Origin of the sequence: Gilliamella sp. wkB308 (assembly GCF_001690185.1) — a bacterium.
Classification (GTDB): domain Bacteria; phylum Pseudomonadota; class Gammaproteobacteria; order Enterobacterales; family Orbaceae; genus Gilliamella; species Gilliamella apicola_I.
Genome location: NZ_LZGN01000018.1, coordinates 1 through 57671, shown reverse-complemented (window position 1 = coordinate 57671; position 57671 = coordinate 1). Strand labels below are relative to the sequence as shown.

Sequence of the window (57671 nt, the reverse complement as noted above, 5' to 3'; positions counted from 1 at the left end):
TGAGCGGTTATATTACATTTATCACTTCCTTTAACTGCATCACCGTAATCATTAGCTAAATTTGACAGAATTTGTAACAACGAGGCAGTAGTAATCGATAATAACATGATCCGATAATCAAATTGTTGTTGCCAATAAGCAAGCGCATTACCGACTAATATCGCGCATAAAGAAAGGGGTAACGTTTTTAAGCGTAGGCTTATAATCCAAGGATAATATTTCATTCACTACAACACAAGATATCTTTCTAAAACATTAGCAAAATATCATAACAGGAAAAACGAATAATTCGACTTTGATAATGCAAATCTTTTTTAGTGATGCATTACGCAGCTTAACATTCGTTAATTGTCATCATTTTTAAGACAATTAACGAATAATTTGAGGATTGAATATTAATTCAAATAAATAAAAATAAAATTAACGTTAAGATTTCAGACTAATTTTTCTATTTCTGAAAAATTTGCGAATTCGACCTTCTCTTAATGCTGCAACAAGAATACCCATTACACTGTATATCGCACCTAATAAGAGTATCATCAATATATTGTGCCAATTATCTGTTAGCCCAAGTCCCATTTGATTCACACCTGCAATCATGTTAGTCGCCCATGTTGACGGCAATAAATATGAGACAAATTGAACCCAATGCGGCATGGCATCAATTGGCCAAATGGTGCCGGATAGATAAAAAACAGGTGTCGTCAAAAATGCTAATGTCAGATAGATCATTTCAGTTTTGCGTAAACACTCAGTCAATAATTTACTCAAACCCAATGCACCGAGTAATAATGGAAATGTCATGATTAAAATTTCAGTAAGGCTAGCTAACTGACGATAACCCAGTACCCAAGGCCATAATCCAAAAAGCACAATGGATAAAAAAAGCCAGATTGGTAATAAACCAAATAAGCTACCAAATATTACAATTTTAGGCGGTTTACCTTGTGGCAAGGAGTTTAACGTAATGTTAGTGCGTGTGGCAGCGATTAAAAATGAGTGTTGCAATAACATCACTAATAAGCCAGGAAAAGTGATGGCTGCAAAGCTTATGCCAGCATTGTATAGCGGTTCTGTTTGACCTTTAATTGGCGATAGTATGATGTCGATCTGTTTATCGGCAAATCCAGCATTACGCATAATCCGTGTATTATATTGGGTTAATATTTGCTGATAGATTCCTCGAATATCCACCTGTATCAAACCATTAGCTAAACGGCTTGAAGCATCACCATAGGCGGGTATTGTGACTTCTTCACCATTTAAGATCTTTTTTTCAAAATTTCTTGGAATAGTAAATACCGCAAACAGTTTACGATTATTTATATCATCATACGCTTGTAATGAATTTTCATAAGTAATAGCTTCAATCTTAGAACTGGTGTTTAAAGAACGTATTAAGCTTCGACTAGTCGCAGTATGATCTTGATCAACAATTGCTACCGGTAAATTTGTAATAGTGCCATTAATATAAACTAAGCTCATCAAAGAAACCGATAAAAGTAATAATAGCCACATCGGTCGCATTAACATGTAGAAGAATATTTTTATAAACGAAGACCAAAATATTTTAATCATCTTACTTATCCTCTTACTGTGAATGCAAACGTTTAACTAAACGTTTTCTAACTAACACGGTAATAATTATTGGATAGATCATTAAAATACCGCAGGTTTTTAATACTGAAAGATAACTTGAATGCCGTAAAAAAAGGTCAAATAACTTATTTAGAGCATACGTTAATGGCTCAAGGGATGATATAAATCTGGCTATCCATGGCATAGAAAGTTCGGGTACAACAATACCAGAGTAAGTTAATGCCAATCCGACTAGCACACCTATATAGGTATACGCATCAATAGCCGTTTTCGTAAAGGTATACAGCAAAATACCAATACTTTGTGCCGCTATGACATAAAAAAACACCACCGTCATCATCGCAAATGGAGATCCTGATACTCTGGCATGTGAAAACAGAACTAACATCGCAATTTCGAAAATGAGTAACATGGTATACCAAATGGTATATGGCGCTAATTTTCCAAGCACAAAGGGATAATTAGGGCGGGTTCGCTTAGGTAATTGCGACAGAATATAGATTGTTGTAGTAACAACAAATAATTGTAATAAATGCACAACCGCCGAAAACTGTTGGAAGTACATGGAATTACCACTAGCATTAAATAGCCCATCATAATTGAAATTCACTTTGGCAAGTGGGGGAACAGGTAGCCCAACACTGGTCGCTAACGTTGTTCGATATTCAGTATTTAACGCCGCAATTAACCCCGAATAATCCATAATAGAGTATAACCCTGCACTGTAATATAACGCATTATAATAAAGCATCGGGGTAGGTTGACGACCAGATAAAACATCCGCTTCAAAATTGGGTGGAATATACAATATGGCATAAATTTTTGCTTCTTGTAAATCCCGTTCAGCCTCGGAAAGTTGGCTATCGTAATTAATCAGGTTGGCATGCGCACCCGCATTAAGATTACGCACAATTTCACGTGATAAAACACTTTTATCCTGATCGATATAGCCAACGGGTAAATCGAACAAAACACCGCGATAAAAAATACTACTGATTAAGACAAAAATAATCAGTGGTAAGATCCACATTAACCAATGAAAAGTGAACCGCTTGAATATTTGCGGCACTTCATCATTAAATGCATCTTTAAAACGTGTCCAAAAGTCCAACATTAATTGTCCAATTTCCATAAAGTACTCATACCCGCACGTAAACCTTCTACATGATGAATTGGATATAATCTGACTTCAAACGTTTTCAAATCAAAATCACCGGTTGCACGAGTTGCACGCTTGGTTGCATAGTCTCCCATTGGGGCTATATAACGAACTTCTGCTTCGATTTCTTTATTTCCTAATGCAGGCACTTCTAATTTAATACGATCCCCTTTGTGAACATTGGGCATAATATTTTCTCGAAGATTAAACACAAAGTAAGCATCCGGTAAGCGAATCACCGTTAATAACGGACTATTCGCATTAAATAGTTCTCCTACTTCAGCCGGTATTGAGCCAATTTCACCGCCAACAGGGGCTTTAACTTGAAGATCATCATATTGAATTTGTAATTGCTTGAGTTGCTCTTCTGCTTCTTTTAATTTTGCTGCATAAATTTCACGCTGTTCTATACGATCGCCATTTTTAGCTTGATCTAAATTAGCTTGTGCAGATTGTACTTGTTGAAAAGCAGCATCACGTGTTTTTAATGCATTATCCAATATTGACTGTGATACAAACCCTTTGGCAGATATTGCTTTATTACGGTCATACTCTTTTGATGCATTATCATAAGCGACTTTTGCTTGTTCAAGTAATGCTTCATAATAACGAATGCTTTCTTCACGAGTACCATGTTCAGAAAGTGCCACTTGAGCTTTAGCTTGATCTCGTGCGGCTTCAGCCGCTTTCACTTGCGCTAATAATTCAGGACTATCAAGCGTAATTAGAATATCATTAGGCTTTACATCATCACCCCGATTAACGTGAATAAGCTGAACACGCCCTTTGGCTTTTGAAGCCACACTGACATTCGGTGCATCAACCTCACCTTGAAGGATTAACTGACTATTGTGTGAGCGTATTAGGATCGTCATTGAAATTAAAATAACGATTAACGCAATACTAATAAATATTTTTTTATTCATATAATTTTTTTAAAGTGTGATGTTAAATGGAAAAGATATCAAGATGTTTAGATAAATATTAATAGGATAACATACGTAAAAACATATTTACTCATTATACGAAAGGTGCTTTATTTGTACAAGTTTACCTTCACTTTATTCCAAATAAAGGCATTAATTGTCTTCTATTCAATAAATATTAAACATTTTATTTTTAATAAAATAAATTATTTTCAATTATTGTAAATCAATATATTAATAGATTTTATTTATAATTGATATTAGTCAAAAGAATATAGATAAAAACCTACTTATTTAGTATGATATTTTAAATTAGGATTGTAAGGTATTAAATATGAAAAAAATAATTATTGTTGGTGGTGGTGCAGGTGGATTAGAGTTGGCAACTAATCTTGGTGATAAGCTAGGTAAAAATAAACAAGCTGAAATAACGCTGATCGATAAAAATAGTTACCATATTTGGAAACCGCTACTGCATGAAGTTGCAACAGGTGCCATGTATGAACAAGTTGATAACATCTTCTTTTCTGAACAAGCAAAGCAACATCATTTTGAGTTTACTCAAGGTACTTTTACCAATATTGATCGTGAAAATAAGCAAGTTCTGATCAAGGATACAAATGATAATAACATTTACCTATCGTATGATATTTTGGTTATAGCAGTAGGCAGTACTTCAAATGATTTTGGTACGCCTGGTGTTAAAGAACATTGTATATTTTTAGATGACCAAAATGCCGCTATTCGCTTACGTGAAATACTGCTATCAAAATTCACAAATTTCTGTTCAACTCTCGATAAAGACGCTGACACTAAAGATGAAAAACTTCGCATTGCTATTGTTGGTGGTGGCGCAACAGGTGTCGAGTTAGCCTCTGAACTACCTCATATGGTTGAAACCTTTGGCGTATGTCGAAAAAACAAAATGTGTGCTGATTTCTTAGATATATCTGTTATTGAAGCAACCAATCGTATTTTACCGGCGTTACCCGAAAAAACGGCATTAAGTATTACTAAAACCCTTGAAAAACGCGGCATTCATGTTTTAACGAATACCATGATTACTAAGGCCGAAAATGATGGATTCTATCCAAAAGAAGGTGAAACCATTAAAGCCGATATTATGATTTGGACTGCTGGCGTTAAAGCGCCTGATTATTTGAAAGAAATTGCCGGTTTAGAATCAAGTCGTTCAAATCAATTAGTTGTTAAACCGACATTACAAACCACTCGAGACGATAATATTTTTGTTATCGGTGATAGTGCTTATGCAATGCAAGATAGTGGACGAGCCTCTCCACCCACAGCACAAGCAGCTAATCAAATGGCAAAAATTTGCGCTCGAAATATTGTTAGTATGATTAACAATCAAGCGATGAAGTCATTTGTCTATACCGATAAAGGAACCATTATTTCTTTACATGATACCGCCCAAGGCGTGGTTAAGTTGATTGGCAATAAAGAAATGAGTGTGAAAGGTTGGTTTGCCTTAATTATCCATCGATTACTATATCGTATGCATCAAGCTAGTTTATTGGGTATCTTTAAAACCATCCGTTTTGCTCGTGATTGCAAAGCGAAGTATAAAAGTAAATTTACGTCTATTTTTAGTCAGCAAGATTAATTATTAACCGAAGAATAAACAACAGCTACTTGATAATAAATAATCCTCAGTAGCTGTTTTTTTATATAAGATATTTAGACAGTATTTTTCAAGTCAATTTAAAATATAACCATAGGAATAATGGGAAAGTATGCGATTTATTTTAATTTTTATATTGTTATTTTCCTGTTTTATCTGTGAAGCAAATTATCAGCCAAAAGATGGCGATATTATTTTTCAATCGTCTCAATCCAGTCAAAGTAAAGCCGTTGAACAAGCAACAAATTCGCCCTATAGCCATATGGGAATCATTTTTATAAAAAATGGTAAACCTTATGTTTTTGAAGCAGGGAGTAAAGTAGTTTATACACCTTTAACGAGCTTTATTGAAAGAGGAAAAAATGGAGAATATGTAATCAAACGTCTTAAAGATCATAATTTATCTCTTAAGGAAACCAATAAATTAAAGCTAGTTGCAAAAACTTTTGAAAATAAACCTTATGATATCTGGTTTGGTTGGAATGACAATTATATCTATTGTTCTGAATTAGTTTGGAAAATTTATAATAGAGCACTTAAATTAGAAATTGGTCAATTACAGAACATCAAAGATTTCAACCTTTCATCAGCACCAGTAAAGCAAAAATTAAAAGCCCGTTATGGCGATAAAATCCCCTTTCAAGAAACCGTTATTTCGCCTGTTGCTATGTTTAATTCACCGTTATTAATAACAGTAGATCAACATTGGTCGCCTTAGATAAGTAATAACTTTTTAACTGGAGCAAAACTTTTACGATATAGATGATTGATACCGTGCAGCTCAATTGCCATTAAATGATCTTTGGTGGGATATCCTTTATGTTTTGCTAGTCCATATTGGGGATACAATTTGTCTAATTCTATCATTTCACGATCACGCGTTACTTTCGCTAAAATGGACGCAGCACTAATCTCTGCTACCAGTAAATCCCCTTTGACAACAGCTTGTGTTTGAATACCAAATTCTGGACAACGATTACCGTCAACTAAAACAAAATCTGGTTGTATAGCAAGTCCAGTCACCGCTCGTTGCATAGCTAACATGGTAGCATGCAAAATATTTAATCTATCAATTTCCTCAACCGAAGCTCTTGCAATACACCAAGCTAGTGCATTTTCTTTAATAACGTCAAATAATTGATCTCGTTTTTTTTCGGAAAGTTTTTTAGAATCCGTTAATCCTTTGATTGGTTTATTGGGATCTAAAATAACGGCTGCCGTCACAACATCACCACAAAGTGGTCCTCGTCCAACTTCATCAACTCCGGCAATTAAGGTAGCATCGGGATAACTAAATTCTAACAGCAAGGTGAATCCTCTAATACATCAAGTACAGCTTGAGCTGCTTGTTCATCAGCGTGACAACGAATTTGCTGATGTAATGATAAAAATGTTTTTTTAAGTTCACTATTATCCCCTTCTAAAAAAGGAATAATATGATTAGCGATATTTTCAGGGGTACAGTCTTGCTGTAATAACTCAGGTACAATTTCTTTACCGGCTAAAATATTGGGTAATGAAACATAAGGAGTTTTCACTAATTTTTTGGCTAACCAGAAAGTGAATGGCTTCATTTTATAACCCACCACCATTGGACATTTGGCTAGCATACATTCTAGTGCTACTGTTCCGGATGCCAAAATCGCAGCATCACTGGCAATCATGGCTTCACGGGCATGACCGTCTAACAGCTGAACTTTCAGCTCGGGTGCTATTTGCGTTTTAATCTGCTCAAATTCCTGCCGTCTTTTTTCATTGACTAAAGGTATGACTATATGCAAATCGGGGTATCGATCACGTAAAAGCTGAGCTGCTTGTAAAAAAGGGGCAGATAATAAGGTGACTTCCGCATGACGACTACCCGGTAATAATGCTAAACAACGACCATTGAGCGGAATACCTAATTGTTGACGCATTGCGACTTGATCAGGCTCCAATGGCACATCATCTGCCATTTTGTGACCAATAAAACGACAAGGCACATTAAACTTGTCATAAAACGCTTTTTCAAAAGGTAAAAAAGCTAAGATGAGATTGGTATTACGTTTAATCTTGAAAACACGTTTTTGCTTCCAAGCCCATACCGAAGGACTCACATAATGAATTGTTTTAATTCCTGCTCGCTTTAACTTACCTTCTAAGGAAAGATTAAAATCAGGTGCATCAATTCCTATAAAAATGTCGGGTTTTAATTCAATTAAACGCTTAGTAATATCACGACGTATTGCTAAAATACGACGTAATTTTCCCAACACTTCTACAATCCCCATCACAGAAAGCTCATCCATTTCATACCAAGCTTGACACCCTTCAGCTTGCATTAAAGGCCCTGCAATACCAACAAATCGAATATTAGGATGATATTTTTTAAGGGAACGAATCAATCCAGCACCAAGAATGTCACCAGATGTTTCACCGGCGACTAAAGCAATGGTTAATAATTTATTCGTATCTGTTTGGCTTGTGATTGGTTGACTAGTCATTAACGAATGATGCCACGTGTTGAACGTGCAAAAAAATCATTGAATAATTTTACTTCAGGATATTGATTTGCAATAGCGTCAATTTCGGCTTTTGCTTCATCTAATGATAGCCCATTTCGATAAAGAATTTTGTAACTATTACGGATAGCTTGTAAAGCTTCTTTACTAAATCCACGACGTTTTAAACCTTCGTAATTCACGCCATGTGGTGTGGCATGATTGCCTTGTGCTATCACATAAGGAGGAACATCTTGCGCAACGCCTGAACAACCACCAACCATCACATGTGATCCAATGACACAAAATTGATGTACTGCAGTCATACCACCAATGATGACATGATCATCTAACTGAACATGTCCGCCAAGTGTTGCATTATTTGCCAAAATACAATGATTCCCAATTCGACAATCATGCGCAACGTGCGCATTAATCATAAATAGATTATCACTGCCAATTTTGGTAATTTCGCCACCTTGTACAGTACCACGATGAATAGTCGCACTTTCGCGAATCATATTGCGATCACCAATTTCAGTGCGCGTTGGTTCGCCTCGATATTTTAAATCTTGGTTAACTTCACCAATCGATACAAATTGAAATATCTGGTTATCTTTACCAATTTTAGTGTGACCATTGATGACTACATGTGATTTTAAAAAAGTCCCTTCACCAATTTCAACATTTTCACCAATAAAGCAAAAAGGACCAATTTTAACATTGTCACCAATTTTGGCGCCTTTTTCTATCACTGAACTTGGATGTATTTCCGTTGCCATAGCATTTCCTTCATACTGTTTTTGGGATATTTAGACAAATCAATACTATTTACGAGCACACATCATCTCGGCTTCGCAAACTAACTTTCCATCAACAGTTGCTACACCATGGAATAATGCAATTCCACGACGCTCTTTGATATATTCCACATCCAGTACAATCTGATCACCAGGCACAACAGGTCGTTTAAAACGAGCTTTATCAATAGATGCAAAATAATACAATTGCCCGGGTGATAATTCTTCAATACTTTTAAAAGCTAAAATACCCGTTGCTTGGGCCATCGCTTCTAAAATTAATACACCGGGAAAAATCGGTTTATTAGGAAAATGTCCCTGAAAAAAAGGTTCATTAACCGTCACATTTTTGATTGCTTTTAGTGTTTTCCCTTTTTCATAACTAATCACACGGTCAACCATTAAAAAAGGATATCGATGTGGTAATAAACTAATAATTTCTTCGATATCAAGGGTATTAAGTTCGGTAGTCAAAATAGCTATCCTTATATATTAATATAAACTTTTTACATTATAACTGAGGATGCCACTTGCACTCAAGAATGATTTAATCATCAAGAAAGGATTAATGACAATGTTAATGATTTGTTAAGGCTAATTTTTTACTAATAATGGTTTGTAAATACTGTATTATCTAATATCAAATAAGTTATAATATTAATAATAATAAAAAAATTCAATATGGAGAATTAAAATGAAGTTATTTTTAAGAATGACGCTAATCAGTAGCGCAATTGTGTTAGCTTTAACCGGATGTGATACCAAAAGTGATCCAACAGATAAGCAAACAACTACCCATGCAGAACAAGCAATCACGTCGGCAGAACAATCAGCCAATCCGAATAAAGTGACATCAATGACTCAAACACAAAAAGATTCTTATGCATTAGGTTCTTCATTTGCGTCTTCTCTAAAAGAAAGCGAAATTGATATCGATCCAGATTATATCATCAGCGGACTTACTGAAACATTTAATAGTAAATCACAATTATCAAATGATGAAACTGACGCTATTTTAAGTGCTATTCGTCAACGTGTGATGGAAAAAGCCAAAGCGCGTTTTGAAAAAGAAAAAGCAGAAAATATTGAAGCAGGTTCAAAATTCCGTTCAGAATTTGCTAAACAAAGTGGTGTAAAACAGACTAAGTCGGGTTTACTTTATCAAATCATTAATCAAGGTTCTTCTCATCATCCAACAAAAGATAGTACCGTTATTGTTCACTATGAAGGTAAACTCGTTGACGGACGTAAATTTGATAGTTCATATGATCGTGGTGAAACCGTTAGCTTTAAACTTGACGAAGTAATTAAAGGTTGGGCTGAGGGAATCCAATTAATTGGAGTAGGTGGTAAAATCAAATTAGTCATTCCACCAGAATTAGCTTATGGTAGTCAATATTATCCAGCTCAAGGAGACAAAGCAGCGATTTTACCAGAATCAACTTTAGTTTTTGAAATTTCGCTATTAGGCATTGATGGAGATAACAATGGGAACAATCAACAATCTTCAAGCAAATAAGATAAATAAGTTGATTACTTCATTGAATTATACACTCGTTGTTTTGGGTCCTGCTTATGGGACCCAATCAGCTTATTGTGCGTATCAATTTGCACAAGCCTTATTGTTAACTACACCGCACACCATAAAAAATATCTTTTTTTACGCTGATGGTGTTTATAATGGTAATCGATATACCGATCCTGCCAATGATGAATTTGATTTAATTAGCGCTTGGCAAGAATTAGCAAAAAAATATGATCTACCCTTAACAATTTGTGTTGCAGCTTCGCTAAGACGTGGGATAACCGAAGAGAATATTGCGGATTATTTTCAATTAACCGGTTTAGGCGAGCTAACTGAATCAATCACTTTATCAGATCGTGTCATTCAATTTTAAACATGGCGGTTAATGATATGAAAAACATTGCCATTATTATTCATTCTTCCCCTCATGGTAGTGCCAAAGGTCGAGAAGCACTTGATTTGGCTTTAGCATTGTCTGCTTTAAATCATATTACGGTCATCTTTACCGATAAAGGCATTTTTCATCTATTACCTGATCAGCAACCTGATCTCATTTTGATGCGCGACTATATCGCCACATTCAATATGCTTGAACTTTATGATATTGAAGATGTTTACGTGAGTGAGTCAGCATTAAAATCGCATAATCTTTCTGATTCCACCTTTAATATTACCACTAAAGTGATTAACCATTACGATTTAAATCAATTGCTTGATGAGCAAGATGTCATTTTAACATTCTAATTTAATACTAAATGTTTAATCTGCTTCATTATTAAAAAATTGTTTCACTCGCAACATCCTTTCAATTAAGACTAATCTAGTTTGATTAACATCAGACTAAGCCATATTTAGAAATGCAATAACTAGTTATCAAATCAAATGCAACGGACACAAATAGGAATATCGAAGGGTAGAACTAAATAAAGAAAATTAAAAAACCGCCTTATTTTGTCGTTAAGCATGACGAATAAGGCGGATTAATTAATGGTGATAGTTTAAGTAGTTATCGTTTAAACTAATTTTTTCATTTGATCTGCAATCTTTTCAGCTTGTTGACCTACAACAATTTGCACACCTGTTTTACCTAATTTAATCACAGCCATTGCACCTAAAGCTTTAGCCGCTGCTTCATCAACTAAATCAGAATCTTTTACACTCAAACGCAACCGAGTGATACAAGAATCAATATTAGTTAAGTTTTCTTTACCACCAACAATAGCTAAATATTGTTCAGCAAGCTCTGTGGTATCCACTGCCGTTTGCGCTGGTTTATCCGTTTCGTTTGTTGATGATTGTGCCGTACTGTCTTCATCTTCACGACCTGGGGTTTTAAGGTTAAATTTAACAATGATAAAGCGGAACGCAACATAGTAAACCACAAAGAACACTAAACCTTGAAGAATGAGCATATACCAATGCACTGCCAAAGGATTTCCAGATTGCAGTAACATATCGATTAAACCGGCACTGAAACCAAATCCACATATCCATTGCATTGTTGCAGCAATAAAGAGTGAAATACCCGTTAAAATTGCATGAATAACATAAAGTACAGGTGCAACAAACATGAACGCAAATTCAAGCGGTTCTGTAATCCCGGTAAAGAATGCTGCAAAAGAAGCCGCTAACATAATTGATGCGGTTTTGTCTTTATTGCCTTTTTTAGCTGTGTGATACATGGCTAAAGCAGCACCCGGTAAACCAAACATCATAATTGGGAAGAATCCTGCTTGATAACGTCCGGTAATACCTACAACAGCTTTACCAGAATCTATCGCACTTTGACCAGCCAAGAAATTTGGAATATCGTTAATATTAGCAACATCAAACCAAAATACTGAGTTAAGGGCATGATGTAAACCAACTGGAATTAATATACGGTTAAAGAAGCCATATACCCCTGCACCTGCCGCACCTAAATTCTTAATCGATTCACCAAATTTTACTAATGCTTCAAAAATAATTGGCCAGATAAAATAAAATATGACAGAAATAAGTAGCATTACGATAGAAACAATAATCGGAACAAGTCGTTTGCCACTAAAAAAAGCTAACGCTTTATGTAACTCAACCGTACTAAATTTGTTATAGAGTTCAGCTGAGATAATACCCACTAAAATACCAATAAATTGGTTATTGATTTTCGCAAATGCAGGAGATATTTGCGTTTGCCAACCATCAACACTAGTATCGACACCTTCAAAAAGTGCAATTGAATTTGGCGATAATAATGTTGTAATAATCAAAAATCCGACTAATCCAGAAAGTGCAGCTGCACCGTCTTTGTCTTTAGACATACCATATGCAACACCAATAGCAAATAAAATTGGCATGTTATCAATGATAGCGCCACCAGATTTTATTAAAAATGTCGCCGCAATACTATTTGCGCCCCATTCAACGCTATTGATCCAATATCCAATCCCTAGAAGTATTGCTGCAGCAGGTAGAACTGCAACTGGCACCATTAATGAGCGCCCAATACGTTGCATATAAGCTAAAATTCCCATAAGTTTAACCTCTTATATTTATTTAAACTATATCTAAACATGATGATTTGTTATGCATCTTCAGATATCAGTAAACGATCCATTCTATTTCATATTATATTATTTTACTTCGCAAATTAATTATTCAATATATGTGATTTTTATCACGCTTTTTTTTGATTAATTGCTCTAATATAGTAAAATACAGTCAACATATTTTACTTCAAAAAAAAAGAAGTGGTTCTAATTATATCAGAAAAGGTGGTATCTAATGAGGCTTATTCCTTTAGAAAATGCTCAAGAAGTGGGCGCTTGGGTTGCTCAACGTATTGTGAATAAAATTAACCAATTTAAACCGACAGCGGATCGTCCGTTTTTGTTAGGCTTACCAACCGGTAGCTCGCCATTAGTGATGTATCAACAACTGATCAAACACTACCAAGCAGGTGATGTTAGCTTTAAACATGTGGTGACGTTTAATATGGATGAATATGTTGGTATTCCTGAAGATCATCCACAAAGTTATCATACTTTTATGCATGAAAACTTTTTTAACCATATTGATATCGAGAAAAACAATATCCATATATTAAATGGTAATGCAACCGATATTGCTCAAGAGTGTCGTCAATATGAAGAAAAAATCAAATCTTATGGCAAAATTAATATTTTTGTCGGCGGTGTTGGTCAAGATGGACATATTGCTTTTAATGAACCAGGCTCGTCGCTTTGCTCACGCACGCGTATTAAAACGCTAACTGAAGATACTCGCATTGCCAATTCACGTTTCTTTGATAATGATGTGAATCAAGTTCCAAAGCATGCATTAACTATTGGTGTCGCCACTTTAATGGATGCGCAAGAAGTGATTTTATTAGTCTGTGGTCATAACAAAAGTTTAGCATTACAAGCCGGCGTTGAAGGTTCAATTAATCATTTATGGACAGTATCAGCATTACAAATGCACCCAGCATCTATTATTGTTTGTGATGAACCAAGCACTGATGACCTTAAAGTAAAAACATTAAAATATTTCAAACAAATGGAAGCAGACAATCTTAAAGTGACCATTTTATAAAGGATAACTCAATGTATGCATTAACAAATTGTCGTATTTATACCGGTTATGAGATTCTTGAAAATCATGCTGTTATTATCGACGGTGATAAAATTGACAAAATTTGTAAACAAGATAATTTACCCGACAATATCAAAATTGAAGATCTACAAGGAGCGATAGTTGCGCCTGGATTTATTGATATTCAAGTCAATGGATGTGGCGGTGTGCAATTTAATGAGACACTCGACGCATTAAGTGTTGAAACATTAGAAGCGATGCAAGCGACCAACCTTATTTATGGTTGTACTAGCTATTTACCGACTTTAATCACATCAACAGATGAATTTATGATAAAAGCGGTTGAGGTCATGCGTGAATACTTAGCTCGGCATCCTAATCAAGCATTAGGTTTACATCTTGAAGGTCCTTATATTAGTCCTGAAAAGAAAGGAATTCATGACGAAAACATTATTCGTTTACCTTCACAAAAAATGATTGATTTCCTATGTGAAAACGCTGATGTGATTAAAATCATTACTCTTGCGCCAGAAAGAGTTGAAAGCCATTTTATTAAACAATTAGTTAATGCAGGAATTCATGTTTCTGTCGGTCACTCCAATGGTCATTACGATGACTGTCGTCGTGGCTTTAATGATGGAATTCGATTAGGCACTCACCTATTTAATGCGATGCCTTATATTTCAGGACGTGAACCTGGGGTCGTTGGTGCAATCTATGATGAACCAGAAGTATATGTTGGTATTATTGCCGATGGACATCATGTAAGTTGGGCAAACATTCGCAATAGCCATAAAATTAAGAAAGATCACTTAATTTTAATTACAGATGCAATGTTGTTAGCTGGTTCTAATTTGTCTTCTGCTGTTTTTGCAGGTAAAACCATTTATTATAAAGATGGGCTATGCGTTGACGATAAAGGCACGCTTGGCGGCTCTGCATTAACCATGATTGATGCAGTTAAAAATGCTGTTGAATATGTGGGTATTGCATTAGATGAAGCATTAAGAATGGCAACACTTTACCCAGCTAAAGCAATTGGTGTAGATAAACAACTTGGTAGTATTAGTGAAGGTAAAATTGCCAACTTAGTTGTTTTTAATCGAGACTTTACGATAACTAAAACGGTTGTTAATGGAGAAATCACCCGTTAGAATATCAGATAATTAATGATAGTATTGAGAAAAAATATGACATTTAATTATCTGAATTTAGTTGGAAATGCTGAACTAATTAAACAATTAAATTATGCTATGATTTATCGTTTAATTGTTCAGCAAGCTCCCATTTCTCGTATCCAGTTAGCCGAAATCAGTCATTTAGCCCCAGCCAGCATTACCAAAATTACCCGACAGCTACTTAAGAATAAACTAATAAAAGAAGTTGATGCCCAGCAATCAACTGGCGGAAGACCTGCTGTTTCCATTCAAGCCAAGTTTGATTATTATCAAGCCATTGCTATTCAATTAAGTCGTTCGCATGTCACCATTGAACTCTATGATCTTGGAGCAAATAGTTTAGTTTTTGAAGTGTATCCTCTTACCGTTTTTTCACAGCAACAAACACAAGAATATTTAATTACATTAATTGAACAATTTATTCAAAAAAATAGTAAAAAGATTAAGCATCTTATTGCTATATCAGTGGTTCTACCTGGATTGATTGATTCTGTAAGAGGAATTGTTCGATATACACCTCATATTCAAGTTAAAGCATGGCCTTTAGCCGATATATTGCAGAAACAATTCAATGTTTCTATTTTTTTAGGCAATGATATCCAAAGTCTAGCATTAGCCGAAAATTATTTTGGTTCTACGCAAGATGTCGATGATTCAATTTTAATTCGTGTTCATCGTGGTGTCGGATCAGGTGTTATTGTCAATCAACAATTACTGACTAACCATAATCAAAGTGCTTGCGAGGTGGGACATATTCAAGTCGATGCGTTAGGTGAACGCTGTCATTGTGGTAATTTTGGTTGTTTGGAAAACCGAGTTGTTAATGATGCCATCGAACGACGAGCAAAACAGATGATTGATCAAGGTTATACGACTAAATTAACAAAAGATTGTTGTGATATCGTCAACATTTGCCAATTAGCCAATCAAGGGGATGAGCTTGCCACTAAGTTAGTTAAAGATGCAGGCGAAAATTTAGGTCGAGCAGTCGCTATTATGGTCAATATTTTTAACCCACAACGAATTGTATTAGCAGGTGAACTAACCAAAGCGACAGAAATACTTTTAGATACAGTAAATAGCGCTTTAAACTCACTGAGTTTAGAAGATTTAAGAAAGAATCTTTCAATTAACTGCTCTTCACTCAATGACCGCTCGGCAATTGGTGCATTTGCATTAGTGCAACAAGCGTTATTTAATGGATCACTTTTGATGATTTTGCTCGAACATGATGTAGCATAAATAACTTTTTAAGTTCAAAAACAGCCCGAGAAGATCGAGCTGTTTTAACATGCTATCAGCTAACCATTAAGCTAAGATGCGTAACATCCTTCGTAACGGTTCTGCAGCCCCCCACAATAACTGATCCCCAACGGTAAATGCTGATAAATAGTCTTTACCCATATTCAGTTTACGCAAACGACCAACAGGAGTGGTTAATGTACCGGTAACGGCTGCTGGCGTTAACTCTTTCATTGATAATTCTCGATCATTAGGTATCACTTTTACCCAATCATTATGTGCAGCAAGTATTTTTTCAATTTCCGGCACGCTAATGTCTTTTTTCAGCTTGATGGTAAATGCCTGACTATGACAGCGCAAAGCACCAATACGAATACATAGTCCATCTACAGGAATAATTTGATTAGTACCTAAAATTTTGTTGGTTTCAGATTGACCTTTCCACTCTTCTTTACTTTGTCCATTATCCAATGCTTTATCGATCCAAGGAATTAAACTTCCAGCAAGTGGTACACCAAAATTATCGGTTGGCAAACTTCCATCACGCATTTTTTGGGTTACTTTTCGTTCAATATCTAAAATAGAAGAATGTGGATCTTGTAGTTCTTTGGCAACTTCAGCATTTAACATCCCCATTTGCGTTAAAAGTTCACGCATATGGCGAGCACCACCACCAGAAGCCGCTTGATAAGTTGATACCGATACCCAATCAATCAAATTTTCAGCAAATAAACCACCCAGTGACATTAACATTAAACTGACTGTACAATTCCCGCCGACAAAGGTTTTAATACCTTTGTCCAATGCAGTTTGAATATTCGCTTTATTGACAGGATCTAATACGATAATGGCATCATCTTCCATACGCAATGTAGATGCTGCATCAATCCAATATCCTTGCCACCCCGAAGCACGTAGTTTCGGATAAATTTCAGAAGTATAATCTCCACCTTGGCAAGTCACGATAATATCTAACGCTTTTAATGCTTCAATATTATCGGCACTTTGCAATGTTCCTGTTTTACCGCCAAAACTAGGTGCAGCTTGCCCTGCTTGTGAAGTCGAAAAGAAAATAGGATTAATATAATCAAAATCGTGTTCTTCAACCATACGTTGCATCAGAACCGACCCCACCATTCCACGCCATCCAACAAAACCAACATTTTTCATATTTTATTTCCAAAAGTAGATGTTATACCAAGAGACTTTTTACTATTAAAGCAAAATATCATCATAAAACAAGCAAGATAAGAATTATTTTTGTAGGTTATAAAATAATAACATGGCGTTATATTTAACTCGTTTTGAGATGAATACATTTATATGAATAATAAAGATATTTTATATTATAACCAACTTGAAAAGGTAGCATTGAGTTAAGGCAAATTTTATTTTTAGCATACTAAAATAGATTTGCCTCAATTATTATTCATTAATCGTATAATTAAAATTCCTCATCTTGACCGTTATTGTTACTAATTGAATTTAAATTATATCGCTCAATACTTTGTACTGATGAATCGATGACTTCTGTCAATAAATCAATTAGATCATTTTTATCCGCTCTAAGCATAAAGGTGGACAATAGCATTGGAATATTAACGCCAGTGATAATTTCCATCATCGGGTAATTTGGGATCAGTTTAACAAGAGTATTAAAAGGCGTACCGCCTTTTAAATCAACTAAGCATAAAATGGCTGATCCCGATTTAGTTAACGTTGCTAACTTTTGTTCAATTTGCTGTTGAAAATCATCTAGCGATTGTCCCATTAAAAAGGGAACAGCTTCACATTGAGTTTGCTTACCGCATATCATTTCAGCCGTTTCAATTAAACTGTTAGCCATTGTGCCGTGAGTACTTACTAATACTGCAATCATGCACGACTCCTTTTAGTAATCTAAGCAACGATAATAACGACGGATTGACATTGGATGACGATTGAGGTGTTCGACATAAGCATCAATTCGGTTATTAATAGCACGAAAAACAAATGGAGATAAGTGCCCCCGATATTTTTCAGAAATACCCGGCAATTCATAATCTTTAGTATCGATTATGGTGTAATTGGCGCAGATTTGTGGTAAAAATTTAGCTACTCTTTCACTAAGTGAGCGCTGACTATCTTCACCAACGTAGACAGTAACAGCCGTATCCCTATCTATAATTTCTAATGTTCCATGAAAAAATTCAGCAGATTCGATTGATTTTGAACGTAACCAATGCTGTTCTTCCCAGTAACACATAGCATGTGAATAGGTTGCTCCCCATTGATTACCAGCTCCAACAAAGTAATGCATGGTATCATCGTGATGTTTTTGCGCAACTTCTTGTCCAAAGGCATCGGCTTTTTTGGCAACAGCAACAATATTTTTGGCAAAATGTTGATCCATTTGTTGATAAAATTCATCATAGTCTGGAAATTCACCGGCTAAATACATCAGTCGGTCAGCGGTCATAAAGAATTTTAACTGTTCATTCATCGGATAAGAAATAACGTGATCTACCATTTTGCCTAATGGTGAATCAGCATTATCTAAAAAGGCTAATACTGTTGAGCCGACTTCTTTTTGAATTTTATCGATAGCCTCAACGACTTCTTGTGTTGAGCCAGTCACAGAGGAGATGATTATTAATGTATCTTTGGTTATTCGCTTATTGCCGGTTACCAAATATTCCGCAGCATGTTGCACAAAAGTTTCTAGTGCAGATTTTTCTTTCATATGAACGACGGCTTGCATTGATGAAGCATAAGTGCCACCAATGCCTAACCAACAGATATTACGATAACCTCGTTCATGAATCTGATCAATAAACTGATTAATAAACGGACGTAATTTTAATGCGCCATTCATACTGTTAAGCTCTTTTTGTTCGTCAAATTTTCTCATACGGTGACCCTCTTAATTTTGGATTTAGTGATTTCATCAAATTCTGGATAAGTTGATTTTTCTAGATTATGACCCTTTAACTGGGATAGTTGGTAACTGAGTAGATGAATAGGAATAGTCATAAATAATGATGTTAATAATTCATCACAATGGATATCAAAGTTTAGATCGTGCTCAGTAATAGAATTCGAGTGCTGTGCATATAGGGTTATTACCTGTTTTACATAGCGATTCAAAAAGGTTTTTAATGCTACGGCTCTTTCTTCTAATAATCCTTTTGGTTCAATAAATATGATGTAATCATCAGGATGTAAGCCAAGATAAGGGCCATGCATATACTCTTCCAATTCTTTTCCGAACGCCGTGTTACGAACCGTTTCGGTGAATTTAGTTTCTCCTTCACGGGCGACACCATAAGTTGCACCATAGCCAATAAAAATCACTCGTTTAGCGTGATTAAATTGTCTGAGATGATGATTTACCCATGATTGTGATTGTAGGATAACTTGTGGCAATGATGTCGTAATATCCTGTATTTGTTTAAGATAACTTTCAAATTGTTGCTTATCCAAACATCCTGTTTTTTGACCAATAATTAACGCAATCAACATTAAATCAAGAATAATGACACTATAGCCAGCACTGACATAGGGCATTTCTTCAACTGGCATCCCCATTGATAAAACATGATTGCTGATGTTATATATCGGACTGTTAGAATTGCTAGTGAGGGTATAAATAGTTCGATTTTTTTTAATAAATTGTTCAACCAAATGAATGGTGGAATAGCTTTCCCCACCTTGTGATATGGCAAAATAGAGTGTATTAGCGTCATTATAGTGTAAGTAGTTTGCTGCCATTGAAGGATCTTCAATATAAACAGGGATTTTTAATATTTTACTCATCAATGGTCTGGCGCCATAAGCGGCATTGGCACTTGACCCTGTGGCAAAAATGACAATCGATTGAAGTGACTTTTCAATATTTAAATCAATCTGATCAGCAAATAACGATTGATAATGATCTAATATGCTTTGATAAAATTCTGGCTCTAAGGCGACATAGTCTGCGATACTTTTCATTTTTATTTCCTAATTATCCCAATAATCCACTCCATGCCCCTAAAATCCCGATTGCGGCAATAAGTAGTAGTATCCAATGCGCTTTAATCCCTTTTTTGACTAACATGAAGATGAATAGCGTAAACATCAAAGGCAAAATTTGCGGTACAATTCCATTGAAGATATCTTGTAGTGAGGCTGAATCATCGCCAGACCCAATTTTTAACGGCATATTTAATGTCACCATAGTAGCAACCATGGCGCCGACCACACATAGCCCTAACACAGATGCTCCATAGGATAATTTATCCATTAAACCTGTCTTTTGAACCTTTTCAATAAAAGATGCGCCAATGTTATAGCCTATAAGTAAACCAAAATAACGGGCTAAAATGGCAGGTACATTAAAGATAAGTAAAAAAAGAAGTGGGCCGAGAATATTACCTTCCAGTGCTAAAGAGGTACCAATACCTGTTGCAATAACACGTAATGTTCCCCAAAAGAACGAATCCCCCAGACCACTTAAAGGTCCCATTAGTGCAATTTTGACATCATTGATAGCGCTTTTATCAAAAGCACTATCGGTGGCATTTTGTTCTTCCATGGCAATACAAATACCTAGTGGAAAGGTAATTAACCATGGTGTGACGTTATAAAATTCTAAATGTCGTTGATAGGCATCAGTGAGTTCGATTTTATTATGACTGTAAATCTTATCTAAAGCTGGTCGCATCGCATAGGAATAGCCTAAGTTCATTTGTCGTTCATAATTCCATGACCATTCAGCTGTAAATGAACGCCAAAACGTTCTGGATAACTCCTTATTGGTTATTAGTTTAGAACTCTTCATTTTCATAATCGATCTCCTGTGCAGCTACCGTATTTCCTGTATTGGTGCTGAGTTTTTGCCCGCTTTCTTCTGCTATCATTTTTTTGCCATTAAATGCCGAATAACCCGTTAAAATGAGCGCAAGACATCCCCCAAAGATTGCCACACCAGTGACGGGTACTTTCATATAAACGGCAAGTGCAAAACCAAAAATAAAGAAGGTAACATTGGTCTTTTTAATCATGATTTTCATTAACATCGCAAATCCAAATGCCGGTAGTAAACCAGTTGCAATACCTAGTCCATCAATAATAAATTTAGGTATCATTTCCAATAGACCATTCACCGCAGAACTGCCAAATAGATAAGAAAGTCCTACGACTAAACCGATTGGCTGATTGATTGAAAAGAATCCACCTAATAAATTCATTCGATCCATACCTTTACCATTGCCTTCACTGGCGTATTTATCCGCTTTATGAACAAAGTAAGGAAGAATAAAAAGAAAACATAAGTTTTTAACCAATAAAACTAATGAAGCAATAGGAATACCTAACGCCAAAGCAATTTCGGTACTTTTACCGGCTCCAATGGCGAAAGCGGTACCCAATATACTGCCTGATATAATTTCGGGTGGAATAGAAGCGCCAATAGAAAACGAACCGACAAATGCGAGTTCTAATGTAGCACCAATAACAATACCTTGTGTGATGTCGCCCATGACTAAACCAGCTAAAGTACAAGTAACAAGTGGTCTGGATAACATTGATGAACCTAATAAGTATTCACCATTGGCTAACATCGCAATCAAAGCTAAAACAACAGCTGTTAATTCGATACTCATATTTTTGTCCCTCTTAACTATTTTTCAAATTTTTGCTTTGATTCGCTTGGGACTTGTTGAATATAGATCTCAATGCCGTCTTGTTGTAATTCTGTTAATAAATCCGCCTCAGTATCAGTTAAATTGATTGTTTTAGAGTAATTTTTTGTCCCTTCTCGAGGTTTAGTACCGCCTAAATTTAGGCTAGTGACATTTCCTTGCGTGGCTCGAATGAGTTTTTCAGCATCAGCAACAGATTCAACGACAACTAACATTTGATATTTATCTGTTACGCCTGAATTGATCGCCTCAATACTGTCATCAATTGACTTCATCACTAATTTTGCGTTTTCTGGTTTAGCTAAACGAATAGCAGATTTACGTAATTCGTCATTAGCCACGACATCATTAGCCACTAAAATAGTATTTGCACCAACATTTTCGAACCATGAAACAACTACCTGACCATGTAATAAACGGTGATCTACACGTAATAATTTAATCATTGATATACCTCCTAGGTGAAATCGACCACATATTTAGTATTACTAGCAAACTTGTACTCAAGCGCAATCGGTTCGTTATTAATATCAAAATAGTGATTAGTAATTTTAAAAAATGGGGCGTTAATATTGATACGTAATTGTTTGGAAAGTTCAGCATTGGCTACCATCAATTGCAAATCTTGCTCTAATTTATCGACTTTTTTCTTTCCTGAATTAATGATTTCAAGTACTGATAGTACCTTGATAATGGAAAGTTGAAAGTCTGGAAAATTAGTTAACGGTAGCAAAAAAATGGTTTTCGTTACGCTATTTGTTGCTATCTCCAAAAAACAAATAAAGTAGATAAGTTCCGTTGATTTTATTTTTAATAATTGGCTGTAATAACAACCTGCTTGCCTGAGATAAGCTTCTTTGATCTGCTTTTTATGATTTGGATATGCTTGAGGTTTTATTATGCCTGTCATTTCTAAAATCGTTTGGGTTGAGAGTGTAGGAGCGACAAATAATCCAACCCCTTTCTTTCTGACGACCATATTTTTTTCAACTAAACGATCAATCGCTTTACGGACTGTGGTTCGACTGACTTCATAATCTTTTTGCAACTGACCTTCTGGCGGTAACTCTGCACCCACACTATATTGTCTTGTACTTATCTGCTCTATTAATTGAGCTGCTAATTTTTCAAATAACTTCATTTGTATTCTTCCTGATAATTAAAGATATTTTTTGCAGATAAGTGATATTTAAATCGATTACCAATTAAGTACTGGTCGGTGTGTTCAAACGGTTCAAAGTCATGATCATAACTGTAACTTGATACTTTATAGATAGGTGTGCCTTCAGTAATTGCTAAATATTTGGCTTTATCGTCGAGAGCGACTTCGTATGCGATCTCTTCTCGACCATGACTGGGTATAACATAAAAATGTTTTTTTAAATATTCATAAAGGGAAACATCATTTAAATCTTGTTTGACTAAATCTTTAAATTTTTTGGAAGGAAGATAACTTATTTCATAAGATAACGGAGATTCATTCAATAAACGTTGTCTTACTATTTTGATTAATTGCTGATTTGATTTAAAAAAGGTCTTTAATTCGGCAGGCATTGGGATGATATCATTGGAGAGTACTTTAATTTTAATATGAACATCATCTTCTTTTTGGCATTCTTCACTAAACGAAGACATTTTTAGCATATTCATTTCAAAGACAGTATGATTAGGGAAATGGTGATCTTCCTGAAAAACATCACCTTCCATCCTTAAATCATTTAATGCTCTTCTAACCGTCGTTCGACTTACCCTAAAATATTCGGCAAGCCCTCTTTCTGTCTTTATTTGACTGATAATTTTAGGATTTGCTTTAATTTGTTCTTCGACTTCTGTCTTGACTGCAATATCACGGTATTCCAAAGATCACGCTCCATATTTGGGCTTTCTTATCCAATAGATATATCTTTAACAACCAATTACTGATTAAAAATTATCTAAAAAAATACATGCCGTCAATTTTAAGTACCAAAAGTGTTGTCATGATCACAATATTTTTTATTATCGACATAAAATCAAGATAATAACTCATAATATGAATTAACGAATAGGTTGAATCATTAAAATTAAAAAACTACGGATAATTATGACAAGATAGGTGATACTTTAAATAATAAATAGAAATGATTGTGTTATAAAGTTCATGAATTTATTATATAAACATAAACATGATGAAGAATTTTGTGCAGAAATGACTATTTTTTAACATTATAAAATATACCGATAGGATAATCTGTTTTATCATTGCTTTAATAAGGGGAAAAGGATGATTAAAAAAATAATTTTCTTAATTTTATGTTTATTTAGTGCATTAGCCAAAAGCGATGAGTTTGTTTGGAAAATAAATTTTGATAGAAAGCTCAATATTCCTCATTTGAACTTAACCATTGATGGTAAAGATATTGAGGTTACCTTAGACACAGGTAGTAAAGAAGGATTACATTTACCATTAGATTTTATTGATAATATCGTTGATAAAATTGAACTTCCTGAAAACAAGAAAAGTATTGATTTATCGGGTAATATAAATATAACAAGATCTTTTATTGCGAATAATTTGGTCATCAATTCGCTAACATTTAAAAAAGTTAATATTATTGAATATAAACCATGGGGTTTAGCCATATCAAGTAACAATGAAAAAGAAGAAAGCGATGATTTCCCTGCAATTGGATTAGGTTTATTTGATCAATATGTTTTAACCTTAAATTTTCCTAAAAATGAAATTATTATTTCAGACGATATAAATTTAAGTTTAGATAACACTTGGGTTGAATTACCTTTCCGTTTAGTGGATGAAGGTTTAGTTATTGAAATGTCAGATGGTTATAAAAATTTCCAAATGATATTAGATACCGGAGCAAGCTTATCTATGATTAAAGCGCAATCCCTTTCACCTCAATCAATTAAAATTAAGGATGAAAATAGTCATTATCAATTTGTTGAACTTGGTGTGAGTTACGTTTCATCGGATAAAGTGGAAGCAATTATTCTCGATTCTCTTCCACCTGAATTCCAATCAGATGGGCTTTTGGGTATTGATGTACTACAAAGTCATTTAATTAAAATAGATTTCAAAAATAAAAAACTATGGATTAAACCGTTTAAAACAGGATCGACTAATTAATCTATTATTGGACGAAAACCGCACATTAGTTCTTATTTTACTAAAACGCAGATAATAAAAAAAACCCACTTAAATAAGTCGGTTTTTTATATCTAAATTGGTCGGCGAGAGAGGATTACTCGCATTTCATGCTCGCCCTTCGGGTCGTTGCTAAAGCAACGCTGTTTCGCTTCGCTCAGCTCAAACCTCCTGTCGGTTCTCATCCTCTTCAAACGTAGATAACAAAAAAGCCCACTCATAAGAGTAGGCTTTTTGTTCAAATTGGTCGGCGAGAGAGGATTCGAACCTCCGACCCACTGGTCCCAAACCAGTTGCGCTACCAAGCTGCGCTACTCGCCGTTAGATTTACTTATGCATGGCATAAATGGGGTGGCTAATGGGACTCGAACCCACGACAACTGGAATCACAATCCAGGGCTCTACCAACTGAGCTATAGCCACCGCTGAAGTAGGACGAAATATTACGCATAAAAAATAATATTGTCCAGTATATTTTTAAAAAAATTGACCAATTGGTTATATAAAAACCGCAACAGTGTTTAACGCACTAGAATATTTGAAAAATTTATGCTTTGTGAGACATAATATGAATAATTTGTGTGTCGGTAGCTTTCATGCTGTTACTGACAATTGCCCCTAAATTATTAATTGACGATTCAACACTATCACACACAATCCCTTCCTTACCCGTGACCCGAATACAACTCAAAGCCATTAATACCGCTTTATAGGCAGAGGAAACGGATGTCGAAACTTTCATAGCACAACTATTCGATGCGCCATCACAAATAATACCAGATAAATCACCAATCATACTACAAATTGCCATATCTACCGGTTCATACTCACCTTTGCCTAGTAACCATGCCATTCCTGCCGCTGCCCCCATAGCAGCGGTTGAAGCGGCACAAAGCGCAGATAACGGCGGATATTTACTATGTATATAAATTGCAATGGTATGCGATAAAATAAGCGCTCTGGCTAATTGCTCTTGAGTGACTTTTAAATGTTCAGCCACCACAACTACTGGCATAGTCGCTGTAATACCTTGATTGCCTGAACCTGAATTGCTCATCGCAGGCAATGTTGCACCACCCATTCGAGCATCAGATGCTGCTGTTGTACGAATAATTACTTTAGATAATAAATCATCTGCCATTAATCCATTTTTAGTATGCTCACGTAAAGTGGTCGCAATACTTAGACCATAAGCCTGTTTTAATCCTTCTTCAGATAAAGCATCGTTTAATTTTGCTGCCTCTAAAATAAATTTTATATCGTCAAAATTAGCATAGCTGGCAAATTCATAGATTAATCTAACCGACATTTGCTTTATTATAAGATCATCGTGAGATAACGCTTGATTAACTGAATCGGTTTGGTAAAGAAGCTCACCATTTTTTTCGACTAATATCAAATGAGTATGCGTGTTTTCAATACAGACTTTGACATGATCTGTTTCAGTGTAAATATTAGCCTCTGCATAAATTGCTTTATGATTATCTGCAATTTGAACACGTACCTTACCATTAGTGAGCATTTCTTTTGCTTGTATAATTTGCGCTGAAGTGATGTTTTTTAACACTTCAAGCCCAGCATCTGCATCACCGCCTATTGCACCAATCGCAGCAGCAATAGGTAAGCCAACCATACCGGTACCAGGAACAGTGACACCCATTCCATTTTTCATTAAATTTGGCGAAACATAAGCTTCAATTTTTTTTATGTTATTTTTGTCAAGATATTGACTAGCAACCGCTGAAGCAAATGCCAAAGAAATAGGTTCAGTGCAACCAAGTGCTGGTAAAACTTCATGTTTTATTAATTGAATTAATGCTTGCCATTGTGTTTGCTGTTTAGATTCTTCCATTCATCAATCTTAATGTTATTAGTTGAAAATTTAACAATTTATTTATCAATATTTTATTATATCTTAAGCTATATTTGAATGATGATATGACACAATCTCTATATAATAGTGCAATTTTATAGCAAATTAGATTAATCAAAATAAAGTGTTATTCAATTTCATTTAAATTTTGATTAAAGCTATAGCTAACCTAACATTTTTTAAACAATTAGGTAGTAAATTAAATAAACAGCAATCGTTCAAAATATGTAATATTTTAGTAAAATTACCTGACATTTTTTTTATTATTGCAATAATATAACTACCTATAATTATATAATAATGGCGATTATGATAAATATTTTATTAATTGATGATGATATTGAATTATCACAGATGCTAAGTGAGTATCTGACTAATGAAGGCTTTAATATCAAAAGTGTTTATTTAGGTAAAGATGGTATTGAAGAAGCCTTATCAGGCAAATATCGAGCTGCAATCTTGGATGTAATGTTACCCGATATTAATGGAATTGATGTTCTTAAAAGTATTCGTCAGCAATGTAATATGCCTGTTATTATGTTAACCGCTAAAGGCGATAATATTGATCGTGTTTTAGGGTTAGAATTGGGCGCAGATGATTATATTCCAAAACCTTGTTATCCACGCGAATTATTAGCAAGACTGCGTGCTGTTTTACGTCGTTTTGATGAACGTTCTGTTGAGTTAGTCGATGATAAAAAATACCATTTTAATGGCTTAGTATTAGATTTACCGCAACGGTTATGTACTTGGAATGGCCAAGTGATAGATTTGACATCCACCGAGTTTAATTTATTAGTATTATTGGTAAAACACAGTGAGCGCGTGGTCACTAAAGAAGAGTTATCTGAAATAGGTCTTGGTCGAGCTCGTGAACTTTATGATCGTAGCGTCGATGTACATATCAGTAATATTCGCCAAAAACTTCATCAAGTTGCTCAAAATGTAGTAACTATTGAAACTATTCGAGCTGTTGGTTACCGAATCCGTTAATGTGATAATAGGCTTGAGATGAATCGTCGATTATTTTGGAAAATACTCATTATATTTTGGGTAATTTTCTATCTTACTTTTCAGTTAACCTGGATTGCATTTTCTTATTATATAGAAAATAAAAACCAACGATTTCTCAATCATATGCCGACAAAAGTCGATATGATCGCTCAGTTATTACATGTAGCAGGTGAAAATGAAACGTTAAATTTTGTTGCTCATCTGCCTGAACGTGAGCGAGTTTTATTATCAATAAAATTGATTTCTCCTCAAAACGATCAAATCAATATCATTACGGATGAATTAGAACCGCCAAATTATATTTATCAACGTACAGCAGTTGCGCCTGATGGAACACTTTATGCGGTTTCATTTAGAGAAGATAAAGACAAAGACGATCAAGTCAAAAAAGCCCTGTTTAATATGCCAATGCCAATTGTGTTAATGGGAATTTGTGTGGGATTAGTCTTTAGTCTCTTTTTGGCTTGGAACTTAACCAGACCAATGAAACTATTAAGGCAAGGCTTTTTCAGAGTTTCTCAAGGTGATCTTTCGGTTAGATTATTCAATAAACTTAAACCACGCCATGATGAGCTTAGTGAATTAGGCAAAGATTTTGATATGATGGTTGAACAACTCAATATTTTAATCTCAGACCGCCAAGCTCTTTTGCATGATGTATCACATGAGCTTAGAACGCCACTTGCTCGCTTACAATTAGCCATCGGATTAGCTCAACAAAATAAGCAAAATATTGATACCGCATTAGCAAGAATAGAATTAGAATCTGAACGATTAGATCAACTTATTGGTGAAATATTAAATTATTCACGTGCTGAAATGAATAATCGCACAGATGAATATTTTGATCTAAAAGATTTATTGCGTGTGGTCATTAATGATGCGAACTATGAAGCGAATCACCAATCGATAAATGTTCACTTCATTTCATCAGCGATTATTCATTCTATTGTAAAAGGTAACTCGGAACAAATTCGCCGTGCAGTTGAAAATATTATCCGTAATGCAATTCGCTTTTCAAAACCGGGACAAGAAGTTAATGTATCTTTAAAAGAAGTCGGTAAATACCTACAAATTGAAGTTAAAGATCGTGGCCCTGGTGTCGATCCAAATAAACTATCGAGTATTTTTGAACCGTTTGTTCGCATTCAATCGCCACAATTAGGTAAAGGATACGGTCTTGGTCTTGCAATAGCCAGAAAGACGTTCACTATGCATAATGGTACTATTCAAGCAACAAACCGCGACCATGGTGGACTTACGGTGACAATCCGCTTACCTTATTGGCGAAAACGTTAATCAAAAATTCATATTTATTTAAAGATTAATAGCAATCAGTATTAACCGTTAAGACAAATTCTTTCACTAATCTTTCCAAATCAATTTTATCGTGACCGATGAAATTCAAGACTTGCATGATGGTGCTTGGTTCATTTTCTAATAGTGTTTTATATTGTGCGATATATTGGCTAGCGATAGGCTTATACGACCAATGCCACTCTTCTGGCTGATAGCCCCCATTTCTTCCTTCGTTAAACGCTTGGCAAAAGCCATATTTAGGTAAATTGTCCTGAAGCCATTGATATAAAATTATACCCTTTTTATCTTTTTTGAAATAATCAGATGAAACACTGGTAATATCGATATCCGTTCCCCAATGATGACGAGATGTACCAGGCATTGATGAATATTTTAATATTTCTTCAGCAATTTGTTGTGGATCATTAAACTGATTGGATAATTTATCCCATTTACGCTGCCAAATTGAGTTTTGATAGGTATAATTACGTGTAGCACTTACGATAATAAACGGAATATCAGGATGTGCTTTTTTAAAAGCTTGATAAGCTTTTATTAGCTGCTGAGTGGGTTCCTTTTGAAGATACATGCCCTTTTTATTGACAGGTAACGTGGTAGAATCTAATGCGACAAAATTATCGTCAATCTTCTCATCAAACTGCCCAATTAGTTTGTTAAAAGGTATAGGTTGTGCCATAGTAAACGTTGAGTATAAAAATAAAGTTAATGTTAAACAGAAAATAGGGAAATATTTTGCTGAATTTGTTTTCATTATTAATATTCTATTAGCCAGATAAAGGGAAAAACAGTATAATCCTTTCCTTAAATTTTTAAATAGCCATAATGTGTAAAAACGAGGCCATATGTTAACACCTGCTACACCAAATACGTCTGTTAATTGTGCAGATGCATCCAATCTTAATACAACTAATCCTAAAAGTGAAAAAATAAATTTACTTGATTTAACTCGTCAACAATTGAGAGAGTTTTTTATTTCATTGGGCGAAAAACCATTTAGAGCCGATCAAGTCATGAAATGGATCTATCATTTTGGGATAGATGATTTTGATCAGATGACCGATATCAACAAAAAGTTACGTGAACATCTAAAATTAATCGCTGAAATCAAAGCACCAGTAATTGCAATGGAACAGCGCTCATCCGATGGTACGATAAAATGGGCGTTAGATGTTGGTGATAACCAAATGATTGAATCTGTTTATATTCCGGAAAGAGATCGTGCAACCCTCTGTGTTTCATCACAAGTTGGCTGTGCTTTAGCGTGCAAATTCTGTTCAACCGCACAACAAGGCTTTAATCGTAACTTAACGGTATCTGAAATTATAGGTCAAGTATGGCGAGCATCGAAAGTCATTGGTGTAACCGGTAAATTAGCAGATAGACCTATTACTAATGTGGTCATGATGGGTATGGGAGAGCCTTTACTCAATTTATCGAATGTCGTACCGGCAATGGAAATCATGTTAGATGATTTTGGTTATGGCTTATCAAAAAGACGAGTAACCCTATCGACTTCTGGTGTTGTTCCTGCTTTAGATAAATTAGCAGGCATGATTGATGTCGCCTTAGCTATTTCATTGCATGCACCAAATGATAATATACGTAGCGAAATTATGCCAATTAATCAAAAATATAATATGGCAATGTTACGTGACTCAATTTTACGTTATCTGTCGACATCAAATGCTAATCATGGAAAAGTAACGATTGAATATGTATTACTTAATCAAATCAATGATAGTGTTGAACATGCTCATGAACTTGCTAAATTCTTGAAAAACGTTCCAAGTAAAATCAATTTAATACCTTGGAACCCATTCCCTGGTGCTCCTTTTTCAAAATGCTCAAACACACGTATCGATCGTTTTATGAAAACGTTAATGGGATATGGATTTACAGTGATTGTTCGTAAAACACGTGGCGATGATATTGATGCGGCTTGCGGTCAGTTGGCCGGTGACGTCGTTGATCGTACTAAACGGACTTTATATAAAAAGCATAACCTCATTAAACAAACAGCATAACGATCAAGGTAAATTAATAAAGGAATAGTTGATGAAAAAAATACTCATATTACTAAGCTTTTTAGCATTATTAACACTATCAGGCTGCCAAATAAATGGTAACGAAGAGTTCGATCCCGAAGCGGCAGCTTTTGCAAGAATGCAATTAGGATTAGGATATCTAAGCAAAGCAAATGAATCGGAAGATAACATTAAAGCTGCACACTATAATCTCAAATTAGCAAATCAATATTCACCTAATAACCCACAAATTATGCTAGCTATGGCAATGTTTGATCAGCACGTTGGTGAATACAATGAAGCAGAAATGATTTATAAACGCATTACCCTTATGCAACCAGGTAATGGCTTATATCATGTACATTATGGATCTTTTTTATGTGGTCTTGGACGTTATCAGGAAGCACAAAAGGAGTTTGAAAAAAGCCTTGAATACGATCGCCATAATTGGAAAGCCGATACCTATGAACAATATGGATATTGTGCAATCCAAAATGATGATAAAAAAACAGCTGACTTAATGTTTAAACAACTTTTTCAATATGATGCAAAACGTCGTGAAACGGTTTTAAAAACAGCGGATCTTTATCAAAATAAAGGTGATAAAAGAATAGCGAGTTATTTATTATCAGTTGTTAAACAATAAAGTACAACCCAATATTAAATAATCGGGTATCCCAATAATTATTAAACAAGAGCATATGTCATGAGTTTTTTGACGATATTTTTATTAGCAATGGCAATGTCTACAGATGCTTTTGCGGTCGCTGTTTGTCGTGGAATTTCATTTAAAACTACTCCCTTTATCGGCGCCTTAAAAGTCGGTATTTTATTTGGTATCGTTGAAGCAATTACACCATTGCTAGGTTGGCTCATAGGCATGTTAGCACTGCACTTTATAGAGCGTTGGGATCATTGGGTAGTATTTGCTGTCATGCTATTTTTAGGCATTAATATGATTTATAATAGCCTTAAAGAAAGCGACGAAGATTTTTCTGAAAAAGAAATAGCCTCTTCCAAAAAATCTTTTCTTATCTTAATTTTTACCGCTATTTCGACTAGTCTGGATGCATTTGCTGTTGGAATTAGTTTAGCATTAGCTAGCGTCAATATTTATATCGCAGCAAGCATGATTGGATTAGCAACCTGTGTCATGGTGACTATAGGTTTATTATTAGGAAAAAAAATTGGTTGTTTTATCGGAAAACAAGCCGAGATTTTAGGCGGATTGGTGTTAATTGCAATTGGCGTAATAACACTTTATCAGCATCTTTCAAATTAAATTCGCAAAATTCAACACTCTTTTTTCATATTCCAACATACATTTAATTTCAATTTGTTAATTTATTCAAACTTGTCAAAGAAAAAAGTTTTTTTGATAAAAAATGATAAAGGGAAAAAATTAATTTGTGAATATAAAAAAACTACCCGCGTAAACGGATAGTTTTTTCAAATATTTAGTTTGTGTGTAAGGAAAGAATTACATCATTCCGCCCATACCACCCATGCCGCCCATTCCAGCAGCACCTAAATCAGCTTTATCATCTTTAGGTAAATCAGTAACCATACATTCAGTTGTGATCATAAGACCAGCGACAGATGCAGCATATTGTAATGCACTACGAGTTACTTTAGTTGGATCTAAAATACCCATTGCAATCATATCACCATACTCTTCAGTTGAAGCATTGTAACCATAGTTACCTTTACCACCTTTAACTGCGTTAACAACAACAGATGCTTCTTCACCACAGTTAGTGACGATTTGACGTAATGGTGCTTCCATTGCACGAAGTGCAACTTTGATACCTACGTTTTGATCTTCATTCGCACCTTTTAGTTCAGCAATCGCTGAGGCAGCACGAACTAACGCTACACCACCACCGGCAACAACACCTTCTTCAACTGCAGCACGAGTTGCATGTAATGCATCTTCTACACGTGCTTTTTTCTCTTTCATTTCAACTTCAGTAGCTGCACCAACTTTAATTACTGCAACACCGCCAGCTAATTTAGCCACACGTTCTTGAAGTTTTTCTTTATCGTAATCAGAAGTTGATTCTTCAATTTGTTTACGAATTTGTTCAACACGAGCATTAATTAAAGACTCTTCACCCACACCATCGATGATAGTAGTATTGTCTTTATTGATAACAACACGTTTAGCTTGACCTAAATCTTCTAACGTTGCTTTTTCAAGCTCTAAACCGATTTCTTCTGAAATAACAGTACCAGCTGTTAAAATAGCGATATCTTGTAACATTGCTTTACGACGGTCACCAAAGCCTGGTGCTTTTACGGCTGCAACTTTAACAATACCACGCATAGTATTTACCACTAATGTTGCTAATGCTTCACCTTCAACATCTTCAGCAATAATTAATAGTGATTTACCCGCTTTTGCAACCGCTTCTAATACCGGTAATAATTCACGGATATTAGAGATTTTTTTATCAACTAATAAAATATATGGACTATCTAATTCAACTGTTGCTGTTTCTGGTTTATTAATGAAATAAGGTGATAAATAACCACGATCAAACTGCATACCTTCAACCACATCAAGTTCATCTTGTAAACCCGTGCCGTCTTCAACAGTAATAACACCTTCTTTACCTACTTTTTCCATTGCTTGCGCAATTAAAGTACCCACAGTTTCATCTGAGTTAGCAGAAATAGTACCAACTTGTGCAATTGCTTTAGAATCTGCGCATGGAGCTGACAATTTTTTAAGTTCTTCAACAGCGGCAACGACTGCTTTATCGATACCACGTTTTAAATCCATTGGATTCATTCCTGCAGCCACTGCTTTTAAGCCTTCGTTAACGATAGCTTGAGCAAGCACAGTTGCCGTTGTTGTACCATCACCAGCAGCATCATTAGCTTTCGATGCAACTTCTTTTACCATTTGTGCACCCATATTTTCGAATTTATCTTCTAATTCGATTTCGCGAGCAACTGAAACACCATCTTTAGTGATTGTTGGAGCACCAAATGATTTATCTAAAACAACGTTACGCCCCTTAGGACCTAAAGTCACTTTTACTGCATCAGCTAATACATTCACGCCTTGAAGCATTTTAACGCGAGCGTCATTACCAAATTTTACATCTTTAGCGGCCATCTTCGTATTTCTCCTAAATTCTGTATATAAATTAAATTAGTTGCCAGTTATGCTTGTACAATAGCTAAAATATCGCTTTCAGACAGGATAAGCACTTCTTCATTATCGATTTTTTCTGTTTTAACGCCATATCCTTCATTGAAAATTACGATATCACCAACTTTAACATCTAGCGGTTGTACTTGACCATTTTCTAAAATGCGACCATTACCAACAGCTAAAACTTCACCACGTGTTGATTTACCTGCAGCTGAACCTGTTAAAACAATACCGCCAGCTGATTTTGATTCCACTTCTTTACGTTTAATGATCACACGATCATGCAATGGACGAATTTTCATTAGTTATCTCCTAGCACTAATATTTAAATAGATGATAATTAAAAACAAATCTTAAAATTACGATTTAATAATGTAGTGAAGCTTACATGGGGATTTTTTTATATTCTTCAAGAGATGAATTTCAAAAAAATAACCAATTGATTATTTATTCATCATCTTTCCGAATGAATTCTCCTTCAATAATCTCGTCAGATTGATTATAGGATCTTGATGAATCAACGCTAGATTGAATAGGCATTTTTTCTACAACTAATTTCACTAAATAATTTTGTACATAAGGAATTAATAAAATCACGCCTAATATATCAGTCAAAAATCCCGGAATCAGCAGGAAAAAACCAGCAAATAGCAAAGCGACATTTTTAATTACTTCGTTTTTCAAACTCTGATGATTAGCCATTTTTTGTCGCATAATACTAAAATTCTTTAAACCTTGTGTTTTAACTAAAGAAAACCCAATGAAGGAAGTGGCTATAATACAAATTAGCGCAAGGAATACCCCTATTGAATCAGCAACCTTTATGAAAAAACTAATTTCGCAATAAGCATAAATGAAAAAAAGAATACACAAGAAATATCGCATGTAACAATTCCCTTAAAATAATGTGATATTGTTAGATATTAGTAATAATATAAAGCCAATAAGTTATTTTTCAACCAAACAAACTATTTTTTAAAAAATATATCACAAAAAGAATTGACGAATTATCCCAGATCGTGTTTAATACACCTCCATTGTTGCCCGGATAGCTCAGTCGGTAGAGCAGGGGATTGAAAATCCCCGTGTCCGTGGTTCGATTCCGCGTCCGGGCACCAATCCTAAAAGAACACCAGCGAAAGCTGGTTTTTTTGTGTCTGAAAAAAATTTCTTCATGTTTAACCCACCTACTGGACTTAGTCTAAATCAATTTAAACCGTAATTTTCATAATTATTTTAATGATTAATTTATCTACATTAATTATAATACATTCAATAAAAATCAATATGTAAGTTAAAAATTATATAATCAGTTAAGTGCCATAATAATAAGTTCAACTTAACTAAAAAATGTATTCGTAGATTTTTAAATCTATTTAATTAATATTGCTTTGATTAAAAATGGCACTATTTTTGCAAATTTATTTGTTACACAGCACTTAACGGTCGTTATGCTCGTGTTAAAAGTTTATTTCTATAAAAAATGGATTACGTTACGACTTATTGAGTAATGACATAATTTTTAATTATTGTGCAATAAATGTTGAAAAAAATTTTTTTATAAATAAAAGTTAATCGTTCTGACAATATATATTAAGACCTTTTAATAAAAAAATTATCTAAAAATATCAGTAAAATAATACCGTTAACTTTGTTTAAGTAACACAAAAATAGATTTACAATTCAATAATTGGAGTAATTATCATGAATAATTTAAGGAAATATAAGCATAAATTTTTGTTAGGTGTTGGGTTGATAGCGATGCTTGCTAGTGCACAGCTTCATGCTGCCCAAACACTAGTATATTGTGCTGAAGCTTCACCTGAAACATTTAATCCACAGTTAGTGACAAGTGGAATTTCAATGGATGCTAGCGCTGTAACTGTTTATAACCGTTTGGTAGAGTTTAAATTAGGTACAACCGAAATTGAACCTTCTTTAGCTAAATCTTGGAATATTAGCCAAGATGGTTTAACTTATACCTTTCATTTACGTGATGATGTGAAATGGCATAACAATAAAGAATTTAAACCAACACGAAATTTAAATGCTGATGATGTTATTTTTACATTTATGCGGCAAAAGGATAAAAATCATCCTTATAATAAAGTTTCTGGTGGTCAATACGAATATTTTGAAAGTATGGGATTACCTGATTTAATTAAAGAAATTAAAAAAATTGATGATTATACCGTTGTATTTGTATTAAAACAGCAAGAAGCGCCTTTTTTAGCTGATTTAGCGATGTCATTCGCTTCAATTTTATCTGCTGAATATGCCGATGCAATGCTTAAAAAAGGCACTCCCGAAAAAGTTGATTTAGTTCCCGTTGGAACAGGACCATTTACTTTTGTTCAATACCAAAAAGATTCAAAAATCCTTTATAAAGCTAATCAAGATTATTTTGGTCCAAAAGCTAAACTAGATCGTTTAGTTTTTTCAATTACACCGGATGCTGCCATTCGTTATGCTAAGTTGCAAAAAGGAGAATGTCATGCTATGCCATTTCCAAATATGGCCGATGTTGAACGAATGAAATTAGATAAGAATATTGTAGTGAAAGAAATGGCAGGGGTTAACATTGGCTATTTAGCCTACAATATGGATAAACCACCATTGGATAATTTAAAAGTTCGACAAGCATTAAATATGGCTGTAAATAAGGATGCGATTATTAAAGCGGTTTTTCAAGGTGCAGCTGAACCGGCTAAAAACTTTATCCCTCCATCTATGTGGGGTTATAACGATGAAATAAAAGATTACCCTTATGATCCAGCGCAAGCAAAAGAATTATTAAAATCAGCTGGCCTAGAAAACGGATTTACTATCACTTTATGGGCTATGCCAGTACAACGTCCATATAATCCAAATGCGCGCCGCATGGCTGAAATGATTCAAGAAGATTGGGCTAAGATTGGTGTAACTGCTAAAATTGTTAGTTATGAATGGGGAGAGTATTTATCCCGTATTCGTGATGGTGAACATGATGCAGTATTAATGGGATGGTCTGGAGATAATGGTGATCCGGATAACTTTTATACTGTTTTGATGAGTTGTGATGCGGTTAAAGCAGGTTCTAACTATTCACATTGGTGCTATAAACCATTTGATGATTTATTACAACAAGCTCGCATTGAGCCTGATCATGAAAAGAGGGTGAAGCTATACAAACAAGCGCAAGTTGAAATGCGTGATCAAGCACCTGCGCTAATGATTGCTCATTCCATGGTTTATATGCCAATAAGTAAAAAGGTTAAAGGCTATATTATGGATCCTTTAGCATTACATAATTTTAACCAAGTTACTCTCGATAAATAGCATCAATGCAATTAACCACAAAAAGGTGGTTAATTGCGGCATTAGCTTTTTTAGGGTTGAAATAGTAAATATTATTTTTATAAAAAATTATCTATCATATAAACAATAAGTTAGAAGCAACATTTAAGAGCAATTATATGTTCCAATTTATTTTAAAGCGGTTAGGTGTACTGATTACGACGTTTATTTGTATCACGCTGCTTACTTTTATTTTTGTTCACCTTATTCCAGGGGATCCTATTACAGTACTTGCTGGAGAGCGAGGGTTATCCCCAGAACGCCATGCTGAATTAATGATTCAACTGGGTTTGGATAAGCCACTTCATCAGCAATATTTTCAATATATTATCAATATGTTTCATGGAGATTTAGGAATATCTTTCAAAAGCCAAACTCCTGTATGGGACGAATTTGTACCTCGATTTAAAGCAACATTTGAGCTGGGATTTTGTGCAATGTTGTTTGCTATCAGTTTTGGCATTCCAATTGGCGTTCTTGCCGCAGTCAAACGTGGCTCAATATTTGATCACACAGCTATAGGCTTGTCTTTAACAGGTTATTCCATGCCAATTTTCTGGTGGGGGATGATGCTAATAATGTTAGTCTCAGTACACTTAAACTTAACCCCAGTATCTGGGCGTGTCAGTGATATGCTATTTTTAGATGAAAGTAACCCTTTAACCGGTTTTATGTTAATTGATACTTTCTTATGGGGTGAAACAGAAGATTTTATCGATGCTGTTACTCACCTAATTTTACCTGCTATTGTGTTAGGTACCATACCTTTAGCAGTCATTGTCCGTATGACCCGTTCTTCAATGTTAGAAGTATTAAGTGAAGATTATATTCGAACTGCACGTGCTAAAGGCGTTAGCCGAATTCGTATTATCCTTGTTCATGCATTACGCAATGCGATGATTCCAGTCATTACTGTTATCGGTTTACAAGTTGGTTCAATGCTAGCTGGAGCTATATTGACCGAAACGGTTTTTTCATGGCCAGGAATTGGACGTTGGCTTATTGAAGCGCTACAACGCCGAGATTACCCTGTCGTGCAAAGTGGCGTGTTAATCGTTGCGGGTATGATCATTTTAGTGAATTTATTAGTTGATATGTTGTATGGCGTTATCAATCCACGTATTAGACATAAATAAGAGTATGTATACAGATGAATAAACAGGATATTGCTGAAAAAACCAATACACTGCCAGATGCTAGTTTGGTTGCACCTAAACCCTTAACGCCTTTACGTGAATTCTGGTTCTATTTTTCAAAAAATAAAGGAGCTGTTATTGGTTTAGTTTTTATTGTTATAGTTGTATTTCTAGCTATTTTTGCTAATTTTATTGCGCCACATTCTCCTTCTGAACAATTTAGAGAAGCATTATTAGCTCCTCCTGTCTGGATGAAAGATGGCAGTTGGCAATTTATTTTGGGAACCGATGATGTAGGTAGAGATATTTTATCTCGGCTCATTTATGGTGCTCGTCTATCCTTATTGGTCGGTTGTTTGGTTGTCATTATCTCACTTATTTTAGGCATTACCTTGGGTTTGATTGCTGGTTATGTTGGTGGCTTCGTCGATAACATCATTATGCGAGCGGTTGATATTATGCTTGCTTTACCGAGTTTACTGCTTGCACTGGTTTTAGTTGCAATTTTCGGCCCATCTATTACTAATGCCTCTATCGCATTAGCGTTTGTTGCATTACCACACTATGTTCGTTTAACTCGAGGCGCGACGCTTGCTGAAATTAATAAAGATTATGTTATTGCTTCCCGAGTTGCTGGTGCTGGAGCCTTACGGCAAATGTTTATAAATATTCTACCAAACTGTTTAGCACCGTTAATTGTTCAAGCCTCGTTAGGATTTTCCAATGCAATTTTAGATATGGCCGCATTAGGTTTTTTAGGTATGGGTGCACAACCGCCAACACCTGAATGGGGAACTATGCTTGCTGACGTATTGCAATTTGCACATTCTGCATGGTGGGTTGTCACCTTCCCCGGCTTAATCATTTTAATGACAGTGTTAGCTTTCAATTTAATGGGAGATGGTTTGCGCGACGCACTTGATCCTAAATTGAAGCAGTAATGGAGATACAGTCATGGCATTATTAGAAGTAAAAGAATTATCAGTAGAATTTAGTGGCTTTAAAGCCGTAGATCATATTAGTTATAATGTTGAAGAAGGAGAAGTAGTCGGAATAGTCGGAGAATCTGGCTCAGGTAAATCAGTTAGTTCACTCGCCATAATGGGATTAATTGATTTTCCTGGCAACGTAGCTGCCAAAGCATTACATTTTGATGGCAAAAATCTTCAACAACTTTCCAACAAAATGCGTCGTAAAATTGTGGGTGCAGATGTGGCTATGATCTTCCAAGATCCAATGACTAGCTTGAATCCATGTTTCACCATCGGTTATCAAATTATTGAAACATTGAAAATTCACCAAGGTGGCAATAAAAAAACACTTAAAGCAAAAGCGATTGAGTTGCTTAAATTAGTGGGTATTCCAGATGCTGAAAATCGTTTAAGTGTTTATCCGCATCAGTTGTCAGGCGGGATGAGCCAACGTGTAATGATCGCAATCGCAATTGCATGCAATCCTAAACTCTTAATTGCTGATGAGCCGACAACCGCATTAGATGTTACCATTCAGGGGCAAATTATTGAGTTATTGCTTGAGTTACAACGTAAAAATAACATGGCATTAGTTCTTATAACCCATGATTTAGCATTAGTTTCCGAAGCCGCACAAAAAATTATTGTGATGTATGCAGGGCAAGTTTTGGAAATAGGTAATGCTGAAATTATCTTTAAAGAACCGTTACATCCTTATACCCAAGCATTATTACGCTCACTTCCTGAGTTTACTCAAGATAAAGAAAGGTTAGAATCGTTAGCAGGTGTTGTACCGGGTAAATACGATCGACCTACGGGCTGTTTACTTAATCCTCGTTGTCCTTATGCAAATGAGCGCTGTTATACCGAAGAACCATTATTAATCAGTTATTCAAAAGCAAGGAAAGTAAAATGTCATTATCCATTATCGCGTGAAGGAATACCTCAATATGAACAACAATAATATGGAAAATAGCGAATTACTGCTTGATGCCAGAAACTTGAAAAAATATTATTCTGTAAAAACCGGTTTCTTTTCGGAAACAAAACAAGTTAAAGCGGTTGATGGTGTTTCTTTTACATTAGGTAAAGGCAAAACCCTTGCGATTGTTGGGGAATCAGGATGTGGTAAATCCTCATTAGCCCGATTACTAACAATGATTGAAAAACCAACTTCTGGTGAAATGTATTTTAAAGATCAGAATCTATTGAATGATGATCCTCAAGCGCAAAAATTACGTCGACAAAAAATACAAATCGTTTTCCAAAACCCCTATTCATCATTAAACCCACGTAAAAAAATCGGCTCGATATTAGAAGAACCTCTTATTATCAATACAGATTTAACGGCAAGTGATCGTAAAGCAAAAGTACTATCAATGATGCAAAAAGTTGGATTAAAAGAAGAGTTTTATAATCGTTATCCTCATATGTTTTCGGGTGGACAACGCCAGCGTATTGCTATCGCAAGAGGTTTAATGCTTGATCCCGAAGTCGTGGTTGCTGATGAACCCGTTTCAGCATTGGATGTTTCAGTGCGTGCACAAGTCCTCAATTTAATGATGGATTTGCAACAAGATCTTGGGTTATCTTATATATTTATTTCTCACGACCTTTCGGTTGTTGAGCATATTGCTGATGAAGTCATGGTGATGTATTTAGGTCGTTGTGTTGAACAAGGTCTAAAAGATGAAATCTATCATCATCCTCAACATCCATACACACAAGCACTTTTATCGGCAACACCAAGATTAAATCCCGATCTAAGGCGAGATAGAATTAAATTAGAAGGAGAATTACCAAGCCCACTAGATCCACCTTTAGGTTGTGCTTTTCATGCTCGATGCCGTTGGGCATTTTCACGTTGTACATCTCAGCAGCCAAAGCTTATTAATTATAATGAACATAAAGTTGCTTGTTTTTGCGTAGAAGAAAAAAATTAAAAAAAGTGGCAGTTAATTCTGCCAGTAAAGTGCAATTAAGTTAGCATTGTATAAATAAAATGTAGGATGAATTGAAAATGATTTTCTTTAAGAAGTCATGCTTATTAATAGAGAAAATATAATAATTCTATTAAATATTTATTATGTAACGGTATGATTATGAACAGAGTAATAATGAAAGATTGGATTATTGAGGCGTTAAATCATTTAGGAGGAAAAGGGTGGCCAAGGGAGGTGAGTAAATATATTTGGGAACGTTATGAAACTGATTTAAAGAATTCTGGCGATAGACTTTATACTTGGCAATATGATGTTCGCTGGGCAGCACAATCATTAAGAAATGAAGGTGTATTAAAACCCGTAAATAATCGGCGAGATTTACCATGGGAATTAGCTTAAAGCATAGTTAGTTTTTTTTAATCCGTTTATTTCAATTTCTGCATTATGTGAATGAGCGCATAACCATTCTTCTATTCTTTCTTTTAAATCAAGATCGGTTAATTTATATTTTCCTTTTAAAGCACAACCCCATATAACTAATACTTTCCACCCTTGGCTAGTTAAATCGGAAATATTTCTTTGATCCCTTATTTGATTTTGATTAAGTTTTCTTGTCCAAAATTCTTTTCTGGTTTGAGGTATGTTAAATAAATAGCAATTATGTTGATGCCAGAAACAGCCATGAGTGAAAATAACAGCTTTATAATTTTCTATCACAAAATCTGGTTTACCTGGAAGAGATTTATCTTGTGTATAAAATTGAATATCTAATTCAGTTAAAAACTGAGATATGCTTTTCAATAAGTGTATTTGCTGTTTTTACTGCTTGCATATTTTTTCTACGAATTTCTTTATTGTGAATGTCAGGCATGGAAAATTCAAATAAAAATTAAAGAATTATTTATATTGATTATTTTATTGTATTTAGTATATTTAGTATATTTTTAATAAAACTAATGTGAAAAATTATTCGTTTGAATAAGGTCTATAAAAATGGCTAAATTTAAAACAAAAGCAAGGACATTGGATTTACTTGGTCGGCAACAAATAGCTGGGATTCCTACTGCAATTAATGAGCTATTTAAAAATGCTTATGATGCCTATGCAGATAACGTTGATGTAGATTATTTCCGTGTAAATAAATTGTTTATTTTACGAGATAACGGTATAGGGATGACCAAAGAAGATTTTGAGTCACGATGGTTGACTTTAGGTACTGATAGTAAAGTAATAAATTCAAAAATAGCTTCCCCTCCTATCGATAAATCTAAGCCATTTAGACCCATTACAGGTGAAAAAGGTATTGGTCGTTTAGCAATAGCATCTGTTGGTAGCCAAGTTCTAATTTTAACCAGAGCAAAAAGTATAAATAATCATAACAAAATAGTCGCGGCTTTTATTAACTGGGAAATATTTGAACTACCTAATATTAATTTAGATGATATTACGATTCCTGTTAAAGAGTTTGAAATTCTGCCAACTATAGAACAAATAGAATCAATGAAGCAAGAAGTTATTGACTCTTTATCGTTTCTGGTAAATAAAAATGAAATCGACAGAGAACCAGCGGAAAAAATTATAAAAACTATTCAAAAATTTAAAGTTGATTGTTTAACATTAAATAAAACTTTAATTGATGTAAACTCAGATGAAAATAAGGGATTTTCCTTATCTCGTGACAATTCTGGCACGCATTTTTATATTCAGCCAGTGAATGAGAACTTAAATGATGATATAGATGGCGATAAAAAAAGAAATATAGCCACGAAAATAGAAAAGATGTTATTGGGCTTTACCAATACTATGACACCAAATCATCCTAAACCCCAAATCATTACCGCTTTTCGTGATTATAAATCTGATGATGGAACATATAGTAATTTATTTGATAAAGATAATTTCTTTATACCTGAAGATTTTACATTTGTTGATCACCATATACAAGGTGAATTTGACAAGTATGGTCAATTTTCTGGCAAGGTTAAAATTTTCCAAGAAAATGAATTTGATCATAAGATAATCTGGAATGGTAATAGTTATAGAGAAACACAATGCGGTGCTTTCAGTATTAATTTTGCTTATATACAAGGTTTATTGAAACAATCGATCATTGATGCCGAAAATTATAACCGCATCTTTGCTAAAGCAGATAAGTATGGAGGATTGTATTTATATAAAGATAATATAAGAATTTTACCCTACGGTGATTCAGATTTTGATTGGCTTGATATTGAAAAAAATAGAACCAAAAAAGCATCTGTGTATTTTTTTTCTTTCCGAAGAATGTTTGGTGTTATCGATTTAAAACAAGATATCAATTTTGAATTAAAAGAAAAAGCGGGACGTGAAGGCTTTATTGAAAATAAAGCTTATCGACAATTGAGAAGCATACTAAAAAACTTTTTTGAACAATTGGCTGTTGATTTTTTTCGTGAGGATGGTGGTCCAAAGTCTAAAGTTTGGGCTGAAAAACGTGCTGAAAGAGAAGCTCATTATGAAGCATTAAAAAAACACGAAAAAAGAGCGAAGGCGCGTAAAGATAAATTTCAAAAATCATTGAATAATTTTTTTGATGATTTAAAGAATGATGTTTTTGCTCGACATGTAGAAAAAATTATTGCTTCATTGGAAAATGATCTAAATAGTCTTAGTTATATTAGCGATTCTGAAGAACTTACTAACGCTATTCTAAATTTAGAGATATCGGCTAGAAGTCAATTATCTGAATATATAGAAAAAATTCGCATTCCAATTCCTAGAGGTTTTACAATTTCTAAAGATACGCGTAAAGATTTTGAAGCATATGGATTGGAATTTGCTTTGTTAGAAAGCGGTATTTTTAAAGATGCTTTTAATAAAATTGATATTTATATTGAAGATATTTCTCATGATTTACATGTTGAAATTAGTAAGCGAAAACGCTTAGAGCAAGCTGTTGATGCCATATCTACTCAAGCATATCAAATAGCAACTATTACTGAAAGAGAAACTAAACAAGCTTTAGCTGAAGTATCTAAAAATGTAGCTCATGTTGCCAGTGAGCTGATGATAGGTTTAGAAGATAAAATTAAAGAGATTAAGGATAGTTTTAAGTCATTAAATATAAATAATAGTGATGACTTTGATCTTGTTGATAAACGTAAAGAACTGGAAAATGAAATATTAAATGAAAAGAATAGAGCAACCGAGATATTTGATAGCATAACAAAGCAATTACAGAATGTTTATTTTCAAAAAGATAATAATGAACAGATAGTTACAAGTGATCAAATGTATGATTCTATATCGGAAGAATTAGATGAATTGCGAGAAAGAGTTCAAGCTGATATAGAATTAAGTCAATTAGGCCTTGCTGTGGGAGTGATCCATCATGAATTTAGCAGTACCGTTAAATCCATTCGTAGCAGTATTCAGGATTTAAAAGTTTGGGCAGAAGTTAATGAAAAGCTCGAGCATGTTTATAAAAACATAAAAATTAATTTTGAACACTTAGATGGCTATTTAACATTATTTACGCCGCTTAATCGTAGGCTTTACCGAAATAGAGAACATATAAAAGCTAATGATATTAAAATTTTCTTAATCGACCTTTTTGGTGCTCGTTTTGAAAGACATAATATTCAACTAAAAAGCACTAAAGGGTTTAGTAAAAGTACATTGTATGGTTTTCGTTCAACGTTCTATCCGGTTTTTGTTAATTTAATTGACAATGCTATCTATTGGCTTAATGAGTCGAATGTAGCCGAGAAAATAATTCGTCTTCATGCCGACGACCAAGGTTTTTATATTTCTAATAATGGCGTTGAAATATCACCAAAAGATGTAGAAAAAATATTTGAATTAGGTTTTTCCAGAAAATCAAATGGTCGGGGTATGGGATTACATATCAGTCGTGAGGTGTTACAGAGTGAAAATTATGAGTTATATCTTTTAGAATCTCCAAGAGAAGGCTCTTCAGTAACATTTAAAATAATGAAAAAGGATTAATTTTAATGGCTACAAATTCAAATTTTTTCAATTCTTCAAAAGAGATCGCTAATAAATATATTCAAAACATTTTATTTGTTGATGATGAAATTTTCTCACTAGACAAAACTGATAATTCTCTTGATGGTAATGAACTTATCAATATTTTTTCGAAAGCAAAAAAATTATGTGCATTGAATCAACCTCGATATCAGGGTGATTTGGAAAATATTATTGAATTGGCAAAAAAAGCAGATATAACTGTTTTGGATTGGAAAATTGATATTGAGCAAAATAGTCATGAATCTATTAATGAGGAAGAAGATGAGGAGGAATATGACCCTAGAGGAGTTTTTACACTAAAGTTAATACAAAAAATTATGAATGAACAACCAAATTGCTTAAAATTAATAATGGTTTATACAGGTGAAACTAATCTCGAAGCAATTCTTGATAAAATTAAGAAAACTTTAGAACATAAGGGATGTAATGATTTTGAAAAATCAACTGAAAATACTCTTAGTAATTCTTCTATCAAGATTATCGTACGAGGAAAACCTTATCTAGCTTCTACACTAAAACATAATGCGAATTTGAAAGAATGGATTGTAACATATGAATGTTTGCCAGATTTTTTATTAACTGAATTTACTAAAATGACAGAAGGTTTAATCTCTAATGTTGTATTAAATGCTATAACAAGTATTCGCAGTAATAGCTCTAAATTATTGAACATTTATAATAAAAGTATGGATCCGGCTTTTTTAGCTCACAGAGCACTATTGCCCATAATGGATGAGGCTTCTGAATTACTTAAAGAATCTATTTCTACAAGTATTAGAGCAATATTTGACTATGAAGAAATAGAATCGATGTGTAATATTGAGCATATTAATAATTGGATTGATGACAAAATATCAGAACAAAAAATACTCAACATAGGTAATAATTCTATTAATATTGGTGGAAATGAACTCAAAATATGGCAAAAAAAAGGGTTTGAGGTAATGTGTCAAGAAACATCTAACAAGGCGAGTCATAACCAAAACCAAAACATTTCTAAGACTCAAATAGATAAATATATTGAAAACTCTTTGGTTGACAACATATCTTATTATTTTTCTCCTATACAAATGGAGGATATTGATGAATTATTTTCAACATTAACTCACCACAAAAGTAATTACATGGTTCCATCTTATACTCCCACACTAAGTCTTGGTAGCGTAATAAAAGAAGAAAAAAGTAAAAATTATTGGTTATGCATACAACAAAGATGTGATTGTGTCCGGATCCGGGATGATGAAGAACGACGTTTTTTGTTTTTACCCTTGAAGAAAGTCGAAAAAACGAAGAAATTTACTTTTATTGGAATAGAAAATAATCTATTAATTAGATTATTATTGAATGATAAGACTTATAACGTTCGAACAATTAAATTTAAGTCTACTCTGAATGGCAAAGTTGTATCAGTAATGAGTAATGGAAAGTATACATTTACTCCCGTATATTCTTCTTGTGAGCATTCGTCATATAACTCAGAGATTGATGGAAATTTTATTTGGATTATGGATATTAAAGATTCTCATGCACAACGAATTGCAAATAACTTCGCAGCTAAACTTGCCAGAGTTGGATTGGATGAATCTGAGTGGCTTAGACGAAAAAGAGAAAAAAAATAATTTATTTTCTTTTAGTTATCACTTTTCCTAGCCTTTTAGCATATTCAGGTGGTACTGCATTTCCTATGAGTTTTGCGGTTTCAGCCATGCTATTAGTTTTAAAAATATAGTTTTTAGGGAAGGTTTGCAGGGTTGCACCTTCACGTATTGAAATAGCCCTGTTTTCTTCCGGATGAGCAAACCTTCCATTAGAAATGCTAAAAAATTTAGTCGTAATAGTTGAGCCAGGTTTATCCCAGAACATTCTTCCAAATGTATCTTTGAAATGATGATCTTTCCCTTTAAAACATTCTAGTTGTAATTCATCGTCATCTTTCCACGCCAGCCTATCTCCGCCATCTTGAGGTGTTTTTTCTAGTCTTTTTATTGATTTTTCACTAAGACCAGCAACTGAATGGTTAAAATCAGAATAATCTTTATGACCTGCTTTTACTTTAGGAAAACCATTCTTTACACCAATAAAATCTTTTAAAATTGCTTTTTTATTATCGGCAATGGGTAAATCAATATCATCTATTCTTGATGCAATTAAAGAGAATCTACGGCGCGTTTGTGGTACACCATAATCACTCATATTAACAACATCATATTTAATATATTTATACCCAAACTTTTCGAGGAATGCTAAAAATTTAGGCAAAACACTTTCTTTATTGGTTACTATTCCCGGGACATTTTCGACTAAAACATATCCAGGATTATAATATTTAATAAATTTCTGAAAGTCTAATAAGAGATCCTTAGATTTTTTTGATTTCTCTTTAGAAGAATTAATTAAGCTATAATATTGGCAAGGGCTACATCCAACCAGAACTAGATAGTCGTCATTTTTAGTTATATTAAAATGTTTTTCAAAATAAGCTAAGGGTAATTTTGTAATATCTGCATGGACAAAAGTTGAGCCTAGATTATTTAATTCATATGTTTCTTTACAATTCAATTCTAGATCAATTCCAGCAATAACATCAATGCCTGACTGTTTTAAACCGTAAGTCATACCACCGCCACCGCAGAAAAAATCTAATGCTTTGAATTTATTAACCATATTTTTCAACTAAAAACGATAATTTAGTTAAGAACTATATCAAAAGTTTCTTTTAATAGGAATAGTTTGGTGATAACTAGAAAAAATTAAATATACCATACAACCTTATAGCCTAAATATTATCTAAAAACCAATTTGATTTTAATATAACTGGATCCATAAATTGCAATATATCAATAGTTTTTCTATCTCAATCAAATCTTTTATAATTAATGACATTTTAGCTATATTCCTCATAATATCATTTTCATATTGGTAAAGGGTAGCCAATAAATATACTTTGCATTCCTCTTGAACTTATTTTCTTTTTTTATCATCTGCTTAATTTGTTATATTATTTTCATTATAAGCTACCATATTTCATCGGGTTACTCTGAATATATTAAACTTAATTCGTAAGCAACATGACTTATGGCTAATTAAAAATAACATTTTTTTACTCCTCTTTTTTTTTTAATGCTTCATTAGAGTTGTTCATTAATTCTAATGACTATTGATAAAATCATCTTACCCAAAATCACTATTTTTAATTATTAATGCAAAAAGGAAATAGAATTAAAATATTATAAAATGAATATTTCCAGAGATGTTTCAAACTCAATGCTCTTATCATTTAACTAATTTATCTCAATTATATTATTTATCATAAAATTACTAATATTATATATCCTCATTATAATTATTTAACTTTCCATCAAATAACATAGAACATCATAAAAATCCTTGTTCCTTTCACAATAAAACACTTTTTTATGATATTATCCGCTCTTATCTTGTTCAACATTAGAAAGTGCCTAGATATGTCAAAAACGTTCAGTCCAACAAAGCGCCTTTTAGTTAAAGGTATTCTTGCGACTTGTTTATTGTCTATCACTTGTATCGTTTTTGCTTTGACAATATAACAAAAGATTACTCTTAATATTTGATCTTTTCTCAATGCAAAATTTACCAATAAAAATGAAATAGTCAGCCTGTGAAAGTGCATCGTAGATTTTATCCATTTGTAATGGGATTTCGACTATAACCTTCATAGGTTGCAACATCGTTAACATCATACCCTTCCCACAATCCATTTTGCGCACGGAATGTCGATAGCCCAGATTCCGCCGATATACCCGCACCAGTTAAAATAACAATTTTAGGTGTTTTGATCATATTTTATGACTCCAGTATTCAAAATTATGCCGATTTAACTAAGATACTATTGACTATATTCCGTAGTAAACATGTTCAACGCGGGTTTGTTCAATTTCTGATACTTGCTATAGGCAGTAGCCACTTTCAATCGAATATTAGCTTTGCTTTCGCCTTTTAACCAAGCATCGATCATAGCGTGCACACTATATGCTTCCGGAGCCATAAGATGCATAGTTAAAATCAAGGGCGAAATCCCCAAACGAGATAACGGCTTCGAAAAATATTTCTGACTTTTACAAGCAAAAACGGCCGCATATCTCGATTTTTGTTGTTCCTGTGCGTCATTTGGAAGTGTTTCCCAACGCCAACTATCGGGTAAAAATTTACGCCAAGACCATTCCATTAAAGCATTATGACCAATATAAACGACTAAATCAGCTTTTCCTCCAGCCGTTATTTGCTTGTTATCTATCGTAAATGATGATTGTTTTTTACCTGCTGAATATTCTATAAAATCATCAATAGTATCATCTATGTATTTGCCATCATATGCCTGAGCTATCAGATAAACATCTTTGTTTTGATGCTTGTATATAATCTCTTCTAATATTTTACCATCATCAGGTTTATTGATTTTTACTACTTGCCACTCTTTTTGTTTACCAAAATAGGTTTTAAAACCATAGGCCGCCCCCCAATAAAGGTTATTTTTTGGATCTTGACCATTACCAATCGCTTTAGGAACCGGCGCTATTTGCTGATATTTGTTATCACATAAAGCGACAACAACATGAATCACTTTGGGATCAGCAAAACATGAAAAAGATAAAACTAAACACATTATTTGCATTAAAAATAGACATTTACTCGTTTTCTTCATTTGTTATCAATTCTCCATTCACTTCGTATTTTACAATTACATTATTTTTATACACCATTTCTGAACGAATACATGCCGGGGCGCCACCGACATTGTTTTTGGTCATGGTGTCTCTCCAGATTTCATTTTTTCTATAGATAACACCTTGCCTTTTAATAAAGGCATGCTGCTTTTCATAAACATGATAGCTGTATTGTCTTTCTTCATCACATAATAGCTCACCCTCTAGTTGGTGATCGCTAACATGAAGTATAATTTGAAACGTTTTATCGGTAGGATTATGAATAATAAGATCAATATAATTATAAAAAACAGCGGCACCCGAACCAAAAGGCAACACTCGACCATCATCAGGAAAAGGATCAAAGCTATGATTTGCTCGTTCGACTATTTGGAGTTCGGAATGGAGAGCTAACCAATGAATTAGATTACTAATCTGACATATACCACCGCCAATACCGGAACGAGCTACACCAAATGAAAGTTCCATTCCATTCACAAATCCTCGCTTTTTAGTTGGTTTTCCGACTAATCGGCAAAACGAAAAATACTCACCAGGTTTAATTAATATTCCATTTAACGAATCAACTGCAATTTTTAGATTTGTGACTTTATTATATTGGAGCTGAATGTCGCTGTTGCCCAATCGACGTATTAATTTGGATGTATGTTTTTTATAGCGATATGGTAAACGTAAATCATGACTACGTTCTAAGCTATATTGACGCGAAGAACAATACCAGAACAAATGACGAAATAAGCGACGCTGATTTACCCTTAACCAATAAAGTAAGGGATGATAACTTGATAACGGTTTAGACATTAATTGTTTTTTATCTTAAATTCCAATAAGATAAATTATAACATTAGTACTATTTTTTTAGAGAAGAGATACATAAACTTTTAATAATAAACTAAAAGATATCTTAAAGAAGTTATATTATGATTTAGTATGTTAAGGATGAATGAAATGAAAACAATTGGTTTAATAGGTGGGATGAGCTGGGAAAGTACCGTGACTTATTATCAAGTTATCAATCAAATGGTAGGACAATCATTAGGAGGATTACATTCAGCGAAAACACTTTTATATAGTGTCGACTTTCAAGAAATTGAACATTGCCAAGCCAATGGTGAGTGGGATAAAAGTGCACTCATTTTAATTGATGCTGCGAAAAGACTAGCATTAGCTGGGGCAGATTTTATCGTGATTTGTACTAATACTATGCATAAAGTCGCAGATAAGATTCAAGCTGCCATTAATATTCCCATTCTTCATATTGCTGATATTACGGCACAGCACTTAATTAAAGAAAATATTCAAACCGTTGCTTTGCTTGGAACAAAATATACGATGGAACAAGACTTTTATAAATCAAAACTGATTAATAAAGGTTTAAAAGTGCTTATTCCCGATGAGCAAGATAGAATGATCATCAATCAAATTATTTATGATGAACTTTGCCATGGTATAATTAAACCTACATCGAAACAAACCTATATTGATATCATTGATAAGCTAGTTATAAAAGGAGCCCAAGGAGTGATACTTGGTTGTACGGAAATTGGTTTATTGATTTCTCAAGCAGATCACAAAATCCCTTTTTTTGATACAGCTCTGTTACATGCTCAAGAAGCAGCATTAAGCGCAATAAATAAAAGTTGTTTTTAATCCTATAGCAGATGGCAATCTAATTTCTTACCGATTGCCGTTAATTAAAGTCGCTACGAAAAAATTTTTGATTTTAACTGATTTGAATAACCGCATTTTCAACAAAAACTCATTAACTTTTTATCGCACTTTGAAATAGATTATTATAAATACATAAAAATTCTTTTAATAGGTACGTTAAATAATTCTTGTTCAACTTTTCATTGAAATTAAGAAATTAAAAATTAGCGTTCCTCTATAGCGCCCCGCATCGCAGAGTAGGCCGCATTACATTCACCTTTAATCGCATCTGGATTTTTTTCAACCATCTGTCTAAACTCCTCGATACTTTTTTTAACTGACTCTTCAGATTCAGCAGGCAGTTGTGATTTATTTTGTAAATCCAAAATCAGTGCAATATAGCGATCACATTCAACCGCTCCTGTATCTATTTTAATAGTTCCTTGGTCATGTTTATTTTGTTCATTACAAGCAACAAGATTTACAAACAGAAGGCTTAAAAATATACTTTTAGTAATTTTTTTCAACATTTCTTATTCCTAAATTAGTAAGTCATTTACATAAATATATTTATACGATGTGGTCATAAATAAAGATGGCTTTTTATTTATAACATATTTATATGTTTTTTGGATAAATTTTGATAACAGTATTTTAAACCCTTATTTTCTGTAATCTTAAGATTTTATTAATAAAAAAAGCCTTACTGCTTTTCAAGCAAGGCTTGTAAAATTAACAGTTAACAAAAAGGTTATGCTTCTATCGCAACTCGTAGTTTTTTCATTGCATTTTTTTCAAGTTGGCGAATTCGTTCAGCCGAAACACTATATTTATCAGCCAAAACTTGCAACGTTGATTTACTATCATCAGCATCTAACCATCGAGCTTTAATAATATCTTGGCTACGTTCATCTAATTGTGATAAAGCATCATGTAACTTGTCGGTTGCATCATTTTCCCAATTATCATTTTCAATTGATTTTGAGAAATCTGAATTACTATCTTCTAAATATAATGCTGGCGCAACAACTGCGTTATCATCATCATCGCTGTCGACATCAAAAGACATATCTTGTGCAGACATACGCGATTCCATTTCAAGCACATCTTTACGGCTAACACCTAATTCATCAGCAACCATATCGACTTCAGCACTATTAAACCAACCCAAACGTTGTTTATTTTTTCTTAAATTAAAGAATAATTTTCTCTGTGCTTTAGTCGTTGCAACTTTAACAATACGCCAGTTTTTTAACACATACTCATGAATTTCAGCTTTAATCCAATGTACTGCAAATGATACTAAACGAACGCCCATTTCAGGATTAAAGCGACGTACCGCTTTCATTAAACCAATATTACCTTCTTGTATCAAATCTGCTTGTGGTAAACCGTAACCGGAATAACCACGGGCGATGTGCGCAACAAAACGTAAATGCGATAAAATTAATTGTCTTGCTGCATCAACATCATCATGATAGTAAAGTCTTTCGCCTAAAGATTTTTCTTCCTCAGCTGTTAGCATAGGATAGGTATTAATCATGCGAAGGTAAGATTCAATATTGCCTTGTGGGATTAAAGCACCTACTTGCATTTTTAAATCAGTACTCATTTAATTCCCCCTTTATTTAAACTATTTTTGTTGTATTTATTTTTGATTACAACAATATAAAACTTTGTACAGTTTTAAACTTTTAATATTAGACAGTTAAAATGTAATTTAGTTCACAATTAGGTTTAAAATAAAAAAATATTTCTAAAAATATTAATCACCTTTTTCTACTTAATGCGAATTAAGAAGAACTATCTTAATTAATTAATTTTTAAATATCTTTTTGTTGTAATAAGTGATGATAACCATCCTATTACAATTGTAATTAATACAATTAGCAAGACTTCATCCCACAATAACCCTTCTAGTGTAAATACTGTGCCAAATTCATTGGAAACATTCAATATAATAGATTCTATCTGAAAAATAAATATTTCCGATAAAACGACAGAAACTAAAGCACTTATAAACCCAATAAACATTCCACTATACAGAAAAGGGCGTAAAATAAAACCTTCGGTAGCCCCAATTAACTGCATGACGATAATTGTTTGTTTTCGGGCAAAAATACTTAAACGAATACTATTTCCAATAACCAAAGATACTGCAATAATCATAAATATTGCAATAGCCCAAACTATTGCTTTAACCATATCAGTTAAAGCAGTCAAACGAGTAAACCAACTATCGTCTAGTTTGACATCATCGATACCATCAATTTTGAAAATTTCTGATTGTAATTTATGAAGTATTTCTGTCTTTTTTGCTTCTGGTTTAGGAATAATAATTGCTACAGCCGGTAGTGGATTTTCTTCTAATAAATCTAATGCACTACTGAATCCAGACCATGAAATAAATTCTTCTTTAGCATCATCGCGTGAAAGATAATTAACTTTTTCCACCTCTGAAAGAGATTTGATTTTTTCAATTAATTCGTCAGTTTGCTCAGCATTAAATGTTTTGCTTATATATGCCGTTAAATTTGGCGTTGGAGACCACCGATGTGCAGCTTGATTTGCATTTTTCCATAATAAATAGCCGATTGTTGGTAAGCTTATTGAAATTGCTATAACTAAAATTGTCAGTAGTGATGTTAAAATATTTTGTTTAAAATGATTGAAAACATTTTGCCATGCATAACTTATTTGTCTTTTCCAACGACCCAAAAAGTGACTTTTATTTTTAGACGTTGCTTTGGCTGATCTGACATTAGCGTTTATCATTAATATTAGCCCTCTAAACGCCCTTGATTTAAATGAAGTATTCGGTGGTGTTTTCGACGAATAAGTCCTATATTATGCGTTGCCATTAATACCGTTACGCCAGCTTGATTAAATTCTTCAAACAATTTCAAGATATCTTTTGAAAGTTTATCATCAAGATTACCTGTAGGCTCATCGGCTAATAACACACTGGGGCGATTAACAATCGCTCTTGCAATCCCTACTCTTTGTTGCTCTCCACCAGATAACTGAATAGGATAGAATTTAGCTTTATTGATTAATCCAACTTTATCAAGCGATGCAGAAACCCGTCGTCGAATTTCTTCAACGGGTTTACCTAAAATGATTAAAGGAATAGCAATATTGTCATAAACAGTATGATCCATAAGTAATTGATGATCTTGAAATATCATACCTATTTTTCGCCGTAAAAAAGGCATATCCTGCTTTCGTAACGTTGATACATCAATGTTATTAAGCATTACTTTACCATCATTCGCTTTTTCCAAACCACAAATGAGACGCATTAAGGTGCTTTTACCTGCACCCGAATGACCTGTTAAAAATGCCATTTCACCTGTTGATAATGTAAAGTTTATGTTCTGCAATGCTGGTCTTCCGCCCGAATAAACTTTACTCACCTGTTGAAATTGGATCATAGCCGCTCTCTATTCATCTGTTTCATCAAACAGTGCGTTAATAAAATCATCGGCGTTGAAAGGTTTTAAATCTTCAATTTTTTCGCCAACACCTATGTAACGGATAGGGATATTAAACTGATCAGCAATACTAAAGATAATACCTCCTTTTGCGGTACCATCTAATTTAGTTAAGGTCATACCTGTTAATCCAACTGCCTCATTAAATAATTTAGTTTGGCTAATTGCATTTTGTCCAGTGCCTGCATCAATTGTTAACATGATTTCATGTGGTGCAGTTTCATCATGTTTTTTTATCACTCGAACAATTTTTTTTAGTTCATCCATTAAATGTGATTTGTTTTGTAAACGACCTGCAGTATCAGCTATTAGAACATCAATATTTTTAGCTTTAGCAGCTTGAATGGCATCATAAATAACTGAAGCAGAATCCGCATTAATATGCTGTGCAATTACCGGAATATTATTTCGCTCTCCCCATACTTGCAATTGTTCAACCGCTGCAGCACGAAATGTATCACCGGCGGCAAGCATAACAGATTTACCTTGTTGCTGAAATTGACGAGCTAATTTACCTATTGTTGTTGTTTTACCGACGCCGTTAACACCAACCATTAATATCACAAATGGTTTATGAGTTGAAATATCCAACGGTTTATCAATGCCATTTAATATGGATTTCATTTCATGCTTTAATAATTCATGTAAAGCATCAGCATCTTTTAACGCTTTGCGAGAAGCTTGTTGAGTTAAAGCTGAAATAATTTTTTGCGTAGTTTCAAAACCAACATCTGCAATTAATAATTGTTCTTCAAGTTCTTCAAATAAAGCATCGTCTATTTTTTTTCCTCTAAATAAATTTAAAAAACCTGACCCAATATTTTGTTTTGTTTTAAAGAGACTTTGTTTTAGACGAGAAAAAAATCCCTCTTTTTTTTGTTCTACCATAAATAGTTATCCCATGATCCTGATAAAGATCATTTTATCTTATTTTAGTATAAAGCCCAATTTATTCAGTGCAAATAGATGAATATATTGATCTAGTTTATTCGAAAATTCTATACAAAGTAGTACTTAATTATCTGCTATTTATTTTATAGATAAAGATTATTTAGGTTTATTGTTTTCCATTCACCTAAAGGTAAATTATGGCTGAATAAATTATATTGACCTATTTGGACTCTAATCAATCGTAAACATGGAAAACCAACTGCAGCGCACATCCTTCGAACTTGTCGATTTTTACCTTCTGTAATAGTGATACTTATCCATGATGTCGGAATAGTTTTACGTTCTCTAATAGGAGGTACTCTTTGCCATAGGAGTGTTGGTTCTTTTAAAATAGTTGCTAGTGCAGGTGCAGTATAAAATTCTTTTAATTGAACACCACGCTTTAATTTATTTATTGCCTGTTGAGTAATTGATCCTTCAACTTGAACCCAATACGTTTTTGGTAGCTTAAATTTTGGTGAACTAATTCTAGCTTGTAGTTTACCATCGTTTGTTAATAAAAGTAATCCTTCACTGTCAGTATCTAATCGTCCAGCAGGATAAAATTTGGGTAATGAGATAAAATCTTTCAATGTTGGATACTTTTCATGCGCTGAAAATTGAGACACCACATTAAATGGTTTATTAAAAGCGATTAATGAGCTCATCTCAAATCATATCCCTCTCTGACTGTCAGTTTGATTGATTTTAATTTGTTATTCTGTAAATAGCAAAAAAGCCCAGCATCTCTGCTGGGCTCTTGCACTTATTTAAAAGTCTGGCGGCACCCTACTCTCACATGGGTAATACCCACACTACCATCGGCACTACGGCGTTTCACTTCTGAGTTCGGCATGGGGTCAGGTGGGACCACCGCGCTATTACCGCCAGACATATCCTGTCTTCTCTTTCTCTCAACTGATGTCATTATCTCATCTTTACATCAATTCCTCAATCCGGAACAAACTGTTTCTACACTCTTTAACCATCTTTCGATGATTTTCTCTTCTCTCAACTTCGCGCAATCCAAAACAACTCCGAGTTGTAAGGTTAAGACTCTCGGTTCATTAGTATCAGTTAGCTCAATGTATCACTACACTTACACACCTGACCTATCTACGTCTTAGTCTCAAACGGACCTTACTGATTCTCATCAGGG

The 57671-nt window shown here is 34.0% G+C and carries 55 protein-coding genes, 3 tRNA genes, 2 rRNA genes, 1 other RNA gene and 2 pseudogenes (1 of these 63 running past the window's edge); 24 read left to right on the top strand and 39 right to left on the bottom strand.

The features are described from left to right. From A9G10_RS02500 to A9G10_RS02485, 4 genes are all read right to left on the bottom strand, one after another. Positions 1 to 224 carry the 5' end (the start) of a 1,4-dihydroxy-2-naphthoate polyprenyltransferase gene (locus A9G10_RS02500; RefSeq protein ID WP_065558103.1) on the bottom strand. Its footprint begins 673 nt before the window's first position, so 224 of the gene's 897 nt are visible here — the first part of the coding sequence; it begins with the start codon at positions 222 to 224; the stop codon falls past the left edge of the window. Positions 225 to 426: 202 nt separating this feature from the next. Then, positions 427 to 1575 carry an ABC transporter permease gene (locus A9G10_RS02495; RefSeq protein WP_065558135.1) on the bottom strand — a complete coding sequence of 383 codons (1149 nt, stop codon included), beginning with the start codon at positions 1573 to 1575 and terminating at the stop codon, positions 427 to 429. A gap of 16 nt (positions 1576 to 1591) precedes the next feature. Further along, the gene (locus A9G10_RS02490) at positions 1592 to 2731 is read right to left on the bottom strand and encodes an ABC transporter permease (RefSeq protein WP_065558102.1); all 1140 of its coding nucleotides are present in this window, start codon (positions 2729 to 2731) and stop codon (positions 1592 to 1594) included. Then, the gene (locus A9G10_RS02485; protein ID WP_065558101.1) at positions 2713 to 3684 is read right to left on the bottom strand and encodes an HlyD family secretion protein; all 972 of its coding nucleotides are present in this window, start codon (positions 3682 to 3684) and stop codon (positions 2713 to 2715) included. Before A9G10_RS02485 ends, A9G10_RS02490 begins: the two co-directional genes overlap by 19 nt. 334 nt (positions 3685 to 4018) lie before the next feature. On the opposite strand from A9G10_RS02485, the gene A9G10_RS02480 reads away from it, so the two are divergent. Continuing rightward, positions 4019 to 5308: an NAD(P)/FAD-dependent oxidoreductase gene (locus A9G10_RS02480; protein ID WP_218837316.1), complete on the top strand. Its 1290-nt coding sequence runs from the start codon at positions 4019 to 4021 to the stop codon at positions 5306 to 5308. Between the two features lie 130 nt (positions 5309 to 5438). Next, positions 5439 to 6044, top strand: a complete 606-nt coding sequence (locus A9G10_RS02475) for a YiiX family permuted papain-like enzyme (protein ID WP_065558100.1) — start codon at positions 5439 to 5441, stop codon at positions 6042 to 6044. On the opposite strand, the gene rnhB is transcribed toward A9G10_RS02475, so the two are convergent. From rnhB to fabZ, 4 genes are read right to left on the bottom strand one after another with little or no spacing between them, the layout of a single operon-like run. Continuing rightward, positions 6041 to 6631: a ribonuclease HII gene (rnhB, locus tag A9G10_RS02470; RefSeq protein ID WP_065558134.1), complete on the bottom strand. Its 591-nt coding sequence runs from the start codon at positions 6629 to 6631 to the stop codon at positions 6041 to 6043. The genes A9G10_RS02475 and rnhB overlap by 4 nt on opposite strands. Beyond that, on the bottom strand, positions 6625 to 7809 hold the full coding sequence (gene lpxB, locus A9G10_RS02465; RefSeq protein WP_065558099.1) for a lipid-A-disaccharide synthase: 1185 nt from the start codon (positions 7807 to 7809) through the stop codon (positions 6625 to 6627). Before lpxB ends, rnhB begins: the two co-directional genes overlap by 7 nt. After that, positions 7809 to 8588, bottom strand: coding sequence for an acyl-ACP--UDP-N-acetylglucosamine O-acyltransferase (gene lpxA, locus A9G10_RS02460; RefSeq protein ID WP_065558098.1), 780 nt, complete (start codon positions 8586 to 8588; stop codon positions 7809 to 7811). Before lpxA ends, lpxB begins: the two co-directional genes overlap by 1 nt. 45 nt (positions 8589 to 8633) lie before the next feature. Beyond that, entirely contained in the window at positions 8634 to 9080 is a 447-nt protein-coding gene (fabZ, locus tag A9G10_RS02455) for a 3-hydroxyacyl-ACP dehydratase FabZ (protein ID WP_065558097.1), read from the bottom strand. Between the two features lie 220 nt (positions 9081 to 9300). Here fabZ and fkpA point away from each other — a divergent pair, with 220 nt between their 5' ends. Genes fkpA through tusC form a run of 3 tightly spaced genes read left to right on the top strand, consistent with a single transcriptional unit; the run spans position 9301 to position 10875 of the window. Continuing rightward, complete coding sequence (gene fkpA, locus A9G10_RS02450; RefSeq protein WP_065558096.1) at positions 9301 to 10125, top strand: FKBP-type peptidyl-prolyl cis-trans isomerase; 825 nt, start codon at positions 9301 to 9303, stop codon at positions 10123 to 10125. Beyond that, a complete protein-coding gene (tusD, locus tag A9G10_RS02445) occupies positions 10094 to 10504 on the top strand; it encodes a sulfurtransferase complex subunit TusD (protein WP_179855799.1) in 411 nt (136 codons plus the stop codon). Before fkpA ends, tusD begins: the two co-directional genes overlap by 32 nt. Positions 10505 to 10521: 17 nt before the next feature. Then, positions 10522 to 10875, top strand: coding sequence for a sulfurtransferase complex subunit TusC (tusC, locus tag A9G10_RS02440; protein WP_065558132.1), 354 nt, complete (start codon positions 10522 to 10524; stop codon positions 10873 to 10875). A 269-nt stretch (positions 10876 to 11144) separates the two neighbouring features. Here the strand turns inward: tusC and nagE are convergent, their stop codons facing one another. Next, on the bottom strand, positions 11145 to 12644 hold the full coding sequence (gene nagE / locus A9G10_RS02435; protein WP_065558095.1) for an N-acetylglucosamine-specific PTS transporter subunit IIBC: 1500 nt from the start codon (positions 12642 to 12644) through the stop codon (positions 11145 to 11147). Between the two features lie 250 nt (positions 12645 to 12894). On the opposite strand from nagE, the gene nagB reads away from it, so the two are divergent. Genes nagB through A9G10_RS02420 form a run of 3 tightly spaced genes read left to right on the top strand, consistent with a single transcriptional unit; the run spans position 12895 to position 16121 of the window. Further along, the gene (nagB, locus tag A9G10_RS02430) at positions 12895 to 13701 is read left to right on the top strand and encodes a glucosamine-6-phosphate deaminase (RefSeq protein WP_065558094.1); all 807 of its coding nucleotides are present in this window, start codon (positions 12895 to 12897) and stop codon (positions 13699 to 13701) included. 11 nt (positions 13702 to 13712) lie between these two features. Continuing rightward, a complete protein-coding gene (gene nagA, locus A9G10_RS02425) occupies positions 13713 to 14855 on the top strand; it encodes an N-acetylglucosamine-6-phosphate deacetylase (RefSeq protein ID WP_065558093.1) in 1143 nt (380 codons plus the stop codon). A gap of 36 nt (positions 14856 to 14891) precedes the next feature. Next, positions 14892 to 16121 (top strand): ROK family protein, encoded by a 1230-nt coding sequence (locus A9G10_RS02420; RefSeq protein WP_065558092.1) that lies wholly within the window; start codon positions 14892 to 14894, stop codon positions 16119 to 16121. 66 nt (positions 16122 to 16187) lie between these two features. Here A9G10_RS02420 and asd read toward each other — a convergent pair whose 3' ends face one another. From asd to A9G10_RS02375, 9 genes are all read right to left on the bottom strand, one after another. Beyond that, a complete protein-coding gene (asd, locus tag A9G10_RS02415) occupies positions 16188 to 17291 on the bottom strand; it encodes an aspartate-semialdehyde dehydrogenase (RefSeq protein WP_065558091.1) in 1104 nt (367 codons plus the stop codon). Positions 17292 to 17565: 274 nt separating this feature from the next. Next, the gene (locus A9G10_RS02410; RefSeq protein ID WP_065558090.1) at positions 17566 to 18000 is read right to left on the bottom strand and encodes a PTS sugar transporter subunit IIA; all 435 of its coding nucleotides are present in this window, start codon (positions 17998 to 18000) and stop codon (positions 17566 to 17568) included. Between the two features lie 12 nt (positions 18001 to 18012). Beyond that, positions 18013 to 19011 carry an SIS domain-containing protein gene (locus A9G10_RS02405; protein ID WP_065558089.1) on the bottom strand — a complete coding sequence of 333 codons (999 nt, stop codon included), beginning with the start codon at positions 19009 to 19011 and terminating at the stop codon, positions 18013 to 18015. Next, the gene (locus A9G10_RS02400) at positions 19008 to 20093 is read right to left on the bottom strand and encodes an SIS domain-containing protein (protein ID WP_065558088.1); all 1086 of its coding nucleotides are present in this window, start codon (positions 20091 to 20093) and stop codon (positions 19008 to 19010) included. Before A9G10_RS02400 ends, A9G10_RS02405 begins: the two co-directional genes overlap by 4 nt. Before the next feature lie 13 nt (positions 20094 to 20106). Further along, the gene (locus A9G10_RS02395) at positions 20107 to 20928 is read right to left on the bottom strand and encodes a PTS system mannose/fructose/sorbose family transporter subunit IID (protein ID WP_065558087.1); all 822 of its coding nucleotides are present in this window, start codon (positions 20926 to 20928) and stop codon (positions 20107 to 20109) included. Beyond that, positions 20909 to 21745 (bottom strand): PTS mannose/fructose/sorbose/N-acetylgalactosamine transporter subunit IIC, encoded by an 837-nt coding sequence (locus A9G10_RS02390; RefSeq protein ID WP_065558086.1) that lies wholly within the window; start codon positions 21743 to 21745, stop codon positions 20909 to 20911. Before A9G10_RS02390 ends, A9G10_RS02395 begins: the two co-directional genes overlap by 20 nt. 17 nt (positions 21746 to 21762) lie before the next feature. After that, positions 21763 to 22230 carry a PTS sugar transporter subunit IIB gene (locus A9G10_RS02385; RefSeq protein ID WP_065558085.1) on the bottom strand — a complete coding sequence of 156 codons (468 nt, stop codon included), beginning with the start codon at positions 22228 to 22230 and terminating at the stop codon, positions 21763 to 21765. Between the two features lie 11 nt (positions 22231 to 22241). Beyond that, positions 22242 to 22925, bottom strand: a complete 684-nt coding sequence (locus A9G10_RS02380) for a GntR family transcriptional regulator (protein ID WP_065558084.1) — start codon at positions 22923 to 22925, stop codon at positions 22242 to 22244. Beyond that, positions 22922 to 23644 (bottom strand): GntR family transcriptional regulator, encoded by a 723-nt coding sequence (locus A9G10_RS02375; protein WP_065558083.1) that lies wholly within the window; start codon positions 23642 to 23644, stop codon positions 22922 to 22924. The genes A9G10_RS02380 and A9G10_RS02375 overlap by 4 nt, the downstream gene beginning before the upstream one ends. A gap of 403 nt (positions 23645 to 24047) precedes the next feature. Between A9G10_RS02375 and A9G10_RS02370 the strand changes: the two genes are divergently transcribed. Then, positions 24048 to 24908 (top strand): hypothetical protein, encoded by an 861-nt coding sequence (locus tag A9G10_RS02370; RefSeq protein WP_065558082.1) that lies wholly within the window; start codon positions 24048 to 24050, stop codon positions 24906 to 24908. 98 nt (positions 24909 to 25006) lie between these two features. On the opposite strand, the gene A9G10_RS02365 is transcribed toward A9G10_RS02370, so the two are convergent. The 4 genes from A9G10_RS02365 to A9G10_RS02350 form a co-directional block, all read right to left on the bottom strand. Further along, positions 25007 to 25132: non-coding RNA, RtT sRNA (locus A9G10_RS02365), on the bottom strand. A 38-nt stretch (positions 25133 to 25170) separates the two neighbouring features. Further along, positions 25171 to 25247 (bottom strand) — tRNA-Pro (locus A9G10_RS02360). 26 nt (positions 25248 to 25273) lie between these two features. After that, positions 25274 to 25349, bottom strand: a tRNA-His gene (locus A9G10_RS02355). Positions 25350 to 25473: 124 nt separating this feature from the next. After that, the gene (locus A9G10_RS02350; protein ID WP_065558081.1) at positions 25474 to 26778 is read right to left on the bottom strand and encodes an L-cysteine desulfidase family protein; all 1305 of its coding nucleotides are present in this window, start codon (positions 26776 to 26778) and stop codon (positions 25474 to 25476) included. 333 nt (positions 26779 to 27111) lie between these two features. Between A9G10_RS02350 and A9G10_RS02345 the strand changes: the two genes are divergently transcribed. Both A9G10_RS02345 and A9G10_RS02340 read left to right on the top strand, forming a co-directional pair. Beyond that, complete coding sequence (locus tag A9G10_RS02345) at positions 27112 to 27792, top strand: response regulator transcription factor (RefSeq protein WP_065558131.1); 681 nt, start codon at positions 27112 to 27114, stop codon at positions 27790 to 27792. 18 nt (positions 27793 to 27810) lie between these two features. Beyond that, the gene (locus A9G10_RS02340; RefSeq protein ID WP_065558080.1) at positions 27811 to 29112 is read left to right on the top strand and encodes an ATP-binding protein; all 1302 of its coding nucleotides are present in this window, start codon (positions 27811 to 27813) and stop codon (positions 29110 to 29112) included. A gap of 25 nt (positions 29113 to 29137) precedes the next feature. On the opposite strand, the gene A9G10_RS02335 is transcribed toward A9G10_RS02340, so the two are convergent. Further along, a complete protein-coding gene (locus A9G10_RS02335) occupies positions 29138 to 29884 on the bottom strand; it encodes a M15 family metallopeptidase (protein WP_065558079.1) in 747 nt (248 codons plus the stop codon). A gap of 91 nt (positions 29885 to 29975) precedes the next feature. On the opposite strand from A9G10_RS02335, the gene A9G10_RS02330 reads away from it, so the two are divergent. Genes A9G10_RS02330 through A9G10_RS02320 form a run of 3 tightly spaced genes read left to right on the top strand, consistent with a single transcriptional unit; the run spans position 29976 to position 32439 of the window. Beyond that, positions 29976 to 31157: a bifunctional tRNA (adenosine(37)-C2)-methyltransferase TrmG/ribosomal RNA large subunit methyltransferase RlmN gene (locus tag A9G10_RS02330; protein WP_065558078.1), complete on the top strand. Its 1182-nt coding sequence runs from the start codon at positions 29976 to 29978 to the stop codon at positions 31155 to 31157. Between the two features lie 31 nt (positions 31158 to 31188). After that, the gene (locus tag A9G10_RS02325; RefSeq protein ID WP_065558077.1) at positions 31189 to 31803 is read left to right on the top strand and encodes a hypothetical protein; all 615 of its coding nucleotides are present in this window, start codon (positions 31189 to 31191) and stop codon (positions 31801 to 31803) included. 60 nt (positions 31804 to 31863) lie between these two features. Beyond that, complete coding sequence (locus A9G10_RS02320) at positions 31864 to 32439, top strand: manganese efflux pump MntP (protein WP_065558076.1); 576 nt, start codon at positions 31864 to 31866, stop codon at positions 32437 to 32439. Positions 32440 to 32637: 198 nt separating this feature from the next. Here the strand turns inward: A9G10_RS02320 and groL are convergent, their stop codons facing one another. From groL to A9G10_RS02305, 3 genes are all read right to left on the bottom strand, one after another. Next, on the bottom strand, positions 32638 to 34281 hold the full coding sequence (gene groL / locus A9G10_RS02315) for a chaperonin GroEL (protein ID WP_065558075.1): 1644 nt from the start codon (positions 34279 to 34281) through the stop codon (positions 32638 to 32640). 47 nt (positions 34282 to 34328) lie between these two features. Continuing rightward, positions 34329 to 34622, bottom strand: a complete 294-nt coding sequence (locus tag A9G10_RS02310; RefSeq protein WP_034915350.1) for a co-chaperone GroES — start codon at positions 34620 to 34622, stop codon at positions 34329 to 34331. A gap of 145 nt (positions 34623 to 34767) precedes the next feature. After that, entirely contained in the window at positions 34768 to 35205 is a 438-nt protein-coding gene (locus A9G10_RS02305; RefSeq protein ID WP_065558074.1) for an FxsA family protein, read from the bottom strand. 157 nt (positions 35206 to 35362) lie between these two features. Between A9G10_RS02305 and A9G10_RS02300 the strand changes: the two genes are divergently transcribed. From A9G10_RS02300 to A9G10_RS02270, 7 genes are all read left to right on the top strand, one after another. Next, positions 35363 to 35438, top strand: a tRNA-Phe gene (locus A9G10_RS02300). A 586-nt stretch (positions 35439 to 36024) separates the two neighbouring features. Next, positions 36025 to 37638, top strand: a complete 1614-nt coding sequence (locus A9G10_RS02295; protein ID WP_065558073.1) for an ABC transporter substrate-binding protein — start codon at positions 36025 to 36027, stop codon at positions 37636 to 37638. Positions 37639 to 37775: 137 nt separating this feature from the next. Then, positions 37776 to 38792: a dipeptide ABC transporter permease DppB gene (gene dppB / locus A9G10_RS02290; RefSeq protein WP_065558072.1), complete on the top strand. Its 1017-nt coding sequence runs from the start codon at positions 37776 to 37778 to the stop codon at positions 38790 to 38792. Between the two features lie 14 nt (positions 38793 to 38806). Further along, the gene (gene dppC / locus A9G10_RS02285) at positions 38807 to 39733 is read left to right on the top strand and encodes a dipeptide ABC transporter permease DppC (protein ID WP_065558071.1); all 927 of its coding nucleotides are present in this window, start codon (positions 38807 to 38809) and stop codon (positions 39731 to 39733) included. Between the two features lie 13 nt (positions 39734 to 39746). Further along, a complete protein-coding gene (gene dppD, locus A9G10_RS02280) occupies positions 39747 to 40727 on the top strand; it encodes a dipeptide ABC transporter ATP-binding protein (protein WP_065558070.1) in 981 nt (326 codons plus the stop codon). Beyond that, the gene (locus A9G10_RS02275) at positions 40714 to 41706 is read left to right on the top strand and encodes a peptide ABC transporter ATP-binding protein (RefSeq protein WP_065558069.1); all 993 of its coding nucleotides are present in this window, start codon (positions 40714 to 40716) and stop codon (positions 41704 to 41706) included. Before dppD ends, A9G10_RS02275 begins: the two co-directional genes overlap by 14 nt. A gap of 159 nt (positions 41707 to 41865) precedes the next feature. Beyond that, complete coding sequence (locus tag A9G10_RS02270; protein WP_218837314.1) at positions 41866 to 42105, top strand: hypothetical protein; 240 nt, start codon at positions 41866 to 41868, stop codon at positions 42103 to 42105. Here A9G10_RS02270 and A9G10_RS02265 read toward each other — a convergent pair. Beyond that, a complete protein-coding gene (locus A9G10_RS02265; RefSeq protein WP_257006714.1) occupies positions 42097 to 42507 on the bottom strand; it encodes a very short patch repair endonuclease in 411 nt (136 codons plus the stop codon). The genes A9G10_RS02270 and A9G10_RS02265 overlap by 9 nt on opposite strands. 192 nt (positions 42508 to 42699) lie before the next feature. Here A9G10_RS02265 and A9G10_RS02260 point away from each other — a divergent pair, with 192 nt between their 5' ends. Further along, positions 42700 to 45693: an ATP-binding protein gene (locus A9G10_RS02260; RefSeq protein WP_065558067.1), complete on the top strand. Its 2994-nt coding sequence runs from the start codon at positions 42700 to 42702 to the stop codon at positions 45691 to 45693. 5 nt (positions 45694 to 45698) lie between these two features. Beyond that, positions 45699 to 47354, top strand: coding sequence for a response regulator receiver domain (locus A9G10_RS02255; RefSeq protein ID WP_065558066.1), 1656 nt, complete (start codon positions 45699 to 45701; stop codon positions 47352 to 47354). Position 47355: 1 nt separating this feature from the next. On the opposite strand, the gene A9G10_RS02250 is transcribed toward A9G10_RS02255, so the two are convergent. The 4 genes and pseudogenes from A9G10_RS02250 to A9G10_RS02235 all read right to left on the bottom strand — a co-directional run bounded on the left by A9G10_RS02250 (position 47356) and on the right by A9G10_RS02235 (position 51239). Beyond that, complete coding sequence (locus tag A9G10_RS02250; RefSeq protein WP_065558065.1) at positions 47356 to 48399, bottom strand: DNA cytosine methyltransferase; 1044 nt, start codon at positions 48397 to 48399, stop codon at positions 47356 to 47358. A 1008-nt stretch (positions 48400 to 49407) separates the two neighbouring features. After that, a pseudogene (locus tag A9G10_RS12465) lies at positions 49408 to 49554 on the bottom strand (Sir2 family NAD-dependent protein deacetylase); the annotation flags it as partial. Between the two features lie 46 nt (positions 49555 to 49600). Continuing rightward, positions 49601 to 50416, bottom strand: coding sequence for a hypothetical protein (locus A9G10_RS02240; protein ID WP_081298970.1), 816 nt, complete (start codon positions 50414 to 50416; stop codon positions 49601 to 49603). Then, positions 50400 to 51239, bottom strand: coding sequence for a VanW family protein (locus A9G10_RS02235; protein ID WP_065558063.1), 840 nt, complete (start codon positions 51237 to 51239; stop codon positions 50400 to 50402). The genes A9G10_RS02240 and A9G10_RS02235 overlap by 17 nt, the downstream gene beginning before the upstream one ends. Before the next feature lie 147 nt (positions 51240 to 51386). Between A9G10_RS02235 and A9G10_RS02230 the strand changes: the two genes are divergently transcribed. Continuing rightward, on the top strand, positions 51387 to 52088 hold the full coding sequence (locus tag A9G10_RS02230; RefSeq protein WP_065558062.1) for an aspartate/glutamate racemase family protein: 702 nt from the start codon (positions 51387 to 51389) through the stop codon (positions 52086 to 52088). 224 nt (positions 52089 to 52312) lie between these two features. Here the strand turns inward: A9G10_RS02230 and A9G10_RS02225 are convergent, their stop codons facing one another. The 8 genes and pseudogenes from A9G10_RS02225 to A9G10_RS02190 form a co-directional block, all read right to left on the bottom strand. Beyond that, positions 52313 to 52618: a hypothetical protein gene (locus A9G10_RS02225; RefSeq protein WP_065558061.1), complete on the bottom strand. Its 306-nt coding sequence runs from the start codon at positions 52616 to 52618 to the stop codon at positions 52313 to 52315. Positions 52619 to 52839: 221 nt separating this feature from the next. Next, a complete protein-coding gene (rpoH, locus tag A9G10_RS02220) occupies positions 52840 to 53700 on the bottom strand; it encodes an RNA polymerase sigma factor RpoH (protein ID WP_065558060.1) in 861 nt (286 codons plus the stop codon). 200 nt (positions 53701 to 53900) lie between these two features. Further along, a complete protein-coding gene (gene ftsX, locus A9G10_RS02215) occupies positions 53901 to 54863 on the bottom strand; it encodes a permease-like cell division protein FtsX (RefSeq protein WP_065558059.1) in 963 nt (320 codons plus the stop codon). A gap of 5 nt (positions 54864 to 54868) precedes the next feature. Beyond that, the gene (gene ftsE, locus A9G10_RS02210) at positions 54869 to 55522 is read right to left on the bottom strand and encodes a cell division ATP-binding protein FtsE (protein ID WP_065558058.1); all 654 of its coding nucleotides are present in this window, start codon (positions 55520 to 55522) and stop codon (positions 54869 to 54871) included. 9 nt (positions 55523 to 55531) lie between these two features. Then, positions 55532 to 56455, bottom strand: a pseudogene (gene ftsY / locus A9G10_RS02205) (signal recognition particle-docking protein FtsY); the annotation flags it as partial. Positions 56456 to 56616: 161 nt separating this feature from the next. Beyond that, positions 56617 to 57180 carry a pseudouridine synthase gene (locus tag A9G10_RS02200; protein WP_065558057.1) on the bottom strand — a complete coding sequence of 188 codons (564 nt, stop codon included), beginning with the start codon at positions 57178 to 57180 and terminating at the stop codon, positions 56617 to 56619. Positions 57181 to 57288: 108 nt separating this feature from the next. Next, positions 57289 to 57404, bottom strand: a 5S ribosomal RNA gene (gene rrf / locus A9G10_RS02195). Between the two features lie 154 nt (positions 57405 to 57558). Further along, positions 57559 to 57671: ribosomal RNA gene (locus A9G10_RS02190) — 23S ribosomal RNA — on the bottom strand; the annotation flags it as partial.

Bases quoted from the DNA above. Each gene is read 5' to 3' on its own strand.
- A9G10_RS02490 (WP_065558102.1), bottom strand. From the start codon at position 2,731: ATGGAAATTGGACAATTAATGTTGGACTTTTGGACACGTTTTAAAGAT.
- A9G10_RS02485 (WP_065558101.1), bottom strand. From the start codon at position 3,684: ATGAATAAAAAAATATTTATTAGTATTGCGTTAATCGTTATTTTAATT.
- A9G10_RS02480 (WP_218837316.1), top strand. From the start codon at position 4,019: ATGAAAAAAATAATTATTGTTGGTGGTGGTGCAGGTGGATTAGAGTTG.
- A9G10_RS02475 (WP_065558100.1), top strand. From the start codon at position 5,439: ATGCGATTTATTTTAATTTTTATATTGTTATTTTCCTGTTTTATCTGT.
- lpxB (WP_065558099.1), bottom strand. From the start codon at position 7,809: ATGACTAGTCAACCAATCACAAGCCAAACAGATACGAATAAATTATTA.
- lpxA (WP_065558098.1), bottom strand. From the start codon at position 8,588: ATGGCAACGGAAATACATCCAAGTTCAGTGATAGAAAAAGGCGCCAAA.
- fkpA (WP_065558096.1), top strand. From the start codon at position 9,301: ATGAAGTTATTTTTAAGAATGACGCTAATCAGTAGCGCAATTGTGTTA.
- tusD (WP_179855799.1), top strand. From the start codon at position 10,094: ATGGGAACAATCAACAATCTTCAAGCAAATAAGATAAATAAGTTGATT.
- tusC (WP_065558132.1), top strand. From the start codon at position 10,522: ATGAAAAACATTGCCATTATTATTCATTCTTCCCCTCATGGTAGTGCC.
- nagE (WP_065558095.1), bottom strand. From the start codon at position 12,644: ATGGGAATTTTAGCTTATATGCAACGTATTGGGCGCTCATTAATGGTG.
- nagB (WP_065558094.1), top strand. From the start codon at position 12,895: ATGAGGCTTATTCCTTTAGAAAATGCTCAAGAAGTGGGCGCTTGGGTT.
- nagA (WP_065558093.1), top strand. From the start codon at position 13,713: ATGTATGCATTAACAAATTGTCGTATTTATACCGGTTATGAGATTCTT.
- A9G10_RS02420 (WP_065558092.1), top strand. From the start codon at position 14,892: ATGACATTTAATTATCTGAATTTAGTTGGAAATGCTGAACTAATTAAA.
- asd (WP_065558091.1), bottom strand. From the start codon at position 17,291: ATGAAAAATGTTGGTTTTGTTGGATGGCGTGGAATGGTGGGGTCGGTT.
- A9G10_RS02410 (WP_065558090.1), bottom strand. From the start codon at position 18,000: ATGATTGCAGTATTAGTAAGTACTCACGGCACAATGGCTAACAGTTTA.
- A9G10_RS02405 (WP_065558089.1), bottom strand. From the start codon at position 19,011: ATGAGAAAATTTGACGAACAAAAAGAGCTTAACAGTATGAATGGCGCA.
- A9G10_RS02400 (WP_065558088.1), bottom strand. From the start codon at position 20,093: ATGAAAAGTATCGCAGACTATGTCGCCTTAGAGCCAGAATTTTATCAA.
- A9G10_RS02395 (WP_065558087.1), bottom strand. From the start codon at position 20,928: ATGAAAATGAAGAGTTCTAAACTAATAACCAATAAGGAGTTATCCAGA.
- A9G10_RS02390 (WP_065558086.1), bottom strand. From the start codon at position 21,745: ATGAGTATCGAATTAACAGCTGTTGTTTTAGCTTTGATTGCGATGTTA.
- A9G10_RS02385 (WP_065558085.1), bottom strand. From the start codon at position 22,230: ATGATTAAATTATTACGTGTAGATCACCGTTTATTACATGGTCAGGTA.
- A9G10_RS02380 (WP_065558084.1), bottom strand. From the start codon at position 22,925: ATGAAGTTATTTGAAAAATTAGCAGCTCAATTAATAGAGCAGATAAGT.
- A9G10_RS02370 (WP_065558082.1), top strand. From the start codon at position 24,048: ATGATTAAAAAAATAATTTTCTTAATTTTATGTTTATTTAGTGCATTA.
- A9G10_RS02350 (WP_065558081.1), bottom strand. From the start codon at position 26,778: ATGGAAGAATCTAAACAGCAAACACAATGGCAAGCATTAATTCAATTA.
- A9G10_RS02340 (WP_065558080.1), top strand. From the start codon at position 27,811: ATGAATCGTCGATTATTTTGGAAAATACTCATTATATTTTGGGTAATT.
- A9G10_RS02335 (WP_065558079.1), bottom strand. From the start codon at position 29,884: ATGAAAACAAATTCAGCAAAATATTTCCCTATTTTCTGTTTAACATTA.
- A9G10_RS02330 (WP_065558078.1), top strand. From the start codon at position 29,976: ATGTTAACACCTGCTACACCAAATACGTCTGTTAATTGTGCAGATGCA.
- A9G10_RS02325 (WP_065558077.1), top strand. From the start codon at position 31,189: ATGAAAAAAATACTCATATTACTAAGCTTTTTAGCATTATTAACACTA.
- A9G10_RS02320 (WP_065558076.1), top strand. From the start codon at position 31,864: ATGAGTTTTTTGACGATATTTTTATTAGCAATGGCAATGTCTACAGAT.
- groL (WP_065558075.1), bottom strand. From the start codon at position 34,281: ATGGCCGCTAAAGATGTAAAATTTGGTAATGACGCTCGCGTTAAAATG.
- A9G10_RS02310 (WP_034915350.1), bottom strand. From the start codon at position 34,622: ATGAAAATTCGTCCATTGCATGATCGTGTGATCATTAAACGTAAAGAA.
- A9G10_RS02305 (WP_065558074.1), bottom strand. From the start codon at position 35,205: ATGCGATATTTCTTGTGTATTCTTTTTTTCATTTATGCTTATTGCGAA.
- A9G10_RS02295 (WP_065558073.1), top strand. From the start codon at position 36,025: ATGAATAATTTAAGGAAATATAAGCATAAATTTTTGTTAGGTGTTGGG.
- dppB (WP_065558072.1), top strand. From the start codon at position 37,776: ATGTTCCAATTTATTTTAAAGCGGTTAGGTGTACTGATTACGACGTTT.
- dppC (WP_065558071.1), top strand. From the start codon at position 38,807: ATGAATAAACAGGATATTGCTGAAAAAACCAATACACTGCCAGATGCT.
- dppD (WP_065558070.1), top strand. From the start codon at position 39,747: ATGGCATTATTAGAAGTAAAAGAATTATCAGTAGAATTTAGTGGCTTT.
- A9G10_RS02275 (WP_065558069.1), top strand. From the start codon at position 40,714: ATGAACAACAATAATATGGAAAATAGCGAATTACTGCTTGATGCCAGA.
- A9G10_RS02270 (WP_218837314.1), top strand. From the start codon at position 41,866: ATGAACAGAGTAATAATGAAAGATTGGATTATTGAGGCGTTAAATCAT.
- A9G10_RS02260 (WP_065558067.1), top strand. From the start codon at position 42,700: ATGGCTAAATTTAAAACAAAAGCAAGGACATTGGATTTACTTGGTCGG.
- A9G10_RS02255 (WP_065558066.1), top strand. From the start codon at position 45,699: ATGGCTACAAATTCAAATTTTTTCAATTCTTCAAAAGAGATCGCTAAT.
- A9G10_RS02250 (WP_065558065.1), bottom strand. From the start codon at position 48,399: ATGGTTAATAAATTCAAAGCATTAGATTTTTTCTGCGGTGGCGGTGGT.
- A9G10_RS02240 (WP_081298970.1), bottom strand. From the start codon at position 50,416: ATGAAGAAAACGAGTAAATGTCTATTTTTAATGCAAATAATGTGTTTA.
- A9G10_RS02235 (WP_065558063.1), bottom strand. From the start codon at position 51,239: ATGTCTAAACCGTTATCAAGTTATCATCCCTTACTTTATTGGTTAAGG.
- A9G10_RS02230 (WP_065558062.1), top strand. From the start codon at position 51,387: ATGAAAACAATTGGTTTAATAGGTGGGATGAGCTGGGAAAGTACCGTG.
- A9G10_RS02225 (WP_065558061.1), bottom strand. From the start codon at position 52,618: ATGTTGAAAAAAATTACTAAAAGTATATTTTTAAGCCTTCTGTTTGTA.
- rpoH (WP_065558060.1), bottom strand. From the start codon at position 53,700: ATGAGTACTGATTTAAAAATGCAAGTAGGTGCTTTAATCCCACAAGGC.
- ftsX (WP_065558059.1), bottom strand. From the start codon at position 54,863: ATGATAAACGCTAATGTCAGATCAGCCAAAGCAACGTCTAAAAATAAA.
- ftsE (WP_065558058.1), bottom strand. From the start codon at position 55,522: ATGATCCAATTTCAACAGGTGAGTAAAGTTTATTCGGGCGGAAGACCA.
- A9G10_RS02200 (WP_065558057.1), bottom strand. From the start codon at position 57,180: ATGAGCTCATTAATCGCTTTTAATAAACCATTTAATGTGGTGTCTCAA.